53 protein-coding genes and 1 tRNA gene (2 of these 54 only partly in view) are annotated in these 55,627 nt (G+C 67.9%); 21 read left to right on the top strand and 33 right to left on the bottom strand.

The genetic code is table 11. From position 1 onward, the window contains the following. On the top strand, window positions 1–412 hold the 3' end of the coding sequence (locus E5A74_RS14130; RefSeq protein ID WP_135986056.1) for an ABC-F family ATP-binding cassette domain-containing protein. It extends 1,454 nt beyond the left edge of the window; 412 of the gene's 1,866 nt are visible here — the last part of the coding sequence; its start codon lies off the left edge, out of view; the stop codon is at window positions 410–412. A 7-nt stretch (window positions 413–419) separates the two neighbouring features. On the opposite strand, the gene E5A74_RS14125 is transcribed toward E5A74_RS14130, so the two are convergent. Then, entirely contained in the window at window positions 420–683 is a 264-nt protein-coding gene (locus E5A74_RS14125) for a DksA/TraR family C4-type zinc finger protein (protein ID WP_135986054.1), read from the bottom strand. Window positions 684–805: 122 nt separating this feature from the next. On the opposite strand from E5A74_RS14125, the gene E5A74_RS14120 reads away from it, so the two are divergent. From E5A74_RS14120 to E5A74_RS14110, 3 genes are all read left to right on the top strand, one after another. Next, window positions 806–2,392 carry an MFS transporter gene (locus E5A74_RS14120; RefSeq protein ID WP_240699818.1) on the top strand — a complete coding sequence of 529 codons (1,587 nt, stop codon included), beginning with the start codon at window positions 806–808 and terminating at the stop codon, window positions 2,390–2,392. A gap of 10 nt (window positions 2,393–2,402) precedes the next feature. Then, window positions 2,403–3,443: an alanine racemase gene (gene alr / locus E5A74_RS14115; protein WP_135986052.1), complete on the top strand. Its 1,041-nt coding sequence runs from the start codon at window positions 2,403–2,405 to the stop codon at window positions 3,441–3,443. Between the two features lie 74 nt (window positions 3,444–3,517). Beyond that, window positions 3,518–4,249, top strand: coding sequence for a Crp/Fnr family transcriptional regulator (locus E5A74_RS14110; protein ID WP_135986050.1), 732 nt, complete (start codon window positions 3,518–3,520; stop codon window positions 4,247–4,249). Between the two features lie 25 nt (window positions 4,250–4,274). Here the strand turns inward: E5A74_RS14110 and E5A74_RS14105 are convergent, their stop codons facing one another. Further along, entirely contained in the window at window positions 4,275–5,450 is a 1,176-nt protein-coding gene (locus tag E5A74_RS14105; protein ID WP_135986048.1) for an acetyl-CoA C-acetyltransferase, read from the bottom strand. Window positions 5,451–5,489: 39 nt separating this feature from the next. Then, window positions 5,490–6,425, bottom strand: a complete 936-nt coding sequence (locus E5A74_RS14100; RefSeq protein ID WP_240699817.1) for an alpha/beta fold hydrolase — start codon at window positions 6,423–6,425, stop codon at window positions 5,490–5,492. A gap of 143 nt (window positions 6,426–6,568) precedes the next feature. Between E5A74_RS14100 and phaR the strand changes: the two genes are divergently transcribed. Further along, complete coding sequence (gene phaR / locus E5A74_RS14095; protein ID WP_135986046.1) at window positions 6,569–7,135, top strand: polyhydroxyalkanoate synthesis repressor PhaR; 567 nt, start codon at window positions 6,569–6,571, stop codon at window positions 7,133–7,135. Window positions 7,136–7,316: 181 nt separating this feature from the next. On the opposite strand, the gene E5A74_RS14090 is transcribed toward phaR, so the two are convergent. Further along, window positions 7,317–8,360 (bottom strand): methyl-accepting chemotaxis protein, encoded by a 1,044-nt coding sequence (locus E5A74_RS14090; RefSeq protein ID WP_208411887.1) that lies wholly within the window; start codon window positions 8,358–8,360, stop codon window positions 7,317–7,319. Between the two features lie 87 nt (window positions 8,361–8,447). Next, window positions 8,448–9,263, bottom strand: a complete 816-nt coding sequence (locus E5A74_RS14085; protein ID WP_135986042.1) for a class I SAM-dependent methyltransferase — start codon at window positions 9,261–9,263, stop codon at window positions 8,448–8,450. Window positions 9,264–9,291: 28 nt separating this feature from the next. Here E5A74_RS14085 and E5A74_RS14080 point away from each other — a divergent pair, with 28 nt between their 5' ends. Beyond that, window positions 9,292–9,504: a hypothetical protein gene (locus E5A74_RS14080; RefSeq protein ID WP_240699816.1), complete on the top strand. Its 213-nt coding sequence runs from the start codon at window positions 9,292–9,294 to the stop codon at window positions 9,502–9,504. On the opposite strand, the gene E5A74_RS14075 is transcribed toward E5A74_RS14080, so the two are convergent. Together E5A74_RS14075 and E5A74_RS14070 are read right to left on the bottom strand one after the other, a co-directional pair. Beyond that, window positions 9,498–10,640, bottom strand: coding sequence for an aspartyl protease family protein (locus tag E5A74_RS14075; protein ID WP_135986040.1), 1,143 nt, complete (start codon window positions 10,638–10,640; stop codon window positions 9,498–9,500). The genes E5A74_RS14080 and E5A74_RS14075 overlap by 7 nt on opposite strands. A 61-nt stretch (window positions 10,641–10,701) precedes the next feature. Next, window positions 10,702–12,261, bottom strand: a complete 1,560-nt coding sequence (locus E5A74_RS14070; protein ID WP_206365870.1) for a TadA family conjugal transfer-associated ATPase — start codon at window positions 12,259–12,261, stop codon at window positions 10,702–10,704. Window positions 12,262–12,412: 151 nt separating this feature from the next. On the opposite strand from E5A74_RS14070, the gene E5A74_RS14065 reads away from it, so the two are divergent. Further along, a complete protein-coding gene (locus E5A74_RS14065) occupies window positions 12,413–12,841 on the top strand; it encodes a DUF6265 family protein (protein ID WP_135986038.1) in 429 nt (142 codons plus the stop codon). 31 nt (window positions 12,842–12,872) lie between these two features. On the opposite strand, the gene E5A74_RS14060 is transcribed toward E5A74_RS14065, so the two are convergent. The 6 genes from E5A74_RS14060 to E5A74_RS14035 form a co-directional block, all read right to left on the bottom strand. Next, complete coding sequence (locus E5A74_RS14060) at window positions 12,873–13,127, bottom strand: ATP synthase F1 subunit epsilon (RefSeq protein WP_135986036.1); 255 nt, start codon at window positions 13,125–13,127, stop codon at window positions 12,873–12,875. Window position 13,128: 1 nt separating this feature from the next. Next, complete coding sequence (locus E5A74_RS14055; protein WP_135986034.1) at window positions 13,129–13,659, bottom strand: hypothetical protein; 531 nt, start codon at window positions 13,657–13,659, stop codon at window positions 13,129–13,131. A 5-nt stretch (window positions 13,660–13,664) separates the two neighbouring features. Further along, window positions 13,665–15,134, bottom strand: a complete 1,470-nt coding sequence (gene atpD, locus E5A74_RS14050) for a F0F1 ATP synthase subunit beta (RefSeq protein WP_135986032.1) — start codon at window positions 15,132–15,134, stop codon at window positions 13,665–13,667. 27 nt (window positions 15,135–15,161) lie between these two features. Next, a complete protein-coding gene (locus E5A74_RS14045) occupies window positions 15,162–16,052 on the bottom strand; it encodes a F0F1 ATP synthase subunit gamma (protein WP_135986030.1) in 891 nt (296 codons plus the stop codon). A gap of 98 nt (window positions 16,053–16,150) precedes the next feature. Then, window positions 16,151–17,680 (bottom strand): F0F1 ATP synthase subunit alpha, encoded by a 1,530-nt coding sequence (gene atpA / locus E5A74_RS14040; protein WP_135986028.1) that lies wholly within the window; start codon window positions 17,678–17,680, stop codon window positions 16,151–16,153. An 11-nt stretch (window positions 17,681–17,691) separates the two neighbouring features. After that, window positions 17,692–18,246, bottom strand: a complete 555-nt coding sequence (locus E5A74_RS14035) for a F0F1 ATP synthase subunit delta (protein WP_135986026.1) — start codon at window positions 18,244–18,246, stop codon at window positions 17,692–17,694. 185 nt (window positions 18,247–18,431) lie between these two features. Here E5A74_RS14035 and E5A74_RS14030 point away from each other — a divergent pair, with 185 nt between their 5' ends. Then, window positions 18,432–19,340: a tetratricopeptide repeat protein gene (locus E5A74_RS14030; RefSeq protein ID WP_135986024.1), complete on the top strand. Its 909-nt coding sequence runs from the start codon at window positions 18,432–18,434 to the stop codon at window positions 19,338–19,340. Between the two features lie 147 nt (window positions 19,341–19,487). Here E5A74_RS14030 and E5A74_RS14025 read toward each other — a convergent pair whose 3' ends face one another. Both E5A74_RS14025 and E5A74_RS14020 read right to left on the bottom strand, forming a co-directional pair. Next, the gene (locus tag E5A74_RS14025; RefSeq protein ID WP_135986022.1) at window positions 19,488–20,972 is read right to left on the bottom strand and encodes a DEAD/DEAH box helicase; all 1,485 of its coding nucleotides are present in this window, start codon (window positions 20,970–20,972) and stop codon (window positions 19,488–19,490) included. Between the two features lie 217 nt (window positions 20,973–21,189). After that, window positions 21,190–22,632, bottom strand: coding sequence for a hypothetical protein (locus E5A74_RS14020; protein ID WP_135986020.1), 1,443 nt, complete (start codon window positions 22,630–22,632; stop codon window positions 21,190–21,192). A 90-nt stretch (window positions 22,633–22,722) separates the two neighbouring features. Here E5A74_RS14020 and E5A74_RS14015 point away from each other — a divergent pair, with 90 nt between their 5' ends. Then, a complete protein-coding gene (locus E5A74_RS14015; RefSeq protein ID WP_135986018.1) occupies window positions 22,723–23,202 on the top strand; it encodes a PilZ domain-containing protein in 480 nt (159 codons plus the stop codon). A gap of 256 nt (window positions 23,203–23,458) precedes the next feature. On the opposite strand, the gene E5A74_RS14010 is transcribed toward E5A74_RS14015, so the two are convergent. Both E5A74_RS14010 and E5A74_RS14005 read right to left on the bottom strand, forming a co-directional pair. After that, the gene (locus tag E5A74_RS14010; RefSeq protein WP_135986016.1) at window positions 23,459–25,174 is read right to left on the bottom strand and encodes a glycoside hydrolase family 43 protein; all 1,716 of its coding nucleotides are present in this window, start codon (window positions 25,172–25,174) and stop codon (window positions 23,459–23,461) included. Next, a complete protein-coding gene (locus E5A74_RS14005; RefSeq protein WP_135986013.1) occupies window positions 25,171–26,661 on the bottom strand; it encodes an MFS transporter in 1,491 nt (496 codons plus the stop codon). Before E5A74_RS14005 ends, E5A74_RS14010 begins: the two co-directional genes overlap by 4 nt. 112 nt (window positions 26,662–26,773) lie before the next feature. Here E5A74_RS14005 and ada point away from each other — a divergent pair, with 112 nt between their 5' ends. Next, the gene (ada, locus tag E5A74_RS14000) at window positions 26,774–27,814 is read left to right on the top strand and encodes a bifunctional DNA-binding transcriptional regulator/O6-methylguanine-DNA methyltransferase Ada (RefSeq protein ID WP_135986011.1); all 1,041 of its coding nucleotides are present in this window, start codon (window positions 26,774–26,776) and stop codon (window positions 27,812–27,814) included. Next, window positions 27,811–28,278, top strand: a complete 468-nt coding sequence (locus tag E5A74_RS13995; protein WP_135986009.1) for a DUF1203 domain-containing protein — start codon at window positions 27,811–27,813, stop codon at window positions 28,276–28,278. The genes ada and E5A74_RS13995 overlap by 4 nt, the downstream gene beginning before the upstream one ends. Window position 28,279: 1 nt before the next feature. Here the strand turns inward: E5A74_RS13995 and E5A74_RS13990 are convergent, their stop codons facing one another. The 3 genes from E5A74_RS13990 to E5A74_RS13980 form a co-directional block, all read right to left on the bottom strand. After that, window positions 28,280–29,821 carry a S1C family serine protease gene (locus tag E5A74_RS13990; RefSeq protein WP_135986007.1) on the bottom strand — a complete coding sequence of 514 codons (1,542 nt, stop codon included), beginning with the start codon at window positions 29,819–29,821 and terminating at the stop codon, window positions 28,280–28,282. Window positions 29,822–29,915: 94 nt separating this feature from the next. Beyond that, complete coding sequence (locus E5A74_RS13985; RefSeq protein WP_135986005.1) at window positions 29,916–31,451, bottom strand: hypothetical protein; 1,536 nt, start codon at window positions 31,449–31,451, stop codon at window positions 29,916–29,918. Between the two features lie 79 nt (window positions 31,452–31,530). Further along, complete coding sequence (locus tag E5A74_RS13980; RefSeq protein ID WP_135986003.1) at window positions 31,531–33,693, bottom strand: primosomal protein N'; 2,163 nt, start codon at window positions 33,691–33,693, stop codon at window positions 31,531–31,533. 70 nt (window positions 33,694–33,763) lie between these two features. On the opposite strand from E5A74_RS13980, the gene E5A74_RS13975 reads away from it, so the two are divergent. After that, window positions 33,764–34,165 carry a hypothetical protein gene (locus E5A74_RS13975; protein ID WP_135986001.1) on the top strand — a complete coding sequence of 134 codons (402 nt, stop codon included), beginning with the start codon at window positions 33,764–33,766 and terminating at the stop codon, window positions 34,163–34,165. Here the strand turns inward: E5A74_RS13975 and E5A74_RS13970 are convergent. Next, window positions 34,162–34,848 carry a DUF2490 domain-containing protein gene (locus E5A74_RS13970; RefSeq protein WP_166745806.1) on the bottom strand — a complete coding sequence of 229 codons (687 nt, stop codon included), beginning with the start codon at window positions 34,846–34,848 and terminating at the stop codon, window positions 34,162–34,164. The genes E5A74_RS13975 and E5A74_RS13970 overlap by 4 nt on opposite strands. Window positions 34,849–35,013: 165 nt before the next feature. Here E5A74_RS13970 and E5A74_RS13965 point away from each other — a divergent pair, with 165 nt between their 5' ends. The 3 genes from E5A74_RS13965 to E5A74_RS13955 all read left to right on the top strand — a co-directional run bounded on the left by E5A74_RS13965 (window position 35,014) and on the right by E5A74_RS13955 (window position 37,124). Then, the gene (locus E5A74_RS13965) at window positions 35,014–35,409 is read left to right on the top strand and encodes a hypothetical protein (protein WP_135985997.1); all 396 of its coding nucleotides are present in this window, start codon (window positions 35,014–35,016) and stop codon (window positions 35,407–35,409) included. A 19-nt stretch (window positions 35,410–35,428) separates the two neighbouring features. After that, the gene (gene fsa / locus E5A74_RS13960; protein WP_135985996.1) at window positions 35,429–36,085 is read left to right on the top strand and encodes a fructose-6-phosphate aldolase; all 657 of its coding nucleotides are present in this window, start codon (window positions 35,429–35,431) and stop codon (window positions 36,083–36,085) included. A 145-nt stretch (window positions 36,086–36,230) separates the two neighbouring features. After that, window positions 36,231–37,124, top strand: a complete 894-nt coding sequence (locus tag E5A74_RS13955) for a tyrosine recombinase XerC (protein ID WP_206365869.1) — start codon at window positions 36,231–36,233, stop codon at window positions 37,122–37,124. On the opposite strand, the gene E5A74_RS13950 is transcribed toward E5A74_RS13955, so the two are convergent. Genes E5A74_RS13950 through E5A74_RS13940 form a run of 3 tightly spaced genes read right to left on the bottom strand, consistent with a single transcriptional unit; the run spans window position 37,121 to window position 39,068 of the window. Continuing rightward, window positions 37,121–37,711 (bottom strand): DedA family protein, encoded by a 591-nt coding sequence (locus tag E5A74_RS13950; protein ID WP_135985994.1) that lies wholly within the window; start codon window positions 37,709–37,711, stop codon window positions 37,121–37,123. The two genes, E5A74_RS13955 and E5A74_RS13950, sit on opposite strands and share 4 nt — an antisense overlap. Window positions 37,712–37,715: 4 nt before the next feature. Then, on the bottom strand, window positions 37,716–38,675 hold the full coding sequence (gshB, locus tag E5A74_RS13945; RefSeq protein ID WP_135985992.1) for a glutathione synthase: 960 nt from the start codon (window positions 38,673–38,675) through the stop codon (window positions 37,716–37,718). A 42-nt stretch (window positions 38,676–38,717) separates the two neighbouring features. After that, window positions 38,718–39,068 (bottom strand): YraN family protein, encoded by a 351-nt coding sequence (locus tag E5A74_RS13940; protein ID WP_135986475.1) that lies wholly within the window; start codon window positions 39,066–39,068, stop codon window positions 38,718–38,720. 279 nt (window positions 39,069–39,347) lie between these two features. Here E5A74_RS13940 and E5A74_RS13935 point away from each other — a divergent pair, with 279 nt between their 5' ends. Continuing rightward, window positions 39,348–39,545, top strand: coding sequence for a hypothetical protein (locus E5A74_RS13935; protein ID WP_135985990.1), 198 nt, complete (start codon window positions 39,348–39,350; stop codon window positions 39,543–39,545). On the opposite strand, the gene rsmI is transcribed toward E5A74_RS13935, so the two are convergent. Continuing rightward, window positions 39,542–40,378 carry a 16S rRNA (cytidine(1402)-2'-O)-methyltransferase gene (gene rsmI / locus E5A74_RS13930; RefSeq protein ID WP_135985988.1) on the bottom strand — a complete coding sequence of 279 codons (837 nt, stop codon included), beginning with the start codon at window positions 40,376–40,378 and terminating at the stop codon, window positions 39,542–39,544. The genes E5A74_RS13935 and rsmI overlap by 4 nt on opposite strands. 11 nt (window positions 40,379–40,389) lie before the next feature. On the opposite strand from rsmI, the gene E5A74_RS13925 reads away from it, so the two are divergent. Beyond that, window positions 40,390–41,601: a penicillin-binding protein activator gene (locus tag E5A74_RS13925; RefSeq protein ID WP_206365868.1), complete on the top strand. Its 1,212-nt coding sequence runs from the start codon at window positions 40,390–40,392 to the stop codon at window positions 41,599–41,601. A 144-nt stretch (window positions 41,602–41,745) separates the two neighbouring features. Here E5A74_RS13925 and hemW read toward each other — a convergent pair whose 3' ends face one another. The 4 genes from hemW to E5A74_RS13905 all read right to left on the bottom strand — a co-directional run bounded on the left by hemW (window position 41,746) and on the right by E5A74_RS13905 (window position 46,628). Next, entirely contained in the window at window positions 41,746–42,891 is a 1,146-nt protein-coding gene (hemW, locus tag E5A74_RS13920; RefSeq protein ID WP_135985986.1) for a radical SAM family heme chaperone HemW, read from the bottom strand. 1,008 nt (window positions 42,892–43,899) lie between these two features. Then, window positions 43,900–43,973: transfer RNA gene (locus tag E5A74_RS13915), tRNA-Gly, on the bottom strand. A 55-nt stretch (window positions 43,974–44,028) separates the two neighbouring features. Then, complete coding sequence (locus tag E5A74_RS13910) at window positions 44,029–45,030, bottom strand: glycoside hydrolase family protein (RefSeq protein ID WP_240699815.1); 1,002 nt, start codon at window positions 45,028–45,030, stop codon at window positions 44,029–44,031. Continuing rightward, window positions 44,994–46,628: an MFS transporter gene (locus E5A74_RS13905; protein ID WP_135985982.1), complete on the bottom strand. Its 1,635-nt coding sequence runs from the start codon at window positions 46,626–46,628 to the stop codon at window positions 44,994–44,996. Before E5A74_RS13905 ends, E5A74_RS13910 begins: the two co-directional genes overlap by 37 nt. Window positions 46,629–46,780: 152 nt before the next feature. Here E5A74_RS13905 and E5A74_RS13900 point away from each other — a divergent pair, with 152 nt between their 5' ends. Both E5A74_RS13900 and E5A74_RS13895 read left to right on the top strand, forming a co-directional pair. After that, complete coding sequence (locus tag E5A74_RS13900) at window positions 46,781–48,040, top strand: oligogalacturonate lyase family protein (protein WP_135985980.1); 1,260 nt, start codon at window positions 46,781–46,783, stop codon at window positions 48,038–48,040. After that, complete coding sequence (locus E5A74_RS13895; protein ID WP_240699814.1) at window positions 48,037–50,409, top strand: glycoside hydrolase family 2 TIM barrel-domain containing protein; 2,373 nt, start codon at window positions 48,037–48,039, stop codon at window positions 50,407–50,409. Before E5A74_RS13900 ends, E5A74_RS13895 begins: the two co-directional genes overlap by 4 nt. A 54-nt stretch (window positions 50,410–50,463) precedes the next feature. Here E5A74_RS13895 and E5A74_RS13890 read toward each other — a convergent pair whose 3' ends face one another. Next, complete coding sequence (locus tag E5A74_RS13890; RefSeq protein WP_135985977.1) at window positions 50,464–50,838, bottom strand: hypothetical protein; 375 nt, start codon at window positions 50,836–50,838, stop codon at window positions 50,464–50,466. A 218-nt stretch (window positions 50,839–51,056) separates the two neighbouring features. Here E5A74_RS13890 and E5A74_RS13885 point away from each other — a divergent pair, with 218 nt between their 5' ends. Then, window positions 51,057–51,470 (top strand): VOC family protein, encoded by a 414-nt coding sequence (locus tag E5A74_RS13885; protein ID WP_240699813.1) that lies wholly within the window; start codon window positions 51,057–51,059, stop codon window positions 51,468–51,470. Between the two features lie 92 nt (window positions 51,471–51,562). Beyond that, window positions 51,563–51,829 carry a DUF1294 domain-containing protein gene (locus tag E5A74_RS13880; RefSeq protein WP_135986473.1) on the top strand — a complete coding sequence of 89 codons (267 nt, stop codon included), beginning with the start codon at window positions 51,563–51,565 and terminating at the stop codon, window positions 51,827–51,829. A gap of 19 nt (window positions 51,830–51,848) precedes the next feature. On the opposite strand, the gene E5A74_RS13875 is transcribed toward E5A74_RS13880, so the two are convergent. The 3 genes in view from E5A74_RS13875 to E5A74_RS13865 are tightly spaced (each overlapping or abutting the next) and all read right to left on the bottom strand, a layout consistent with a single transcriptional unit that may run on beyond the window. After that, a complete protein-coding gene (locus tag E5A74_RS13875; protein WP_135985973.1) occupies window positions 51,849–54,278 on the bottom strand; it encodes a glycosyl hydrolase 115 family protein in 2,430 nt (809 codons plus the stop codon). Then, window positions 54,278–55,393, bottom strand: a complete 1,116-nt coding sequence (gene bglB / locus E5A74_RS13870; protein ID WP_135985971.1) for a beta-galactosidase BglB — start codon at window positions 55,391–55,393, stop codon at window positions 54,278–54,280. Before bglB ends, E5A74_RS13875 begins: the two co-directional genes overlap by 1 nt. Continuing rightward, window positions 55,393–55,627, bottom strand: partial view of a glycoside hydrolase family 35 protein gene (locus E5A74_RS13865; RefSeq protein WP_208411888.1) — the 3' end only. It continues 2,732 nt past the right edge of the window; only the last 235 of its 2,967 coding nucleotides appear in the window; its start codon lies beyond the right edge, outside the window; its stop codon occupies window positions 55,393–55,395. Before E5A74_RS13865 ends, bglB begins: the two co-directional genes overlap by 1 nt.

The following is a 55,627-nucleotide window of genomic DNA, read 5'->3' as shown; positions in this document are numbered from 1 at the left end:
CATGCTCGAGATGACGGCGGACCGGCTGGTGCTGGTCGATCAGGGCACCGCGAAGGAGTTCGACGGGTCGCTCGACGATTATATCGCCTTCGTGCTGAGCAAGGAGGGGCAGGCGCCCAAGGCGAGCAAGGCCGACAAGAAGGAGGCGCGCCGCCTCGCCGCCGAGGCGCGCGAGAAGGGCGCCGAGCTGCGCAAGGCGGCCAAGGCGGCGGAGGCCGAATTGGCGAAGCTGACCGAGCAGCGCAGCGCGATCGAGCGCGCGATGTTCGATCCTGCCACCGCCGACGCGGCATTGACCAGGCTCAGCATGACCGAGTTGATGAAGCGCCGCTCCGAACTCAGCGACCGGATCGACACCGCCGAGGCGGCGTGGATGGAAGCGAGCGAGGCGCTCGAAGGGCTGGCGGCCTAAGGCGGCGTCACCGCAGCTGGCTGTCCTTGCTGCCGCGCCGGTTGATCCCCGCGCCGCGGATAGTGGCGTCGCGGCCCGACTGGCAGGGCACGCAGGTGCGCACGCCGGGCAGCGCGCTGCGGCGCGCCTCGGGAATGTCGTCGCCACAGACCGCGCACCAGCGCGCGCTCGCCCCCGAGGGCATGCGCGCGCGGGCAGTCAGCACCGCATCGGCCACGGTATCGTCGATCTGATCCTGCACGGCGCCATCTTGCGCCCATCCGTTCGCCATCGCGTGAGTCCGGCTATCACATTGAACTATCGGTAAAATGGGGATCGGGCGCGCGGGTTCCAAGGCCGGCCTTGCCGCCGCGCGCGGGCGCGCTACACCATCTGCAAACAGGGAGGGGTGCAATGGCCAGTGCAGCGGCCGAACCGAGCGCAAAGGACATGCGGCTGGTGATCAGCGCGTCGTCGCTGGGCACGGTGTTCGAATGGTATGATTTCTTCATCTACGGCACGCTCGCCGCGTCGGGGATCATCGGGCGCACCTTCTTCCCCGCCGGCAACGAAGTGCTCCAGACGCTACTCGCCTGGGCGGGTTTCGCGGTCGGGTTCGGCTTCCGGCCGCTCGGCGCGGTGCTGTTCGGCTATCTCGGCGACAAGCTGGGGCGCAAATACACCTTCCTCGTCACGATCACGCTGATGGGCGTGGCCACCGCCGGCGTCGGGCTGGTGCCGGGCTATGCCGCGATCGGCATGGCGGCGCCGGTGCTGATCATCCTGCTGCGCATCGCGCAGGGCCTCGCGCTCGGCGGCGAATATGGCGGCGCGGCGATCTATGTCGCCGAGCATTCGCCGCCCGGCCGCGCCGGTTTCCACACCAGCTTCATCCAGGCGAGCGTGGTCGGCGGCTTCATCCTCAGCCTCGCGGTGGTGCTGATCGCGCGCTTCGCGCTCGCCGAGGTCTGGGCGGACTGGGGCTGGCGAGTGCCCTTCCTGTTCTCGATCCTGCTGCTCGCCATCTCGCTGTGGATGCGGCTCAAGCTCTCCGAGAGCCCGGTGTTCAAGGCGATGAAGGAAGCCGGCGAGACCGCGGCCAATCCCTTCATCGAGAGCTTCACCTATCCCGGCAACGGCAAGCGGCTGTTCGTCGCGCTGTTCGGCATCGCCGCGGGGCTCACCGTCATCTGGTACACCTCGATGTTCTCGGTGCTGTCGTTCCTCCAGGGGCCGATGCGGCTCGATCCCACCGCGGCGCAGCTGATCACCGGCGCCTCGGCGATCGTCGGGCTGTTCTTCTTCCTGTTCTTCGGCCATCTCTCCGATCGGATCGGCCGCAAGATCCCGATCGTCGCGGGCTATGCGCTGACGTTGGCGCTGCTCTTCCCGCTCTTCTGGGTGATCGGCAGCGCCGCCAATCCCGGGCTGGCCGAGGCGGCGCGCCGCGCGCCGGTGATCGTGTCGGGCCCCGCCTGCCGCTATGATCCCTTCGCGGCGAAGCAGATCGACGAATGCGGCCAGCTGCTCGACTATTTCTCGAAAAAGGGCATCGCCTACACCACCAGCCGCACTCCGGCGGTGACCGTGTCGATCGGCCGCCAGCCGGTCGCCGACACCAGCCCGGCGGGGCTCGACGCGGCGCTGGCGGCGGCGGGCTATGATCTCACGCCGATCGTCCCGCCGGCGGGCAACATCGCGATCATCATGCTCGCGGTGCTCGCGCTGATGGCGCTGTCGGGGGCGACCTACGGCCCGGTCGCGGCCCTGCTGTCGGAGATGTTCCCGTCGAAGATCCGCTACAGCTCGATGTCGATCCCCTATCATATCGGCACCGGCTATTTCGGCGGCTTCCTGCCGCTGATCAGCCAGTACATCGTCGCGCGCACCGGCGATCCCTATGCCGGGCTGTGGTACACCTTCGCGGTGGTGGCGATGGCGCTGGCGGTGACCGCCTGGGGTCTCAAGGAGACGGTGGCGCACGCCGCGCGCAGACGCTAACCGCGCTGGCATGACTGGTTCTCCCCTGAGGCTGCGCCTCGACGGCGATGCGCTGGTCGCCAATTGGCGGCTGCTGCGCGACATGGGCGGCGACGCGGCGTGCGGCGCGGCGGTGAAGGCCGACGGTTATGGCCTCGGCGCGCGCGAGGTGGTGCAGCGGCTGGCCGGGGCGGGGTGCCGCGATTTCTTCGTCGCGGTGTGGAGCGAGGCGCGCGCGCTCGCCGATCTCGGCGTGCCGGTATCGGTGCTCCACGGCGTGCGCGACGCCGACATGGCGGATCGCCCGGCGCATGCGCGGCCGGTGCTCAACACCGTCGCGCAGGTGCAGCGCTGGCGAGCGGCCGGCGGCGGCGCGTGCGACGTGATGGTCGATACCGGCATGAACCGGCTCGGCGTCGCGGTCGACGATGTCGCCGCGGGGCTGCTCGACGGGCTCGAGATCGAGACGCTGATGAGCCATCTCGCCTGCGCCGACGAGGACGTGCCGCGCAACGCCCGGCAATGCGCCGCGCTCGCGGGATTGCGCGGGCGGACCTCGGCGCGGCGGCTGAGCCTCGCCAATTCGGCGGGGATCGCGCTCGGTCGTGACTATGCCTTCGATCTCACCCGGCCGGGGATCGCGCTCTATGGCGGCCGGCAGCGTCCCGAGCATGCGCCGATCCGGCAGGTCGCCACGCCCGAGGCGCAGGTGATCCAGCGCCGGCGGGTGCGCGCGGGCGAGATCGTCGGCTACAACGCCACCTTCACCGCGCCGCGCGACACCGAGGTCGCGATCCTCAATCTCGGCTATGCCGATGGCTATCTACGCTGCTTCTCGGGCAAGGGCAGCGTGCGAGTGGGGGAAACCGCGCTGCCGGTGATCGGCCGCGTGTCGATGGACATGATCGCGATCGCGGTCGACGCGGCGCCCGGGCTGGGCGAGGGCGATTGGGTCGCGATCGACTATGCCCTGCCCGAGACCGCGGCGCTGAGCGGGCTCTCGCAATATGAACTGATCACCGGCCTCGGGCCGCGGTTCGATCGCGTCTGGAATCGGCCGTCGACGCCTTGATGTGAATCAATTCTGGAAACCAATTTCCGTTCGAACGTTTGGCTGCTCCGGATCAACCTTGGATGGAGTGGGCGATGGCTTCCTCTCGGGCCGACCCCTATCGAGCCCTGTTTCACAAGCTGGCGATGCTCAACAGTTTGAGCGCCGAGGAGCTGGACGGCATCAAGTCGCTTCCGCTCCGCCCCCAGCGCTTCCGTGCCGGTGCCACGATCATCAGCAGCGGCCAGCTGGTCTCCGAATGCTGCCTGCTCGTGGAAGGCTATGCCTGCCGCCACAAGCTGGCCAGCGACGGCGGCCGGCAGATCGTCTCGTTCCATGTCGCCGGCGACATTCTCGACATCCAGCATCTGCTGTTCGAGAAGGCCGATCACAACGTCCAGACGATCACCGACGCGGAGGTCGTGTTCTTCCCGATGCGCGATTTGCGCCGGCTGATCGAGGAGCGCCCCGAGGTCGGCAAGGCGCTGTGGCGCGACTGTCTCGTCGATGCGTCGATCTTCCGCGAATGGGTGCTCAATGTCGGCCGGCGCGATGCGCGGATGCGCATCGCCCATATGCTCTGCGAGTTCGCCGCGAAGTGCGAGGCGGCCGGGCTCGGCTCACCCGCGCAGTTCACCCTGCCGATGACGCAGGAGGATATCGGCGACGCCACCGGGCTGACTTCGGTTCATGTCAACCGAATGCTCCGCCAGCTCGCCGACGAAGGGCTGATCGCGCGCGCCGGCCGCGAGATCCGCATCGCCGATTGGCCGCGGATGCAGGAGGCGGCGGACTTTCAGCCCGATTATCTCCACCTCGCGGCCTGAGCCCCGGCGCGGCGGTCGTGCGTGATCAGTCGCGCTCGACGCACATTGCGATGCCCATGCCGCCGCCGATGCACAGCGTCGCGAGGCCCTTCTTGGCGTCGCGCTTCTGCATCTCGTAGAGCAGGGTGGTCAGCACGCGCGCGCCCGAGGCGCCGATCGGATGGCCGATCGCGATCGCGCCGCCGTTGACGTTGACCTTGTCGGCATCCCAGCCGAGCTCCTTGCCGACCGACAGCGCCTGCGCGGCGAACGCTTCGTTGGCCTCGATCAGATCGAGGTCGGCGATGCTCCAGCCGGCCTTCTCCAGCGCCTTTTTCGACGCCGGCACCGGGCCGATGCCCATGATCGACGGATCGACGCCGGCCGATGCCCAGCTGGCGATCCGCGCGAGGATCGGCGCGCCGCGCTTCTCGGCCTCTTCGCGGCTCATCACCACCAGCGCCGCGGCGCCGTCGTTGAGACCCGATGCATTGGCGGCGGTGACGGTGCCGTCCTTCTTGAAGGCGGGGCGGAGCCCGGCGACGCCCTCCACCGTGGCGCCGGCGCGGATATATTCGTCATCGGCGACCACGGTGTCGCCCTTGCGGCCCTTGATCGTCACCGGGGCGATCTCGTCCCGGAACTTGCCCGCAGCGCGTGCGGCCTCTGCCTTGTTCTGGCTGGCGACGGCGAATTCGTCCTGCTCGCCGCGGGTCACCTGATATTGCTCGGCGAGGTTCTCGGCGGTGATGCCCATGTGATAGCCGTTGAACACGTCGGTCAGGCCGTCCTTGATCATCGTGTCGACGAGGCTGAGATCGCCCATCTTGGTGCCCGGACGCAGCGACTGGGCGTGCGTCGACATCGACATGCTCTCCTGCCCGCCGGCGACGACGATCGTCGCGTCGCCGGTGGCCACCGCCTGCGCGGCGAGCGCGACGGCGCGCAGGCCCGAGCCGCAGACCTGCTGGACGCCCCAGGCGGGAACCTCCTTGGGCACGCCCGCGGCCATCGATGCCTGGCGCGCCGGGTTCTGGCCCTGCGCGGCGGTGAGCACCTGGCCCATGATCACTTCGCTGACTTCCTCGCCCTTGACGCCGGCCTGTTCGAGCGCCGCCTCGATCGCGATGCGGCCCAGCTCGTGCGCGGGGGTGGCGGCGAAGGCGCCGAGGAAGCTGCCAACCGGCGTGCGCTTGGCGGCAGTGATCACGATATCGGTCATGGGGGAACGACTCCTGCGGATGTCTTCGTGGTTTGGCGGCTATCTAGGGTGCGGCAGCGCCATTAGCCAGTCCGCAAGCGGCTGCCACAGGGCAGCGCGGGCGCGGCCGCCGACGATCATCCCGACATGCCCCATCGCGAGCTCGCGAACGTCGCCGATCCGCGCCGCGCTGGCGGCGGGGACGATGCGGTCGGTGGTCGAGACGAAGGAGAGGGCGGGAAGGTCGAGCGCGGCCGGATCGACGGCGCGCCCGGCCACCTGCCACCGTCCCGCGCCGGGCAGATCGGCGACGAAGAACTCGTCGAATAGCTGGCGTCCCGCGGCAAAGGTCAGTGGCGCGCCGCCATTGGCCCAATCCTCGAGCGTGACGAAGGCGCGCGCTTCGTCGCTGGCCGGATCGAGCCGCGCGAATCGCTCGAACTTGGCGACGGTGCGCTTCGGATCGAGCTGCCAGAAGCCCGCCTGCAGCACTTCCATCGGCACGAGCCCGAGCTGCTCGCAGGTGGCGTGCGCCTGGTCCCACAGCGCCGAGATCGGGTCGAGCGAATCGCCATAGCCGGCGAATCGCCACGGCGCCGCGATCGTGACGAGGCCCGCGGTCGCGGTTGCGGCGGCCGCGGCGGTGGCGATGGTGCCGCCGAGGCAATAGCCGGCGAGCACCGGCGGCCGATCGAGCGCGGCGAGCAACGGCAGCAGCATCTGCTCGACATGCGCGGTGACGTCCTGCGCGCGATCGGCGGGGGTCGGCGTGCCCCAGTCGACCAGCAACGGGCGCACGCCCTGCGCGGCGAGCCAGCGCAGCAGCGAATTGTCGTCGGCGAGATCGAGCACCAGCGGCGGGTTGATCAGCGACGGCACGAACACCACGGGCCTGCCGCTGCCGCCATAGTCTCGCAGCGTCGCGCGCCCGGCCTCGGCGATCGCCGGCATCGCGGGGCGCGGGGCGGGGCGGGGCGCCTGTTGATAGGCGCGCAAGCCGGCCAGTGCTGCGGCGCGTCGTTCGGGCGATGCTGCGGTTTCGCTGCGCAGCAGATCGAGAAACAGCGGAAGTGGCCGAGGCCCTTGTTGCGATGCGGCAAAGGATGTTAGGGTATCATCATTCACGCGCGGGGGTGTCCATGAAGAAGGCTGCTGCGGGCTCGGGTCCGGTGATCATCAAGAAATACGCGAACCGGCGGCTCTACAATACCGAAACCTCGTCCTACATCACGCTCGACCATCTCGCCGCGATGACGCGCGAGGGGCGCGACTTCAAGGTCGTCGACGCCAAGACCGACGAGGACATCACGCACAACGTCCTCACCCAGATCATCATGGAAGAGGAAGCCCGCGGCGCATCGATGCTGCCGGTCAATTTCCTGCGCCAGCTGATCTCGCTCTACGGCGATTCGATGCAGGCGATGGTGCCGGGCTATCTCGAAGCGTCGATGGACAGCTTCCGCCGCAACCAGGAACAGTTCAAGTCGGCGGTCGAGGGCGCCTTCGCCAACTCGCCCTTCGCCGAGATCGCCAAGCGCAACATGGCGATGTTCGAGGCGGCGGCCGAGGCGTTCAAGCCGGGTGCGGCTGCGGGCGCGGCACCGGCGGCCAGGCCTGCCGCGACCGCCGAGGCCGGCGACGATGTCGCCGCGCTCAAGGCCGAGCTGGCCCGGCTGCAGGACAAGATCGAGAAGCTGGGAAAGTAGCCTTATCTTCCGCTCCCTATGGGAGAGGTAGCGCAGCTTGGCAGCTTGCTGCCTTAGCGAAGCTAGGTGAGGGTATCCCGCTATCGATAGGGTGATCCCCTCACCCAGCTCCGACTAGCGTCGCGCAGAAGTGCGCGACCCAAGTCTGCGCAACCCTCTCCCGACGGGAGAGGGAACGGGACTAGGGGATCTTCCGCGCCCCGAATCCCCCCAGCGCGGCCTGGATCTCTTCGAGGCTGATCATCTTCTGCTCGATGATGCAGCGCAGCCCGAGCCCGTCGAAGCCGTGATAGCTGGCCGCGGTGGCATAGGCGATCGTGGTGTCGGCGCGCGCTTCTGCGCCGCGGACGGCCTTGGCGGGCAGCGCGATGGTCTCGCCGAATCGTGCCCCGCCCGATGAGTCCGCGACGATCCGCGCCGCCTCGTCGACGATCGCGATGCGGGTGCGGCCCCATTCCTTCTCGCCGAACAGCGAGCGGTCGGAGATGATCGCGGGGATGCGGCCTTCCCAGTCGAACTCGACATAGAAGACGCCCGCGGGACGGCCTTCGTTGCCGCGCGGGCGGATGCCGGTGACGAAGACGAGCACCGCGCGGTGATCGGACCACGGATTCTGCCAGACCTCGTCGGTGAACCACTGATCGCGATGGCTGCTGCCCATCGCCTTGAGGAATTGCGGCGCGTTGGCGACATTGGTCTGGCGGACGCGCGCATGCGGATCGGACGAGATGATGATGCGGCCGTCGCGGTCGGCGACGAAGGCGTTGAGATAATAAGGCGAGGTCTCGGCGAACAGCGCGAGCCGGGCCTGCGCCGCGGCGATATTCTCGGGGCTCGGGTCGAGCGTCGCCGCCACGACTTCGGAATCGGACGCCATCAGCCGCAGGTCGACGCTGCGACCGTAGAGATGGCGCGTGACGTTCTGGATCAGCGCCTGGGCGAGCTCGACGAGGCGGGTGCCCTCGATCTCGCCGACCATCTCGTCGGCGATCCCGGCGCCCATCGCGAGCCGCTCGCGCACTTCGGAGCGGAATTCGAGGCTGGCGTGGCGCGCCTGCTGGGCGAGCGCCTTCACTTCCTGCGCGACCACCGAGAAGCCGCGGCCCGCCTCGCCCGATCGCGCCGCCTCGATCGCGGCATTGAGCGCGAGAAGATTGGTGCGCGCGGCGATTTCCTCGCTCGTGCTGGCGAAGCTGTCGACCTCGTCGCGGAGGACGGAAAGCAAGGAGCGGATCCGGCGTGGCACGGACCCGATTTCTAACCGTCACTGGTTAACGGAGCGTGGAGTATTTCGCTGCCGCAACAAAAATATTCAGGGCTTCCTGAACTTTAGCGTCATCCGGTCGCTCTCGCCGATCGCTTCATATTTGGCGCGATCGACGTCCTTGAGCCGATAGGTCGGCGGCAGCGTCCACACCCCGTCCTTCCAGTCCGCGCTGTCCTTGGGATTGGCGTTGACCTCGGATGCCGCGACGAACTGGAAGCCCGCCTGCTCGGCGAGGCGGCGGACGGTCGACACCTTGATGTAACCGCTGCTCTTCTCGCGTTCGTCGCTGGCGCTTTCGGGCAGGCGATGGTCCTCGATGCCGAGCACCCCGCCGGGCTTGAGCATCTTGTACATCTGCTGGAACGCTTCGGCCGAATAATCCTGCCCGTCGCGCTGATAGCCCATCCGCCAGTTATGGACGTTGCGGAAGGTGAGCACGACGTCGGCGCTGCCGTCGGGCACCTTGGGCTGGCCCTCGGCCCAGGGGAAGGCGGCGAATTTGAGATGGCCATAGGCCGCCGCGTCCTTCGCCTGCAGTGTCTGTGCGCCCTTGACGCCGTTCGGCCACGGCGCCGCGGCGTAGAGCGTTCCCTTGCCGGCGGTCAGCGGCCCCAGAATCTCGGTGTACCAGCCGCCGCCCGGCCAGATCTCGACCACCGTGTCGCCGGGTTTCACGCCGAAGAAGCTCAGCGTCTCGGTCGGATGGCGATATTTGTCGCGCGCGACGTTGGCCGGCGCGCGGCTGCTCGCGGCGACGGCGTCCTGGAGCGTGTGGCGCTGGTTGCGCGGCTCCCCGGCGGCGACGCTGGCCACCGCGACGGCGGTGGTGAGGAGGGCGAGCACGGTCAGGGTCTGGCGCATGGCGATTCCTTGCCTAGATGCGTTTCGCATGTGGGAGTTTTTCGGAACGATGCAACAACAATTATGGGGCGGTGCGGCGGCTGCGGTCGCAGTCGCGATAGCCAGTGGCTTTGGCGAGCACCGCCGGCGGGGGCGGCGCAACATGGATCATGTCGGCTTCATGCCGTGGACGCTGATCCAGGTCCTCGCGATCCTCGCCGCGATGATCCTCGCCAGCGTCGCGCTCAATCTGCGTCAGTAGAAGCCGGCGAGCGTCAGGCTGCGCGCGCTGCCGTCGCAGAGTTCGATGCGCACCGTCCGGCCCGGGGCGCCGATCGTCCATTCGATCGCCCCGTCGCGCACGTCTTCGGTCACCGGAATCCCGTCGGCCGCGCAGATCTCGTCGCCGGCCTGCCACGCGCCCGCCGCGGCGGGCGAGCCGCGCATCACATGGACGACGCGCAACGCCTTGCCGGTGAACTCGACCAGAAGCCCGCTGGTCGAGCGCAGGACGGGCGCGGCGATGGCCTTGCCGGGCTGGAGGATCATCCGGCCGGCGCGCGGGTCGAGCAGCACGCGGTAGCGCTGCAGCATGCCGGTGCCGAGCCTTCCGGCGGCGCCGACCATCGCCGAGAAGCCGCCATCGCCTTCGATGCGGATCTCGGCCTCGTGCGGCGCGAGCCCGGCCAGCGCGAAGGCGGGGGTCACCAGCGTATCGGTGACCACCGCGCCGCCCATGCCCCAGCCCAGCGTGGTGGTGATCCGCGCGTCGCGATAGCCGGTCGAGGCCCAGGCCGCGCGGCTCAGCGTCAGCGCGCCGCCGTCGCCGGTGTCGACGATGATCGGGCGCAGCACCGTGTCGCGCAGCGTCACTTCGGATTGATAGACGCCGTTGGGGCTGCGCCGCCGCAACGGTGCGGTGCTGCCCGTGAATGGCATCCGCCCGCTCGACAGGATGCGGAAGCGGCGCGAATCATAGTCGATGTCGAGCGCGCAGCAGCTGAGGATGTCGGCGCCGACCAGCACGTCCGCGCCGAAGCGGATTCCGCCGGCGGGATCGGAGATGCCGATCCGGCCGCCGCTGCGGATGAGCCCGCCGAAGCGGACCGAGCGCGTCCCCGCCCAAGCCACCTCGACTCCGCCGCCGATCGCCATCGCGCGCTGGCGGCGAGTCGGCGCGAGCCCCGCGGTGCGCGCGAACGCGCTGGTGACGATGGAGTCGCTGAGCCCGGTGTCGAGGATCGCCCAGGCGGTGTGGCCGTCGAGCTCGATCGGGAAGCGGATCTGGTTGTACGGGGTCAGCTGGAAATCGACCCAGCGCGCCTCGGTGTCGGGCGCGAGCACGGTCGCGACCTGCGGCTGGACGAGCGCGACGGCGGGAGCGAGAAGAGCGAGCACCTGCCTGGTCTAATGCCAAATCGCCCGCGCCGAAATCGCGGACCCGTCCACTATCGCGCGATCAGAGGCACGCCTCGAGCATCGCCTGGTCGAAGCCGTACTGCTTGGCCTTGTCGAGCGTGTAGGGGCGCAGGCCCATCGAACGATATTCGCCGATGATCTTGCCGTCGGCCGACTCGTCGAGATACTCGAACTTGAACAGCTCCTGGGTGACGATCACCGGGCCTTCCATGCCGATCACTTCGGTGATGTTGGTCACGCGCCGCGAACCGTCGCGCAGGCGCTTGACCTGGACGATCAGATCGACCGAGTCGGCGATCTGACGCGAGATCGCTTCCTTGGGCATCTTGATGTCGCCCATCATCACCATGTTCTCCATACGACCCAGGCATTCGCGCGGGGAGTTGGAGTGGAGCGTGCACATCGAGCCGTCATGGCCGGTGTTCATCGCGGCGAGCAGATCGAAACACTCGCTGCCGCGGATTTCGCCGAGGATGATGCGATCCGGGCGCATACGCAGCGCGTTCTTCACGAGATCGCGGATGGTGATCTCGCCCTGGCCTTCGAGGTTCGGCGGACGCGTTTCGAGCGGCAGCCAGTGCGGCTGCTGCAGCCGGAGTTCGGCGGCGTCCTCGATCGTCAGCACGCGCTCGCCCGGGTCGATCATCTTCGACAGGGCATTGAGCATCGTCGTCTTGCCCGAGCCGGTACCGCCCGAGATGACGATGTTGAAGCGGCTGGCGCCCGCGACCTTGAGCGCGGTGGCCATCTTGGTGCTCATCGAGCCGAAGCCCGCCATCATGTCGATGGTGATCGGCTTGGCCGAGAATTTACGAATCGAGATCGCGGTGCCGCGCAGCGACAGCGGCGGCACGATCACGTTGACGCGGCTGCCGTCCTTGAGACGGGCGTCGGCGAGCGGCGTGGTCTGGTCGACGCGACGGCCGACCGAGTTGCAGATGCGCTGCGCGATCTGGAACAGATGCTCCTCGTCGCGGAACTGGATGTTGGCGAGTTCGAGCTTGCCCTTGCGCTCGACATAGGTCTGCTCGGGGCCGTTGACCATGATGTCGCTGACCGCGGGATCGGCGAGCAGCTCCTCGAGCGGCCCGAGGCCGAGCAACTCGTCGACCAGCACCTTTTCGAGCGCGAACTGTTCGCGGCGATTGAGCGTGAGCTTCAGCTCGGCGAGCACTTCGCCGATGATCGGGCGGAATTCCTCGGCGAGCTCGTCCTTGGACAGCGTCGCCGCGGCCTCTGGATCGACGCGCTCGAGCAGACGCGGCAGCACCTGCTCCTTGATGCGATGGATCGACGCCTCGAAGCCTTCGACGCGCGAATTGCCCGCGTCTCCCGACAATGCCTGGCGATCGGCGAGGCGCTGCATCGCATCGCTGCTGGCGGCGCTGGGACCCGCGGGATCGCGCTCGGCCATCGGATCGGGCGTGGCGGCGCCGGGAAGCGGAACGCTGTTGATCGGCGGGAATTGCTCGCCGCCGAGCGGCGGTTCCGACGGGCGCGGATTGGGCCCGGGGCCCTGCATCGGCCGCGCGACGCCGAACGCCGGCCGCCCGCCTGCTGGTCCGCCACCCATTCCGTTGCGTCGTCCGAAAGCGCTCATCGACTAACCTGTATTCCCGGTAGGGGGGCAGGCTTAGCCGCCAAGGCTTTAGAATTGCCTAACCAAATCGGCTGCGGCGACGTCACGTCGCCGCGCGTTGCGTCGGAGGCGCGGCTGTGGGACGCTTGGGCAATTACCCGCGAGGTCCGTCATGCTGTTGTTTCTGGCGCCCCTGCTGTTTGATGCGCAGACCCCCGATCTCGGCTGGCTGGTCGGGCATTGGTGCACGGAGCCGAAGAATGGTGGGGTCACTTGCGAAAACTGGGCGCCGATGCAGGGCGGCGCGATGCGGGGCACGGGCACTAGCGAAAAGGCGGGAAAGGTCACGGCCAACGAGGCCATGACGATCCTGATCAGCGACTCCGGGGTGGTCTTTCACGCCGAGCCCGCGAACCAGCCGCCTGCCGATTTCCGCGCGGTGAAGCTCGACGCCGCAGCGCGTTCGGTGACGTTCGAGGACGCGACCCACGATTATCCGCAGCGCGTGCGCTATTGGCGGGAGGGGGAGGCCTTGCTCGCGGAGATATCGCTGGCCGATGGCAGCCAGGCGAGGCGGTGGCGCTTCCAGCGGGTCAAATAGGTCGTCATCCCGGTTTTCGCCGGGGTGAAGATTACTCGGCCTTTTCGGCGAGCACGGTCAGACCGCGCTCGTTGACCTCGGCGAAGCCGCCCTCGATGCGGATCGTCTCGGGCGTCGAGGCGCCGCTCTTGTAGATTTCGAGATTGCCGTCGCGGATCGTCGACATCAGCGGGGCATGCCCTTCGAGCACGCCGAAATCGCCCTCGGTGCCGGGCACGACGACCATGTGCACGTCCTCGGAGCGGACGAGGCGTTCGGGAGTGACGAGTTCGAAGTGCAGCGACATCTTATTGATCCATGAAATAGAGCATGATGCTCGTGGTTGGCGATCCCTCGACCGTGGTGCGGATGAATGCGACCCGCAGCACCGTCTTGTCATCGACCTTGGCCACGAGCTGCTCGGCCGAGCCGTTCGCCTGGGTACCGGAGTTGGCCGGGTCAGGCTTGAAGTCATAGGGCAGCAGCGAAAGCTTGGCGCGCACCTTTTCGAGCACGGAGGGAGCGCCGGGGCCGACGATGTTGATCTGACAGAGCTGATCGGGAACCCCGCCGAAGGTTATCGTGATCCCGTCGCGCTTCTGCGAGACGAACGTCAACGAACCTACGCCCGGGCTCGATGTCGAATTGGGAGCCCCGGTGAATCCGAGCTTCTTGAGCTGATCGTTGCCCACCAGCGGAAACTCGCCGGCGAGGTACATCGGGCAATAGCCGTAAGCGAGATCGCCCACGATCCCCTCGACCGTGCCGGGAATGCTCTGCGCCGTCGCGGCTGGGGCAACCAGCAGCGCGGCGGCGGCGAAAGCAATCCGGCCGATCACGGGGTTCAGGCGTCCCCGGCGAGCTTCTTGGCCTTCTCGACCGCCTGGTCGATGCCGCCGACCATGTAGAAGGCGGCTTCCGGCAGGTGGTCGTACTCGCCGTTCACCACCGCCTTGAACGACTTGATGGTGTCCTCGATCTGCACGAACGCGCCGGGGATGCCGGTGAACACTTCGGCGACGTGGAAGGGCTGCGAGAGGAAGCGCTGGATCTTGCGGGCGCGCGAGACGGTCAGCTTATCCTCTTCCGAAAGCTCGTCCATGCCGAGGATCGCGATGATGTCCTGCAGCGACTTGTACTTCTGCAGGATCGCCTGGACGGCGCGCGCGGTCTCGTAATGCTCCTGGCCGACGACGCGCGGCTCGAGCACGCGGCTGGTCGAGTCGAGCGGATCGACGGCCGGGTAGATGCCGAGCTCGGAGATCGCGCGGTTGAGAACCGTGGTCGCATCCAGGTGGGCGAACGACGTCGCCGGCGCCGGATCGGTAAGATCGTCGGCGGGGACGTACACGGCCTGCACCGACGTGATCGAGCCCTTGTTGGTCGAGGTGATGCGCTCCTGCAGCGCGCCCATGTCGGTCGACAGGGTCGGCTGATAGCCCACCGCCGAAGGAATACGGCCGAGCAGCGCCGACACTTCGGCGCCCGCCTGGGTGAAGCGGAAGATGTTGTCGACGAAGAACAGCACGTCCTGGCCTTCGACGTCGCGGAAATATTCGGCGATCGTCAGGCCCGAAAGCGCGACGCGGGCGCGGGCGCCGGGCGGCTCGTTCATCTGGCCGTAAACGAGGGCGACCTTCGAGCCCTCCGAGATCGCGTTGCCGTCGGCATCCTTGGCGATGACGTTGGCGTCGAGGAACTCGTGATAGAGATCGTTGCCCTCGCGGGTACGCTCGCCGACGCCGGCGAACACCGAGGTGCCGCCATGGCCCTTGGCGATGTTGTTGATCAGCTCCTGGATGAGCACGGTCTTGCCCACGCCGGCGCCGCCGAACAGGCCGATCTTGCCGCCCTTGGCATAGGGCGCGAGCAGGTCGATCACCTTGATGCCGGTGACGAGGATGCTGCTCTCGGTCGACTGGTCGACGAACAGCGGGGCCTCGGCGTGGATCGGCGCGCGCAGGTCGGTGGCGACCGGACCGCGCTCGTCGATCGGCTCGCCGACGACGTTGAGGATGCGGCCGAGCGTCGCGGGGCCGACCGGCACCGAGATCTGTGCGCCGGTGTCGGTCACGGTCTGGCCGCGGGTCAGGCCCTCGGTCGCGTCCATCGCGATCGTGCGGACGGTGTTCTCGCCGAGGTGCTGCGCGACCTCGAGGATCAGGCGGTTGCCGTTATTGTCGGTCTCGAGCGCCGAGAGGATCGCCGGCAGGCCGCTGTCGAACGCGACGTCGACGACGGCGCCGATCACCTGCGAGATGCGGCCGACATTGTTGGTGGTACCCGGGCGGGTCGTTTCAGCGGCGGTTGCCATCTTATGCTTCCTTGCTTCTGATCGGTTTTAGAGCGCTTCGGCGCCCGAAATGATTTCCACCAGCTCGGTGGTGATCGCGGCCTGGCGGGCGCGGTTGTACTGGATCGACAGTCGCTTGATGAGATCGCCCGCGTTGCGCGTGGCGTTGTCCATCGCGGTCATCTTCGAGCCCTGCTCGGACGCCGCATTCTCGCGGATCGCGCGGTAGAGCTGGATCGCGACGTTGCGCGGCAGCAGGTCGGCGAGGATCGATTCCTCGTCGGGTTCGTAGATCACCGCCGCGGGGGCCGCGGTGCTGGCCGGCGTGCCCTCGGGGACCGAGCTCGGCGCGACCGGGATGATCTGCTGCTCGGTCGGCTCCTGGGTGAGCACCGACTTGAAATGCGAGTAGAAGAGGTGCGCGACGTCGAACTCGCCGGCCTCGTAGCGCGCGATCAGATCGTCGGCATAGGCGCGGGCATCGGCGAAGCCGAGCTTGCCGAGGTCACCCGGCTCGACCGAATGGACGAAGTCCTTGGGGAACAGCCGGTTGAGCACCGCGCGGCCCTTGCGGCCGATCGTGTAGAACTTGACCGTCTTGCCCTGCGCGACCAGCTCCTGCGCGCGGCGGCGGGCGAGACGAGCGATGTTGGTGTTGAACGCGCCGGCGAGCCCTTTGTCCGAGGTCGCGACGACGAACAGATGGACCTGGTCCTTGCCGGTGCCGGCGAGCAGCTTGGGCGAGCTCTCGCTCACCGTCACCTTCGAGGCGAGGCTGGCGACGACGCTCTCGAGGCGCTGGGCATAGGGGCGCCCGGCCTCGGCCGCCTCCTGCGCGCGGCGCAGCTTGGCGGCGGCGACCATCTTCATCGCCTTGGTGATCTTCTGCGTCGACTTCACCGAGCCGATGCGGACCTTGAGTGCCTTGAGAGAGGCCATCTTCTTCCTTCTTCGTCATCCCGGCGAAAGCCGGGATCTCGTGCGGCAGGCCGCGCGCTTGCGGCCTGAGACCCCGGCTCTCGCCGGGGTGACGGTGGTTACGCGAACGTCTTGCCGAACTCGGTCAGCGCGGCCTTGAGCTGGTCGCGGACGTCGTCCTTGAGATCCTTCGAATCGCGGATCGCGGTCAGGATGCCGGCGTGCTTCGAGCGCATCTCGGCGAGCATCGCGGCCTCGTAGCGGACCACGTCCTGCACCGCGACGCCGTCGATGAAGCCCTGCGTGCCGGCGAAGATCGACACGGTCTGCTCCTCGAACGGCAGCGGCGAGAACTGCGGCTGCTTGAGCAGCTCGGTCAGGCGCGCGCCGCGGTTGAGCAGGCGCTGGGTCGAGGCGTCGAGGTCCGAGCCGAACTGCGCGAACGCCGCCATCTCGCGATACTGGGCGAGCTCGAGCTTGATCGAGCCGGCGACCTTCTTCATCGCCTTGGTCTGCGCGGCCGAGCCGACGCGGCTCACCGACAGGCCGACGTTGATCGCCGGGCGGATGCCCGCGAAGAACAGGTCGGTCTCGAGGAAGATCTGGCCGTCGGTGATCGAGATCACGTTGGTCGGGATGTACGCCGAAACGTCGCCCGCCTGCGTCTCGATGATCGGCAGCGCGGTGAGCGAGCCGCCCCCGTTCGCGTCCGACATCTTCGCGGCGCGCTCGAGCAGGCGCGAGTGGAGATAGAACACGTCGCCCGGATAGGCTTCGCGGCCCGGCGGACGGCGCAGCAGCAGCGACATCTGGCGATAGGCGACCGCCTGCTTCGAGAGATCGTCGAACACGATCAGCGCGTGCATGCCGTTGTCGCGGAAATATTCGCCCATCGCGGTGCCGGTGTAGGGCGCGAGGAACTGCAGCGGGGCGGGCTCCGACGCGGTCGCGGCGACCACGATCGAATATTCCATCGCGCCATTCTCTTCGAGCGTGCGGACGAGCTGCGCCACGGTCGAGCGCTTCTGGCCGACCGCGACATAGACGCAATAGAGCTTCTTCTTCTCGTCGTCGCCGGCGTTGACGGCCTTCTGGTTGATGAAGGTGTCGATCGCGACGGCCGACTTGCCGGTCTGGCGGTCGCCGATGATCAGCTCGCGCTGGCCGCGGCCGACGGGGACGAGCGCGTCGATCGCCTTGAGGCCCGACTGCATCGGCTCGCTGACCGACTGGCGCGGGATGATGCCCGGTGCCTTGACCTCGACGCGGCTGCGCTGGTCGGAAACGATCGGGCCCTTGCCGTCGATCGGATTGCCGAGACCGTCGACGACGCGGCCGAGCAGGCCCTTGCCGACGGGAACGTCGACGATCGTGCCGGTGCGCTTGACGGTGTCGCCCTCGCGGATCTCGGCGTCCGAGCCGAAGATCACGACGCCGACATTGTCGGCCTCGAGGTTGAGCGCCATGCCCTGCACGCCATTGGCGAACTCGACCATCTCGCCGGCCTGGACGTTGTCCAGCCCGTGGATGCGCGCGATGCCGTCACCGACGCTGAGCACCTGGCCGGTCTCGGAGACCTGGGCGTCGGTGCCGAAGCTGGCGATCTGGTCCTTGATGACCTTCGAGATTTCTGCGGCGCGGATATCCATTGTCTTAGCCTTCAGCCTTTCATCGCGTGCGCGAGGGAGTTCAGACGGGTCTTGATCGACGAATCGATCATCTGGCTGCCGATCTTCACGACCAGCCCGCCAAGGAGCGAGGGATCGACCGACAGGTCGACATTGACGTCACGGCCGAGCCGGGTGCGCAGCTGCTGCTTGAGCGCGTCGACCTGGCTGGCGTCGAGCGGGTGCGCCGAGGTCACCTCGGCGGTGGTCTCGCCGCGATGCGCGGCGGCCAGCTGGCGGAAGGCGCGGATGATCGCGGGCAGCTGGTTCAGCCGGCGATTCTGCGCGAGCACGCCGAGGAAGTTGCTCGTCGTCTGATCGAGCTTCAGCGCGGCGGCGGTCGCGGCGACCGCCTTGGCAGCGTCGGTTCGGCCGATCAGCGGGCTGGTGGTCAGCGCCTTGAAGTCGGCCGATTCGTCGAGCGCCTGCCGCACCGTGGCAAGGCTCGATTCGACCTTGGGCAGCGCCTTCGAATCCCGTGCGAGCTCGAAAAGGGCGGTCGCGTAGCGTCCGCTTAGACTGGCCTGGATACCGCCGGAATTCTCCACGCGTGTCGGTTCCTCTTGGAGGGTTCGGAATTGGCCCCATGCAAAAAAGGGGCACGCCTGGAAGGGCGCCCCGATGGGTCGCGGCGCGGTTAGCATCGGTGTCACAGACATGCAACCCGACTCCTCTGGACAAGCGGGCGCAGAGATGTTGCTCTGGGGCGCGGGGAACGAAAATGGGGGGAAGGATGAAGCGCAAGGCATGGCTTCTGGCGGGGGCTCTGGCATGGACCGGATTCGCGCAGGCCGAGGTGCTCGAAGTCACCGGGGAGTTCCCGGCGAACCATCGCGAGGCGAGCTTTCTCGAATCGGTATCGGTCGATCGCTTCGGCGGCAGCGACGGCGCCGCGTTGCAGATCGCGATCGAGCGCGCGCTGGGCGGTAGCCAGTTCGAGCTGCTCGGCGGCCGCGCCGGACGCGACACCGCCGAGGGATCGATCTCGGGAAGCGTCAACACCGGCGTCGACGAAAGCAGCTTCACCAGAAAGGAGAAGCAGTGCGTCTCGAAGGACGCCAAGGGCAAATGCCTCAAGGAGGAGCAGGTCGAGATCCGCTGCAAGCGCCGTATCATCGACATCAAGGCCGATATCCGCATCGTCCGCAACACCGATGGCCGCATCCTCTATTCGCAGCCCAAGCCGTTTCGCGACGAAGTCGAATGGTGCCGCGGCGACAATCCGTCGCGCACCACCGAGGATGTGATCGAGGGCGCGATCCGCGACATCGCGGGATCGCTGCGCGGCGATCTCGTGCCGCATGTCGACACCTACAAGATCCGCGTGCGCGAGGGCACCAAGGGGCTCTCGAAGGAGACGGCGAATCGCTTCAAGGAGCTGGTCAAGCTCACCAAGCGCGATGCGCAGGGCGCGTGCCGCGGCTGGGAGGCGATGCAGGCCGAAGCGCCGGGATATCCCTCGTTGCTGTTCAATCTCGGCCTCTGCGCCGAGCAGCGCGGCGAATATGAGAAGGCCGTGGCGCTCTATCAGGACGCGATCCGCGCCGGCGCCAACGAAGGCCGCGAGGGCGCCGAGCGCGCCAGCCGGCTGATCGCCGGCCGCGAGGATGCGCAGGAACGCGCGAAGCGGCGGCGGGGGTAAAGTCTGAATTCCTCCCTCGCGCAGCGGGGGAGGGGGACCACGAAGTGGTGGAGGGGGCCTCTCCACGGGCGGTGTTGCCCGCGGAGAGACCCCCTCCGTCATGCTGCGCATGCCACCTCCCCCGCTTATGCGAGGGAGGAGCGATAGTTAGCGCCCGCGGCCGCCGGCACCCGCCGGGCGGGCCGGACGGGCGTGGAACTTGCCCTTGGGCCGGGCATAGTTGCGCGGCTTCTCGCCCCGAGCCTCACCGCCCTGCGGCGCGTCGAAGCGGCGCGGGCGCGCTTCGCCATTGGCCTCGGGACGCGGACCGGCGTCGTGGCGGCGCTGCTGATCGCCGCGCTCGCCCTGACGCTGCCCCTGGCCGCCGCGCTGGCCCTGACCGCCGCCATGACGCTGACCGCCGGGGCGGCCATGCTGCATCGCGCGGCCGTTGCGGCCGTTCTGCTCGTCGCGGCCCATCGGCGTCGGCTGGCGAGTCGATTTGATCTTCGCCGCCTCGTTGACGAAGCCCTCGGGCAGCGACTGGACGACCAGCTTCTGCCGGGTCAGCCGCTCGATGTCGCGCAGGTACGGCCGCTCGTCATCGGCGCAATAGCTGATCGCGAGCCCGGTCGCGCCGGCGCGCGCGGTGCGGCCGATGCGGTGGACATATTGGTCGGGAACGTTGGGCAGCTCGAAGTTGAACACATGGCTCACCCCCGAGACGTCGATGCCGCGCGCGGCGATGTCGGTCGCGACGAGGATCTTGACCTTGCCCGAGCGGAACTCGCCCAGCGCGCGCTCGCGCTGCGGCTGGCTCTTGTTGCCGTGGATCGCGTTCGCCGCGATGCCGTTGCCCGCGAGCAGGCGGACGACGCGGTCGGCGCCGTGCTTGGTGCGGGTGAAGACCAGCGCACGATCGATGGTCTCGTCGCGCAGCGCGATCGTCAGCAGCGCCTGCTTCTCGGCCTGCGCGACATAGGTCACGTGCTGCTCCACACGCTCGGCGGTGGTCGCCTCGGGGGTGACCTTCACTTCGACCGGGTTCTTGATGAACTGGCCGGCGAGCTCGCGGATCGTCTTCGGCATCGTCGCCGAGAAGAACAGAGTCTGGCGCTTCGACGGCAGGTCGCGGACGATCCGCTTGAGCGCGTGGATGAAGCCGAGGTCCATCATCTGGTCGGCTTCGTCGAGGACGAGGATCTCGATCCCGAGCAGGATCGCATAATGCTGGTCCATCAGGTCGACGAGGCGGCCCGGGGTGGCGACGACGATGTCGACGCCGCGGGCGAGATCGCTCTTGTTCTTGTGGATCGAAGTACCGCCGAAGATCGTCGCGACCGAGAGCGGCGTGCCCTTGGCATAATGCCGGGCATTGTCGGCGATCTGGCTGGCGAGCTCGCGCGTCGGCGCGAGGACGAGCATGCGGCAGCCGCGCGGCTGAGCGCGCTTGCCCGACGCAATCAGCCGATCGATCGAGGGAAGCATGAACGCGGCGGTCTTGCCGGTGCCGGTCTGGGCGATGCCGAGCAAATCGCGGCCCTCGAGCAGCGACGGGATCGACTGCGCCTGGATCGGCGTCGCCTCGCTATAGCCCTTGGCGGCAAGCGCGGCGAGAACGGTCTGCGAGAGACCGAGCTGATTGAATTGCATTATGGACCTTACGAATACGGCCGGCGCGCGCGCACGGAAAATGGGCGCACGAAGGCGGGGTCAAAAAATTGACGACCCGCGTGACTAGGGAAGCCGTGAATATAACCGAGGCAGAGCCGGGACGGGGGCCAATACAGGCTTCGTCCGATCACGCTGCATGATGCCTCGCTGGGGGCGCATATGGCAGCGAGGCTGACCAAAGTCAAGATTGCCGGGATTATGGGAATAAGGCAGGCCGAAACTGGAGGCGGATCGCTTCGATCTGGCCGTGGAGCGAAGGGTCCTGATAAATGCAGCGCCCGCCGAGAATGCCGGCGCAGAGCGGCGGGGTCGCGGTCCGGAAGATCTCCGAAATCAACGCGTCGCTCATCACGCGATCCGCGAAGCCGGCATAGCGCAGGTTGATGAGGCGGGCGAGCGCAAGTGGGGCGATCCATGATGTTTGCGGCGCGCTGATCGGCTCGAGCGCGAGTCCGAAGCCGTCGATCTGAAGAAGCGGCGTGCTGTTATAAGCGAAGGGGCGGACGGGCAGGACGCCGGTGTTGAGGAAGATATCGGCATCGCCCTGAGCGGGCCAGCCCTGGAATGCGCTGTGATCCCCGCGGCCCGATGCATCCAATCCGGAGTTCAGGGTCGTGAAATAGCCGGCGCGCAAGCGATTGGCGTAAGCGGGCAGGGGCTGGTCATAGGGCGCATTGTGGCTGCCGTCATTTTCCGACGCGGCTTGTGCGGTCATCACGCCCGGTGTCGCGAACAGAGCGGTGTAGATCGGCGCATAGGCCGCGAGCCTGTCGCGTAGCACGGCTTCTGCGGGCAGCGGCGTACCGCACGCTGCTTGCCAGCCGTCGCGCAGCACCTCGAAGGTGTGGCCGCCGCTATAGTTCACGAAACGAACATTGTGGGCGCGCATCATGGCGACGATCTCGTCGGCGGCATGTTGAGCCGTTTGAACGAGGCGCGTCTGCGCCGCGGCTGAGCCGGAGGTATCGCAATATTCGGCATGCGCGATATCGGCGAGACGGATCGAGTCCATCAACACCAATGGCTGGGCTGGATTGGTGTCGGCGATCAGCGAAAAGACGTAGCTGCCATGGCCGACATTGTCGAAATCCACTTTGGCATAGGATGTGGAAGCTGCCTCGCGCAGGCTCGACAGGCGCTGCGTGGCGATGTGATCGGGCCCCGAGAACTGATCGAGCACGTTCCAGAGCGTCGCGGGAACACGCCATTGGGTGCCGGCCGGAGCCAGCGCGCCGCCCACGCCAAGCCGGAAATAGCCCTTGATCCGCTTGCGGAAGCGTATCGCGCGCACCGGGAGGCGCGGAAGATCGTCGACGATCAGGATCGCTTCGCCGCTGTTCGGCACCATTTCGAAATCAGCGGAGGAATAGGCGCGATCGGCCCATGCGCAATTGCCGGCGCCGTCGCGGAAGCAGGTGTCCGCAAGGATGGCGGTGCGAGCTTGCGCGATTTGCGGAGCCAGCGGGTCGGTCGGGGTAGGTGAGGGGCTTGGTGTAGGGCTCGGGCTGGGCGTGGGTACGGGTGGTGTGGTGACGCCGCCCCCATTGCCGCCACAGGCGCCGAGCAGGACAAGCGGAGCGAGGACAAGCGCGCGAGCATGGACCATCATCGGGGCTTGATGCTCGAACCGAAATGCCACCGCGACGATAGTGCGACGAAAGCGGTTTGTCGCACTATCCGTTAACTACCTCGGCGCTAAAATCCTCGCTACGGTGGAGGAGTAGGCAGCTTGTTGGTTGCGCGTCTGGAAGTTCTTGGCGAAGTCGATCAGCGCGGGGCGATCCGCTTCCATGTCGCGAGCGAAAGCACGCTTCGCGGTGCGGATGGCCGGCCGTTCGAAGTGCTGGTCGACAATTTCTCGCGCACCGGCTTCCTGTTCGTCTCGGAAGAGGAGATTCCGCCGGGCACGCTGATCGCGATCGGCCTGTCGGGCGCAGGCTCGCGCGAGGCGCAGGTGATCTGGCGCGAGGGGCGGCGCCATGGCTGCGAGTTCCTCGTGCCGCTGCCGCAGTCCAAGATGGCGCGCGCCTTTCAGGGCCAGGCCGATGTCCTCGCCAATCTCGAGGCCGAGCTGCGCAAGCGGCTGCCGATGGCGCAGCCCCGCCGCGCCGCCGCCGGGGCGCCGGAAGCGTCGTCGCCGCCGCCCGTGGCGGGCAACCCCCGCAAGCAGAAGCTCGTCGACGCGATCCGGCAGTTTCTCGACAACTAGGCCGCGAATTCGGACTTCATTCCTCCCGCAAGGGGAGAAGGAGCTTCCGCTTCGAATCCGCCATCTTGCAATGTAGGATTCCGCCTGCTTGCCTCGCCGCCGGTCCGGCAGCAGCCGGCCGCGCTCTTTGACGCCGTCGATTCATCCTACAGCATCCGGCAACAATATTTCCTGCTCGCGCAACGCGAGAGTCGTTCTACCGCGACTCTTGCGACTCTAGCCCGGCGAAACCCTACAAAATGCCGGTTTCGCCTTCCTACACATCGGCCCGTGCCGGATCGTCGCGATAGGGCCGCTCGCGATAGTCGAACCAGTCGAAGTCGGCGGCCAGTCCGGTCCCGGCCATGTCCTGGCAGGCCATGCCGATGAACGCCCCGGTGAAGTTGGGCAGGCCGGGCTGGCTCGCCTCATCGGAGAGGATGCTGGCGTCGAATTGCTCGGGCAGCCAGATCCAGTCGCCGCCTTCGGGGCGGAAGGCGAAGCGCAGCCGCTCGTAATCGACCTCGACGCGCAGCTCGATCCTGCCTTCGGGGATCGCGATCGGCGGCGTGAAGGCGTCGGCTTGCGGCGAGTCCGGCAGCGCCGACATCACCCGGATATGCCGGCCGATCGCCTCGTCATGGCTGACATGGAGGTAATGGAACTTGCTGCCGTTGTAATAAGCCACCAGCCCCGCGGCCTGCTGGAAATGCGCGGGGGCGAAGTCCATCGCGCAGCTGGCCGAATAGCAGAAATCCTGCTGCCGCCGCGCGACCAGCGCCTGGGTGAACAGGCTGCCGATCGTCTCGCGGCCATGGAGGCGCAGATGGCCCGGGCGCTCGGTCAGGCTGAAGATGCGATCGGGCTCGGGGGTGCGCAGCCATTGCAGGTCGAGCGGCAGTTCGGCGTCGTCGAAGTCGTGGCGCGTCGCGGTTTCGCGCCCCGCCGGATCGTTGCCCGCGGAAAGGCCTGGGCCCAGCCGCGGGCCGCCGGCGAAGCGGGGGTGGCGCTGCATGCCTGACGGCGGGGCAGGTGCCGCAAGCGCCGCGGCCTCGAGCACCGGCAGGCCGCTGCGATCCTCGGTGTAGAGCCAGTCGTCCTCGCCCCAGACCATCGGCTGAAGCGCGGTCTCGCGGCCGAGCACGCAGCGCCCGCGATTGGGGAGGGGGCGGCCGCAGAGATAGGCCATGAAGGGGCGGCCGTCGGGCGTCTCGACCAGATCGGCATGGCCGGCGCGCTGGAGCGGCGCGTGGGGGCGGGTGCGGCTGCTGAGAATATAGGTGTCGGGGTGGAGCGCGTAGGGCCCGCGCAGATCGCGTGACCGCGCCATGGTGACGGCGTGGTTCCAGCCGGTGCCGCCCTCGGCGACGAGCAGATAATACCAGCCGTCGCGCCGGTAGAGATGCGGCGCCTCGGTGAGGCCGAGCGGCGTGCCGGGGAAGATGTTGGTGCGCTCGCCGATCAGCCTTTGCGCTTCCGGCGAATATTCCTGCAGCACGATCCCGGCGAAGCGGTTGCGGCCGGGGCGATGGTCCCAGAGCTGGTTGACCAGATATTTGCGGCCGTCTGCGTCGTGGAACAGCCCGGGGTCGAAGCCGCTCGAATTGAGGTGGACGGGATCGGACCAGTCGCCGTCGATCGTCTCGCAGGTGACGAGGTAGTTGTGGAAGTCGCGCAGGCTCGCGCCCGATGCCCCGCCCACGGTGGTGCGGCCATAGCGCTTCACATCGGTGTAGATCAGCCAGAAGCGCTCGCCGTCATGGCTGAGGTCGGGCGCCCAGACGCCGCAGCTGTCGGGATCGCCGCGCATGTCGAGCTGGCTGGCGCGGCGGAGCGGGCGGGTGATCAGCCGCCAGTTCGCCAGATCGCGCGAATGATGGATCTGCACGCCGGGAAACCATTCGAAGGTCGAGGTGGCGATGTAATAATCGTCGCCGACCCGGCAGATCGAGGGGTCGGGGTTGAAACCCGGAAGGATCGGGTTGCGGATCATGCGGTACGGTGCCTCCGGGCGCGGATTTCGATGGCGAGGCCGAGCAAGGCGAGCGCGACGCCGAAGCCCCAGATGCCGCGCATCGCGATCGGCACCGTGCACGCGCTCCAGCTGGTGAACAGCGTGCACTGCGTCGGCGCGAGGCCGCTCGCATAGAACAGCGTCAGCCCGGCGGAGAGGATCACGCCGAGCAGGATCGGGATCCAGCCGCTCTCGCTCCCCTGGTCCTCGCCCGGCTTGCGCACCAGCGTCCACAGCAACGCGGCGGCGATCAGGTCGAGCACGCCAAGCGCGACGAAGAAGGGATTGTACCCGATCCGCGCGACGAGCGCGCCGATCAGCAACGTGAAGATCAGCACGCCGAGATTGGCCAGCGTCCCCGCCATGCCGGCGACGGTGCCGACTTCGTTGCGGCGGAACAGGTCGCTCGCCATGGTGATGCAGGTCACCGACAGCGTCTGGTGCGCGAAGGCGCCGACGCTCAGCAGCGCCACCGCGGCGACGGGGTTGGTCACCCCGCCGACGAAGATCATGCTCGTCATCAACAGCGCGCCGAAGCTGAAGGTCCAGCGCCGCGCGTCGATCAGCGCGATGCCGCGCCGCTCGAGCCAGAGCACCAGCGCGGGGCCGAACAGGCAGCCGATATCGGCGGCGACGAAGGGCAGGACCACGGCGATCGCGAGCTCGCTCAGGTTCAGCCCGCGCACTTCGCTCAGATAGAGCGGCAGCCAAAAGGTGAGCGTCGCCCAGGTCGGGTCGGCGAGGAAGCGGGGCAGCGCGATGCCCCAGAAGTTGCGCCGCCCGAGCAGCGAGAGCACCGGCGGCTTGGCGTCCCCGGATGCCTGGACATGCGCTTCCTGTCCCGACCGGATCAGCGCGCGCTCCTCGTCGGAGAGCGCGCCATGTTCTTCGGGGGTGCGGTACCAGAGCAGCCACAGCACCACCCACAGCAAGGCGAGGGCACCGGCGACGTAGAAGGCCGCGCGCCAGTTCCACCAGCCGATCGCGATCGCCACCAGCGGGCCCGCGATCGCGATCCCCGCCGAGGCGCCGAGATTGTAGATCCCCCCGGCGAGCCCGCGCTCCTTCGCCGGAAACCATTCGGAGACGACCTTGAGCCCGGCGGTGTGCGAGGTGCCCTCGGCGAAGCCCAGCCCGCCGCGCAGCAGCGCGAGGCCCTGCCAGTTCGTCACCCAGCCATGCGCGAAGGTGAGCAGGCCCCAAGCGGTGGCGAAGATCGCCATGCCGCTGCGCAGTCCGATCCGGTCGAGGATATAGCCGACCACCGGCTGGAGCATGATGAATGCCTGAAAGACGCCGGTGACCCAGCTATATTGCTCGCGGGTCATCGGCACATCGGCCTGGAAGGCGTCGGTGGCGACGACGACGCCCAATGTCTGGCGCACCAGATAGTTGATGATCGTGCCGAGCATCACGATCGCGATGATCCACCAGCGCAGCGCGCGGGTGCGTTGCCAGAAGCCCATTGCCTCTCCCTTGCGCCCGTATCCGGCGCTGTTAGCGCTACCGGTGCCGGGGTTTCGCTTTGAGCGCAAGCCGCGGGATGTGGCGCACATCGTCGCGGCCTATATCGGTGGCATGAGCAAGCAACCGACCATCAGCGACGAAACCGCCTGGGCGGCGTTCGACGCGCGCGACCGCGCCTATGACGGCCGCTTCATCGTCGCCGTGACCACCACGGGGATCTATTGCAAGCCGACCTGCCCGGCGCGGCGGCCGAAGCGCGAGCATGTGCTTTTCTTCGGCGACGCCGATGCGGCGCGCTCGGCGGGCTTCCGCGCCTGTCTGCGCTGCAAGCCGGATGAAGTCGGCCGCGATCGCATCGCGGTGGCCGAGGCGGTGGCGCTGATCGAGGCGGCCGAGGAGCCGATCGGGCTGGAGGAACTCGCCGGCCGGGTCGGCTATGCGCCGCACCATTTCCAGCGGCTGTTCAAGCGCGCGACCGGGGTCACCCCGGCCGCCTATGCCCGGGGGCTGCGCGCCCGCCGCGCCGCCGCCGCGCTGACCGAGGAGGAACGCGTGACCGACGCGATCTACGAGGCCGGCTATGCCGCGCCGAGCCGGTTCTACGAGACCGCCAATGCGCGGCTCGGCATGACCCCGAGCGTGTGGAAGCGCGGCGGGGCGGGCGTGACGATCCGCTGGACGATCGCCGGGACCAGCCTCGGGCCGCTGCTGATCGCGGCGACCGATAAGGGGCTGTGCCGCGTCGCCTTCGACGAGGATTCGCTCGCGCTGGCACGGCGCTTCCCCGCCGCCGAGATCCAGCCGGGCGGCGCCGCGCTGAGCGAACTCGCCGCACGCGTGGTGCGCGAGGTCGAGACGCCGGGGCGCGACACCGACCTGCCGCTCGACGTGCAGGGGACCGCCTTTCAGGAGGCGGTGTGGCAGGCGCTGCGGGCGATCCCGGCGGGCGAGACGCGCAGCTATGCCCAACTCGCCGCCGAGGCCGGCAATCCGCGCGCGGTGCGCGCGGCGGGGACGGCGTGCGGCGCCAATCACGTCGCGGTGCTGATCCCGTGCCACCGCGCGCAGCGGGCCGATGGCAGCATGGGCGGCTATGCCTATGGCGTCGATCGCAAGCGCGTGCTGCGCAAGCGCGAGGGCGCGGGGGAATGAGGTTCGTCATCGCCGGGCTGGATCCCGCCCCGTTCCGCCGCTTCTACGGAATGTCGGACGATGCGCTCGCCGCGGAGCAAGTCGTGCGGATGACCGCCGACAGCAAGCCGGGCTTTCCCTGCCGTGTCACGCTCGAGGATGCCGAGCCGGGCGAGACGCTGCTCCTGCTCAACTACGAGCACCTCCCCGCGCCGGGGCCCTATCGCTCGTGCCACGCGATCTTCGTGCGCGAAGGGGCCGAGACGCCAGCACTCTATACCGACGAGATACCGGAGCAGCTTGCGACTCGGTTGCTGTCCGTCAGGGCGTTCGATTGCTACAAAATGATGACAAACGCCGACGTGGTCGAAGGAAATGCGATCAAGCCGGCGATCGAAGCGATGCTGGCGGATCCGGCGGTCGCCTTTCTCCACATCCACAACGCCAAGCGCGGCTGCTTCGCCGCACGGGTCGATCGCGGCTGAGCTATTTGGGCGTCGCGGCGGGCGGGCCCGACGCCCCGGGGCTGCAGCTATAGACGAGCTTCTCGTTATAGACCGAAGGCAGCGCCGCGCGCAGCGCCTGTTGCTGGGTGGCGAGGCTGGCGCGCGCCGCCTGATCCGCCGAGCAGGATTTGAGCGGGACGCTCGCGCGGAGCTGGCGTGCCTTCTCCATCTGCGCCGAGGTCAGCAGATAGCGCGTGTTGGTGTAGATGCGGTTCGCCGGATCCCAGACCGTCACCGAGACCGTCTGATCCTGATCGGGGACGAGGATCCGCTGCCACGTCGCGCCCGATTCGGCATATTGGGTGCGGCCGTTGATGCAGCCATCGGCGCCGACGTCGAGATCGACCGTCTCGGTCTGGCTGACCGTGACGCGGCTGCGTTCCGGCACGATCGTGCAGCTCATCCGCCCGAGCGCGGCCGGCGCCGGGAGCGCCGCGCCGGCGCTTGCCTTGGGCACGGGAAGAATGCGCGATTCGTCGAAATCGGGGCGGGTCAGGAACAGCACGACCGCGCCGAGCATCAGCACGCCGCCGCCGGCCGCCAGCCAGATCGCCTCGCGCCGGCGATCGCGCGAGAGCAGCAGCCCCGCGGCGCCGAGCGCGAGCGCGCCGAAGACGAGCAGCACCGCGGCGCCCGCCATATGGTTCTCGCGGCTCACCACATTGCGTGCACGCGCCTGCGCGATCGCGTCGGCGCGCTCGCCGGCGCTCTTCGCGGCATCGGCGCGCGCGCGCTCGTCGGCGTCGAAGCGCGCCTTCTCGTCGGCGTTGCGCTCGAGCGCCAATTGCTCCTCGACGCTGGTGCACGGCACATTGACCGTGGCGAAGGGCTGCTTCGCGCCCTGCAGGAACGCCGCCAGCTCGTTCCCCGCGATCGCGAAGGCGAAGGTCGAATCGCCTTCGTCGGCGCGGGTGATCGCCGAGTTGACCCCGAGCACGCGTCCGCAGCGATCGAGCAGCGGGCCGCCCGAATTGCCGCGCGCGATGTTGGCGGTGTGGAGCAGCACGTTGGTGCCCTCCAGCATGCGGTTGCCGGCGAAGCCGCCCTGCGAGCGGACCGGCGACAGCGGCTTGATGAAATCCGCCGCCGAGCGGACCGTGGCGAGATCGACATTGCCGGGATAGCCGAGCGCGATCAGGCTCTCGCCGTCGCCCGGGGCGCCGGTGTAGAGCGTGAGCGGGGGCAGGCGGACGCCGCTGAACTCGATCAGCGCCAGATCGCGCTGCTGGTCGATCGCGATCAGCTTGCCCTGCCACGACTTGTCGCCTTCCGAAGGGACGACTCCGATGACGACATTGCCGGGATAGCGATCGGCCAGCTCGACGACATGCGCGTTGGTGACGATGCGGTTGGGCGCCACCGCGAAGCCGCTGCCATGGCCGAAGCCGACCACCTCGTCGTCGACCACGGCGATGGTGACGATGCGGACCACGCCGCGCGCGGAGGCCGAGATATCGTCGGCGCGTGCCGGGCCGATGCACGTCAGCGCCAGCACGACCATCATCAGCAAGCGCCGCACCATCGACCCGCAACCTTTCGTTCTGCGTCGCGCTTTCGGGCAAAAGCGGCGACGGTTCAAGCGCCGAGGACCGCCACGGCCCCGGTGCGCGGCGCCGTCAGCCGCCTTTCTTCTTCCCGTCCTTCTCTTTCTTTTTCGCCTCGGCCTCGGCGGCGGTCAGGGCCTTCAGCGCGGCATCCTTTCCGTCCGCGTCGAGCGCCTTGATGATCCTGAGCGCGACATTGTCCTCGCTCTGATGCGGGCCATAGGCGATTTTCTCGAACGCGATGCGGGCCGCGGGCAGATTGCCCTGCTCCAGAAGCACCCGGCCGGCCATCATCCGCAAATCATCGTCATAAGGAGCATAGACATAGGCGCCGATCACGCCGTCCATCGCGGATTTGGTCGGCGCCTGTCCCGCCGCTGCGAAGCTCTCATAATAGAGGATGAGCGGCTGGGAATATTCGGTGTCGAGCTTGTTGGCTTTGACGAACCAGTTCCGGATCGATTTCCATTTGGCGCCATCCGTGACCTTGGCGGCCTTGGCGATCTCCATCTGCGCCATGCCCTTGTACAGCAGCGCGTGGACGGAATCGGGCTCGACCGCGAGCGCGCGATCGGCCGCCGCTTCGGCGGCGGCATAGTTCTTCGCGTCGAACTCGGCCTCGGCGAGCTCGTTCTGGGCGGGGGCGTCATTGGGATAGGCGGCTGCCGCCTTGCGTGCCCAATCCGCGACCATCGGCGCGCGTTCGGCATCGACGCCGCGCTGGGAATAGATGCGCGCCTTCATCGTCGCGGCCTCACCCGGGGTCAACTTGCGCAGGGCGACCGGACCGGTCTTCACCTTGTCCGGCAGTACTGAGATCGTGTCGAGCGTCTGGCGCCTGCCATAGGCGTTGAGCTTCGAATCGAGCTGGCTCAAATTGCCGAAGGCGCGATTGGCTTCGTCGATCGACTTGCCGGCATTCACCGCCTGAATATAGGCGATCAGCTCGGCGGCGTGACCGCCGAGCAGCGAGTAATGCGTCAGCAGCCAGCCGCGGCCGTAGAGCGTCTGGGTATCGATGTCCCGGTCTTTCGGATCCAGCTGAAGCATCCGCTGCGCCGGCATCGTCGACGTGCGCGATATGCCATAGGCGCGATATTCCGGCGCCTTGCCGATGATCAGCGTGCCGTCCTTGCGGAAGAAGGCGGTGCCGACGAACTCGGCGAATCCCTCGACGAACCATTTGGGGAACACCACGCTCGGCCAGGTGGCGAACATAAAGCTATGGCCATATTCGTGCTGCAGGATCGTCTGCGCGTCGAGCGGGCCTTCGCCGCTGTCGCGGGGCACGAACGCGACCGGGCCCGACGCCTGGGCCTTGAAGAAGCCCGCGGGACCGCGGCCGCCGTAAAGGCTTTCGATCTCCCTGACATTTTCCACCACATAGACCTGGACGCGCAGATGCGGACTGAGCGGCTTGTCCGGTGTCCCGGTGATGAATCGCAGCGTCTGATCGAATCGTTCGAGTCGTTCGATATAGGCCTTCAGCTCCGCCGGATCCTCATCGGCATAGACCACGAAATGCCTCGAGCTCGCCTCATGCCATTCGGCGCGCGCGAGCGCAGGCGCCACCAGAAGCGTGGCGGCAAGCAACAATTTGCGAAGCATCGATTTTTTCCCCCGAATCGCGTCATCCTATAAAGCTGGCCGCGGAGCAGCAAGCGGCGTCGTCTGCGACGGCTCTCGCTCAGAGAAAGCTGTAGGGATCGACGTCGACCGCGACGCGCACCCTGGCGCTCCATTCGAGCGCGCCGAGCCAGTCGCGGATCATCTCCTGCACCGCGAAGGCGCGGCGGGCATGGACGAGCAGCCGGAAGCGGTGGCGGCCGCGCAGCATCGCCAGCGGGGCGGGAGCGGGGCCATAGACCGACATCTCGTCATGCTTCGGCGCGGTGCGCCCGATCATCCGCGCGGTCTCCTCGGCGGCGGCCTTGTCCTCGCTCGACACGATGATCGCGGCGTAGCGGCCATAGGGCGGCGCGCCGGCGTCGCGCCGGGCTTCGGTCTCGGCGGCGTAGAAGGCGGCGCTGTCGCCCGAGACGAGCGCCTGCATCACCTGCGCCTCGGGAGCGTGCGTCTGGATGAAGACATGGCCCGGCTTCTCGCCCCGGCCGGCGCGTCCGGAGACCTGCATGATCTGCTGGAAGGTGCGCTCGGCCGCGCGCAGATCGCCGCCGTCGAGTCCGAGATCGGCATCGACCACGCCGACCACGGTGAGGTTGGGAAAATGATAGCCCTTGGTGACCAATTGGGTGCCGATGACGATGTCGATATCGCCATGCTCCATCCGCTGGACGAACTCGGCCGCCTTGGCCGGCGACCACAGCGTGTCCGAGGTGACGATCGCGGTCCTGGCGCTGGGCCAGAGCAGCGCCGCCTCGTCGGCGATCCGCTCGACCCCGGGGCCGCAGGCGACGAGGCTGTCCGGCTCCTCGCATTCGGGGCAGATCTCGGGCGTCGGCACGGTGTGCCCGCAATGATGGCAGGCGAGCCGGCGGATCAGCCGGTGCTCGACCATCCACGCGGTGCAATTGGGGCATTGGAAGCGGTGGCCGCAATGCCGGCACAGCGTGAGCGGGGCATAGCCGCGGCGATTGAGGAACAGCAGCGACTGCTCGCCGCGCGCCAGTGCCGCGTCGATCGCGAGGATCAGCTTCGGGCTCAGCCAGCGGCCGCGATCGGGCGGCTCCTTGATCAGGTCGATCGGCTCGATATCGGGCAGTTCGGCGGTGCCGAACCGGGCGGGCAGCTTCAATTCCTCGTAGCGGCCGAGCTCGACCTGGTGGCGGGTCTCGATCGCCGGCGTCGCCGAGGCGAGGATCACCGGGCAGTCCTCGAACTTGCCGCGCATCACCGCGACGTCGCGGGCGTGATAGTGGACGCCCTCCTCCTGCTTGAAGCTGGTCTCGTGCGCCTCGTCGACGACGATCAGCCCGAGATTGGGATAGGGCAGGAACAGCGCCGAGCGCGCGCCGACGGTGACCAGCGCCTCGCCGCTCGCGATCGCGCGCCACGCCCGGCGCCGCTGCGAGGTGCGCAGCCCCGAATGCCACGCCACCGGCTCACAGCCGAAACGCTGGGCGAAGCGCGTCAGGAAGGGTTCGGTGAGCGCGATCTCGGGGAGCAGCACGAGCGTCTGCCTGCCCGCGGCGATCGCCGCCGCGATCGCCTCGAAATAGACTTCGGTCTTGCCCGATCCGGTGACGCCGTCGAGCAGGAAGGGCTGAAAGCTGGCCGCGCCGACCGACTGGCGCAGGATGCTCGCGACACCGTTCTGTTCGGCGTTCAGGTCGGGCGGGCCGAAATTGGGGTCGGGGAGCGGATAGGGGCTGTCGGTGTCGACGGTCACCGCCTCGATCGCGCCGACCTTGCACAGCCCGCGGATCACGCCTTCGGAAACGTCGGCGATGGTGGCCAGCTCGCGCACCAGCCCCTGCCGCTCGCCGATCCGCTCGAGCGCCTGCGCGCGCTGCGGGGTGAGGCGCTCGGGGGCCAGCCCGGTCGCGCGATATTCGGTGATCGTCGGCGCGGCCTCGAACGCCGCCGAGGTCCGCACCGCCATCGCCAGCACCGCCGATAGCGGGCTCAGATAATAGTCGGCGGTCCATTCGACGAGGCGGCGCACGGGCTCGGGGATCGGCGGCGCATCGGCGACCGCGAGCAGGTTGCGCAGGCGATTGTCGCCGATCTCCTCGGTCGGCAGCCGCTCGGGCTCCCAGACCACGCCGGCATATTGGCGCGGCCCGATCGGCGCGACGACGATCGACCCTGGTTCGACCGCCATGCCTTGCGGCACGCGATAATCGAGAGGGCCGAGCGCGGGATGAAGGACGAGGACGCGGGCGCGCATGCCGCCCTCATATGGGGTTTTGAACGCGAAACGGAATCCCGTATCGCATCGATCGAGGAGATTCGCCCCGATGCTGCTCGCCGCCCTGTTGCTCGCCCAGACCGCTCCTTGCACTGCGATGGACGCCAACCTGCCGGCGCCGCTCGCTGGTTGGACCAGCAGCGCGCCGCACCCCGGCTTGATGCTCGGTCACGCCACGACACTCGACATCAGCGGCTACGCGGCGATGTCGAGGACCGATTTCACCGTTACGGAGGCGGGAATGTACGGCGTCGCGCTCGATCAGGGCGGGTGGATCGATGTCGCGCCGAAGGGCCGCGCTTCACTCACCTCCGTCGGGCACGGGCACGGCCCGGAATGCTCGACGATCCGCAAGATCGTCCGCTTCGCGCTGAAACCCGGTGTCTATACGCTCACGCTGAGCAAGCTGACCAAGGCGCCCAGGGTGATGCTCATCCGGGACGGAGGCTAGTCGCCGCTGGCGCCGAAGCTGGCGACGTTGAACGACAGCGTGGAGGTGGCCGCGTGATCCATCTGGTCGCGGCGGCCGCCGCGGCCGAAGCGATACTGGTTGAGATAGCCGACCTCGCCGCGCAGCTTGCCGCCGAGCCCGAAGGAGAGGCCGGCCGCGTTGCGCATCCGCTCATAGCCGCCCTGCTGGCCCCAGCCGGTGGTGTTGAGGTTGAGGAAATGCTCCTGCGTCGCGAAGAGCTTCAGGCCCTTGTCGTTGAGCGGCGTATCGAAGCCGAGCCGTGGACGCACCCGCACACCGACTCCGCCGCCGCTGCTGTTGAAGCGCTCCTCGAGCCGCAGCCGGCCTGAAAAGCCGCTGCCGAACGGCACCAGCACCATCTGCCGCAGGCGCTCCTCGTTGGGCAGCGCCACGCCGCGGTTCCAGTCCTCGACGTGCCGATAGCCGATCGACAGCTCGATGCCGCCTTCGAGCGTATGCGTGAACAGCGCCCCGAGCTCGGCATGCGAAAACCCTTCGGCGCGGTCGCTGAAGCGGCCGATCCCCTCCAGCGTGACCTTCTCGCGATCGCCGATCGTCACCGTGCCGTTGGTCTGCAGCCACAATTGGCTGTCGACCTGCTGGGCATTGGCGGCGAGCGGCAGCAGCAGCGGGACTGCCGAGAGGAGCGAGAGGCGCAGCACGTTCGATATCCTTGGAAGGCAGCCGTTCCGGGCGTCGGCGCCGGCGTGTAGCAATACTATAGCAATAATGTCACGAATTCGTCGCATTTGGCCGTGGTTGCGGCGCAGTCGCGCATGTGCCTATTATGTTCCGCCGGCAGCGACCGGCGCCGAGGGGGAAGAGCCATGCTGTTGACTGCGCTCGCGCTCACTATCGCCGTTCCACAACAATGTCGTGCCTTCGATACGCGATTGCCCGCGCCGCTCGCCGGGTGGACCCGCAACGGACGCGATTTCGATACCGGGCACGCCGTCACGCTCAACGCGGGACGCGACGGTATCGCTGCGACCACGGTGCGCATCCGCAAGGCGGGAACGTTCGGCATCGCGCTCGACCAGCCCGGCTGGATCGACGTCGCGCCGATGCGCGGCAAGCCGCTCGAGTCGCGCGCGCACGGCCATGGCCCCGAATGCTCGACGATCCGCAAGATCGTGCGCTACCAGCTGCGCCCGGGGACCTATCGCGTCACGGTGAACAAGCTTAAGGGGACCCGCGCGCGCCTGATGCTGGTGCGCTACTGATTCGCCCAAGGGACGCCACATGAAATTCTTCGCCGATACCGCCGACACCGCCGACATCCGCGATCTCGCCGATGCGGGACTGCTCGACGGCGTCACCACCAATCCGTCGCTGATCCACAAGGCGGGGCGCGATTTTCTCGAAGTGGTCGCCGAGATCTGCCAGATCGTCCCCGGCAAGCCGGTATCGGCGGAAGTCGTCGCGCTCGACTATGACGGCATGATGCGCGAGGCCGAGGTCGTGCGGAAGATCGCCGACAACATCGCGGTCAAGGTGCCGCTGACGATCGACGGCCTCAAGACCTGCAAGTCGCTCACCGACGACGGCACGATGGTCAACGTGACTTTGTGCTTCTCGGCCAACCAGGCGCTGCTCGCCGCCAAGGCCGGCGCGACCTTCGTCTCGCCCTTCGTCGGCCGCCACGACGACAATGGCTTCGACGGCATGCAACTGATCAGCGACATCCGGCTGATCTACGACAATTATGATTTCCAGACCGAGATCCTTGTGGCGAGCGTGCGCCATCCGATCCATGTGCTCGAGGCTGCGCGCATCGGCGCCGACGTGATGACCGCGCCGCCCGCGGTGATCCGCCAGCTGGTCAAGCACCCGCTGACCGACAAGGGCATCGAAGGCTTCCTCGCCGACTGGGCGAAGACCGGGCAGAAGATCGGTTGAAATTAACTCCTCCCGCGGAGGGGGAGGTGGCAGCCGCAGGCTGACGGAGGGGTATTCTCGACGGGCGACGTCGCCTGCGGAGAATACCCCTCCACCGCTTCGCGGTCCCCCTCCCCCTCCGGGGGAGGATTTGCTAGCGTCGGGCGTGACCGAACCCGCGCTGCCTTTGCTCTACGGCCAGCATCTCGCCCGCGACCGGCGGCGTTCGGCGCACACGGTGCGCGCCTATGAGGCGACCGCGGTGCGGCTGATCGGCTTCCTCCAGGCGCATTGGGGCGCGGCGGTGACGCGCGAGACGCTTGCCGGGATCGCTGCGGCGGATCTGCGCGCCTTCCTCGCGCATCGCCGCAACGAGGGCCTGTCCAACGCTTCCGCCGCGCGCGAGCTCTCGGCGGTGCGCGGTTTCCTCAAATTCGCCGCGGGCGAGGGCGCCGAGCTGCCGCGGCTGCGCGGCCCGCGGGTCAAGAAGGGCGTGCCGCGCCCGGTCGCCCCGCACGAGGCGGTGGCGCTCGCCGAGACCGTGGCCGAGGAAGCGCGCGAGCCGTGGATCGGCGCACGTGACTGGGCAGTGCTGCTGCTGCTCTACGGCGCGGGACTGCGTATCGGCGAGGCCGTGGGGCTGACCGGCGCGGTCCTGCCGCTCGGCGCGACGATGCGCGTCACCGGCAAGCGCGCCAAGACGCGGACGGTGCCGCTGCTGCCGCAGGTGCGCGAGGCGATCGAGGTCTATGCCAGGCTCTGCCCCTGGGGCGTGTCGCGCGACGCGCCGCTGTTTCGCGGGGCCAAGGGCGGGCCGCTGCCGCCGGGGATGATCCGCAAGGCGGTGCGCGCCGCGCGGACCGGGCTCGGCCTGTCCGAGCGGACCACCCCGCACGCGCTGCGCCACAGCTTCGCGACGCATCTGCTCGGCCGCGGCGCCGATCTGCGCGCGCTGCAGGAACTGCTCGGCCATGCCAGCCTGAGCTCGACCCAGATCTACACGGCGGTAGACGCCGCGCATCTGCTCGACGTCTATCGCAACGCGCATCCGCGCGCCTAGCGCCGCTCGCGCGGCTTCCACGTCAGCACGCGCCACAGATAGGCGACGAGCGCGAGCACGACGATCCCGGTGACCATCGGCGCGATCCAATGGTCGACCGTCTCGAAATTGGTGCCGAGCCAGAAGCCGATGCCGACGAGGACCGTGTTCCACACGAGGCTGCCCGCGGTGGTGTAGGCGACGAAGCGCCAGAAGGGCATGTGGAGCAGCCCGGCGGGGATCGAGATCACCGTGCGGCCGATCGGCATGAAGCGGAACACGAAGACGGTGGCGCCGCCCCAGCGATCGAAGAAGCCGCGCAGCTTCTCGACGTCCTGCCAGTCCATCGTCAGCCAACGCCCCCAGCGGTCGACCATCGGCTTGAGGCGCTGATAGCCGAAGCGGCGGCCGATCTCCCACCAGAACAGGTTGCCGACGGTGCAGCCGAGCGTACCGACAGCGACGAGCAGGACGAAGCTCAGCTTGCCCTGGCCCGCGGCGATGCCGCCGACGCTCATGATCACTTCGGAAGGGACCGGGGGGATCACATTTTCCAGCACCATCAGCAGGAAAATCCCGAAATAGCCCCAGTCGAGCCAGTTGATCATGCCGTCAGCCTGTCCGTTCGGCGACGCGGCGCTCGATCGCCTGCCAGATCAGCGCGCCGGTATCGGTGCCGTTGAACCGGTCGATCGCGACGATGCCGGTGGGCGAGGTGACGTTGATCTCGGTCAGCCACTCGCCGCCGATCACGTCGATCCCGACGAACAGCAGCCCGCGCTTCCTGAGCTCCGGCCCGAGCGCGGCGCAGATCTCCTGCTCGCGCGGAGTGAGCTCGGTTTTGGCCGCGGACCCGCCGACCGCGAGGTTCGAGCGGATCTCGCCCTCGCCGGGGATGCGGTTGATCGCCCCGGCGACCTCGCCATCGACGAGCACGATCCGCTTGTCGCCCGCGGCGACGGAAGGAAGGAACGCCTGCACCATGTGTGGCTCGCGCCACGCGGTGTTGAACACCTCGATCAGCGCGGAGAGATTGGCGCCGTCGCGGCCGACCTTGAAGATCGCCTTGCCGCCATTGCCGTGCAGCGGCTTGATGACGATCTCGCCATGCTGCGCGAGGAAGGCGCGCGCCTCGTCGAGGCTGCGCGTGATCAGCGTCGGCGGCATGAACGCGGCATAATCGAGAACGAAGACCTTCTCGGGCGCGTTGCGGACGCTGGCGGGATCGTTGACCACGAGAGTGCGGTCGGCGATCCGCTCGAGCAGATGCGTCGCGGTGATGTAGCCGAGGTCGAAGGGCGGGTCCTGGCGCATCAGCACCACATCGGCCTCCTCGCCGAGATCGAGCTTCACCGGATCCGCGAAGCGGAAATGATCCCCGGTGACGCGCTGTACGGTCACCGGATGCGCGCGGGTCCACACGCGGCCGTCCGCATAATTGAGGTCCTCGGCGGCATAGTGGAACAGCGTGTGGCCGCGTGCCTGCGCGGCGAGCATCAGCGCGAAGGTCGAATCGCCGGCGATGTTGATCGCATCGAGCGGGTCCATCTGCACGGCAATCTTGAGCGACATTCGGCCTCCTCCGGAACGCCCTAGGTGACTTATTCGAATAAGTCACCCTATCCAGGCGTTCTCGATATGGCGAGGCCGCGTGCGGGGGGCAATGAGGATCACGTCGATGCGGATGTCGTCGTTCGGGCCGGCATAGCGCGGCATCAGAATTTCGGCTGCAGCGGCGACGCGGGCGAGGCGCCGCTCGTCGATCGCGAAGTCGAGCTCGGCGCCGGTAGCGCGGGTCTTCACTTCGACAAAGGCGACGAGATTGCCCTTGCGGACGACGAGGTCGACTTCGCCCGCGGGGGTGCGCACCCGCCGGTCGAGTATCCGCCAGCCGCGCAACCACAGCCACCAGGCGGCGCGCCTTTCGCCGTCGCGCCCGCGCATCTCGGCCGCCTGGCGAGTCAGCCGGCGCGGCACGGTATCGGACGGGGGTTCGCGACACGCAGCATCGCGACCGAGCCTAGCGCAGGCCGCAGCATCCCCCAAGCCGCCTCTGTCCGACGCCGATTCGCGGCGAATTTCGCCGGATTTCCGCGCTTTCCGGGCGCTCGTCGCGTGCCGAGGCCGTTTCATCTGCGAGTCGGCGCGCAAGGGCTTGGCGCCTGTGGATAACTTTGGTTAGTCTCCGCTATTCCGACTCAGAAGAGGCGGGTCGCTAATCGTCACCGGGGGGTGCCGAAGGTTATGGAATCCAACGAAAGCTATTACCGGCGTCGCGCCATCCAGGAAATCGTCGCCGCAAGAAACGCCATCACCGCGGATGCCAAAGCGCGTCGGCGATTGCTGGCCGAGTCCTATGTGCGCCGCCTTTCGGAACTGACCGGAGCCGACGAGAGCTTCATGCTCGACGCGAATCCGGTGCGGCTGCAGGAAGTCGCCTAGGCCTTGAGCAGCATGGCGCGGGCATACAGGGCCTTGCGGTCCAGCCCGAGCCGTTTGGCGACCTCGCCCGCGGCCTTTGCGGGTGGCAGCCGCGTCAGCGCCTCCCTGAGCGCGATATCCGCTTCCTCTTCGCTGGCGGGCGCCGCTTCCCCCGGCGGCGCGACCACCACCACGATCTCGCCCCTGGGGGGCGCATCGGCATAGCGTTCCGCCAACTCGCCCAGCGTCCCGGTCACGCATTCCTCGAATCTCTTGGTGATCTCGCGGGCCACCGCGGCCTCGCGGTCGCCGAGCCCCTCGGCCAGCGCGGCGAGGCAGGCGGCGAGCCGCGGGCCCGATTCGTACAGCACCAGAGTCGCGCGGATCGCGGCGACCTCGGCGATCGCCTCGGCGCGCGCCTGCTGCTTCGCCGGCAGGAAGCCGAGGAAGAAGAAACGGTCGGTCGGCAGCCCGGCGAGGGTCAACGCGGCGATCGCGGCGCAAGGGCCGGGAATCGTGGTCACGACATGGCCGGCGGCGCGGGCATCGCGGACCAGCTTGAAGCCGGGGTCCGAGATCAGCGGCGTGCCGGCGTCGGAGACCAGCGCCACCGCCTCGCTCGTCATGCGGGCGATGAGGCCGGGGCGGACCGCGTCGGCATTATGATCGTGATAGGGAAGCATTTTCCCTTTGGTGCCGAGATGGCGGAACAGCCCCGCTGTCACACGCGAGTCTTCGACCGCAACCACATCGGCCTTCATCAGTATTTGAGCAGCGCGCGGACTGAGATCGCCGAGATTGCCGATCGGCGTCGCGACGATGTAGAGGCCGGGCGCAAGAACGAGATCATCCATCGGGGAGAGTCATGGCAGACGCCAGAGCATCAGCGCAACATGGGCTGAAGAACATCGTGCGCGCGGCCGCGGTCGGCATGGCGCTGTTCCTCGCGGCCTGCGCCAGCGGACCGCGGGTCGTCCCCGAGGCCGAGCGCCCCGCACCGGTCACGCGGCCGACGCCGGTGGCGCCGCGCCCGATCGCGCCGGGCCTGCCGCAGGACGTCGAGCGGCACCGCATCGCGCTGCTCGTTCCGCTCAGCGGGCCCAATGCCGGCGTCGGCCGATCGCTCCAGAACGCCACCCAGCTCGCCGTGCTCGACACGAAGAGCGACGTGCTGCGCATCACCACCTATGACACCGCCGCGCCCGGCGGCGCCGCTGCGGCGGCGCAGCAGGCGATCAGCGACGGCAACCGGCTGATCCTCGGGCCGCTGCTCGCCGAGGAAGCGCGCGAGGTCGCGCCGATCGCACGGCGCGCGCGGGTGCCGGTGCTGAGCTTCTCGAACGATGCCGGAGTGGCGGGCAACGGCACCTTCATCCTCGGCTATGTGCCGGCCCAGTCGATCGAGCGCGTGGTCAATTTCGCCAAGCGTTCGGGGATCACCGACTTCGCCGGGCTCGTCCCCAGCGGCCTCTATGGCGAGCGCGCCTCGACGGCGTTCCTGCGCGCGGTCGAGAGCGCCGGGGGCAAGGTCAACGCGCTCGAGACCTATGACGGTCGCCCCGGCTCGATGACCACGGCGATCGCGAAGATCGGCCGCTCGCCGTTCGATGCGATCCTCGTCGCGGGCAGCGCCGAGGGTGCGGTGACCGCGGCGCCGCTGATCCGCCGCACCACCAGCGGCAAGGCCGCGCGGCTGCTCGGCACCGAATTGTGGAACACCGATTCGGCGATCGGCGGCAAGGCGGCGCTCAACGGTGCGTGGTTCGCCAGCGTGCCCGACAATTATTATCGCCAATACGCCACCAAATATCGCGCGCGCTTCGGCACCGCGCCGTATCGGCTGTCGACGCTCGGCTATGACGCGGTGCTGCTCACCGTGCGGATCGCGCGCGGCTGGCGGCCGGGCGACGAGTTCCCCGCGGCCCGGCTCACCGAGCGCGAAGGCTTTGCCGGGCTCGACGGCGCGTTCCGCTTCGGCCGCGACGGCGTCGCCGAGCGCGCGCTCGAGGTGCAGGAGGTCCGCGGCGGCACGACCGCGACGGTGTCCCCCGCGCCGGCGAATTTCGGTGCGAACTAAGTCGTAAAATCCTCCCTCGCGCAGCGGGGGAGGGGGACCACGCAGTCGTGGAGGGGGCGTCTCCGCAAGCGAAGTCGCCTGCGGAAAGGTCCCCTCCGTCATGCTTCGCATGCCACCTCCCCCGCTGCGCGAGGGAGGATTTGACTAGGCGATCACCAGCTCGCGCAGGATCGCTTCGAGCACCGGCATGCCGGTGTCGGTGACGCGCAGGCGGTCGCCCGCGGTGACGATCAGCCCCTGATCGCGCATCCGGCCGAGCGTGCGCGGGTCGATCGGCGCCGCGCCGCCGGCGAGCGCGGCCACGCGCGGCAGATCGACTCCCTCGGGAAGCCGGAGCCCCATCACCAGCGCCTCGACCGCGCGCTCCTGCGGAGTCAACGCGTCCTCGATCTGCGCGCCATGGCCGTTGCGCGCCACCGCGCCCATCCAGTTCTCGGGTTTTTTGTGCCGCATCGTCGCCAGCCCGCCGCGTCGGCCATGCGCGCCGGGGCCGATCCCGGCATAGTCGCCATAGCGCCAATAGGTGAGATTGTGCCGGCTCTCCGCGCCCGGCAGGGCATGGTTGGAGATCTCATAGGCCGGCAGCCCCGCGGCCGCGGTGATGGCGCGCGTCGCCTCGAACAGATCCGCGCCGGCGTCGGGATCATAGGCGGCGAGCTCGCCCTTCTCGAACAGCGTCGCGAAGCGCGTGCCGGGCTCGATGGTGAGCTGGTAGAGCGAGAGATGCTCGGTGCCGAAACCGATCGCGCGGGCGAGCTCGGCCTCCCACGCGGCGAGGTCCTGATCGGGGCGGGCATAGATCAGGTCGAAGCTCACCCGGCCGAACACCGACTGCGCCGTGGCGAGCGCGGCCAGCCCTTCGTTGACGTCGTGCGCGCGGCCGAGGAAGCGCAGCGCGACGTCGTCGAGCGCCTGCAGCCCCAGCGACACCCGGTTGACCCCGGCCGCGGCCAGATCGGCGAAGCGCGCCGCCTCGACCGAGGAGGGATTGGCCTCGAGCGTGATCTCGATCCCGGGCGCGAATCCCCAATGCCGCTCCGCCGCCGCGATCACCGCCGCCACTGTCTCGGGCGGCATCAGCGAGGGCGTGCCGCCGCCGAAGAAGATCGAGCCGAGCCGGCGCCCCGGCAGCTGCCCCGCCTCATAGGCGAGGTCGGCGAGCATCGCTTCGCGCCACGCATCCTGATCGACGCGCTCGCGGACATGGCTGTTGAAGTCGCAATAGGGGCATTTCGACACGCAGAACGGCCAATGCACATAGAGTGCGAGCGGGGGTGTGTCGGTGCTCATGCGCGTGAAAGGGCTGGAGCGGGTAAACGAAGTCGATCTAGTGTCAAGCATGGTGTGAGCGAACGGCCGGAATTGGGTGGATTGCTGCCGTCGGTGATCGTATCAATTTGCAGCTGATCTGCACTTCCTAGGACCGGGATGTCGATGGGACTGTTTTTGGCGCTCGCAAGCTTCGGTTGGATGGCAGATGAAACGGCTACGGAGCGCTACGCGCCCATCTTTCAGACAGTGCGCAACTTCGAAGTCGCTGAGACGGACGCGTGGGCGGACCAATATGTATCGAGCGATGCTATTCTCGAATTTCCGAGTGTTCCCCGGTCTGACCCTACCAGGAAGCGTCTGTGGCGCAACGTGCCGTCTTCAGGGGTCCGCTGCGAGACGCGGGTTCTTCGGATGACGATTGTCGCAGTGCAGAAACGAGACGCGACAGTCGATGCGAAGGCGGCGTGCAAAGTCCAGTATCGTTCCCGAAACGGGTTTGAGTTTTCGGGCGTGACCAGTTGGATCTCGGACCGCCTTCAACTCGATCGCGTTGGGAGGGACTGGCGAATAGTCAATGTCACTCGCCGCGTGCGCAATACCGGGAGTGACGCCGCTTGGCATCGCCGAAACCCCTAGGGCAAGAAGTCTGTGGCGATTGTAGGAGTGCCCGCAATCGGGGCGTTACCGGCCCGGAAGCTTCTAAATCCATTTTCAGCCGCAATGTCCGGGATGGGTGGAAAGCGACCGCTCTTTTATCCGTTGGAGCGTCTACGGGCGGCGGCGAAGTTCGTCCCTGATCTCGCGCAGCGTGCGAGCAATAGACGCGAGTGCAAACAGGATGATCGCTACAGCGAGTATCTCAAGGGGGCTCACCGGTGACTGTCTCCGAATGGGGTTCGGCGCAGATGCCTCAATCCCTGGGCGTCCGCTAGCGGGGCGTTAGCCGCCAATCTGCTCTCGCTGGTTACGGCTGGGCGATGCACAGCCCGTGCAGCGGGGTGCCCGGGGGGCAATACCTGATGCAGCTGGAGCGGGTAACGGGAATCGAACCCGTGTATTCAGCTTGGAAGGCTGCTGCACTACCATTGTGCTATACCCGCATGCCCAGCGGCGGGGCAGGTGCCACAACCCGCCTGCCGAGGTCAACTGCCGTCGCTACTTGCCGAGCCGCATCGTCGCCGGCCTGGTGCGATCGACCGAGACGAGGCCGTGCTTTTCCTCGAGCTCGGCGACCTGCAGCACGCTGCGCCGGCCCCAGTCCGGGTCGGCCTTCGCCTCGGGCTCGCCCGACTGGTGGACGAAATAGACGAGATACGCCCGGTCGCCCGCGACGATCACGTCGGGATGCTGTGCCTTGGCACGATCGGTCGGACGCGTGCCGGGCTCGCCAGCGAGATGGCCGGGCTGGGCGGTCCAATGTTCGCCATCGCTCGAATGCTGGACCAGCAGCCCCTTCCACGCATCGCTGATCAGCCACCAGCGGCCGCGCCAGCGGAACGCCTTGGGTCCTTCGCCGGGCGTGGTCACCGCGGTGCCGCGCACCGTCCAGCTCCTGAGGTCTGGGCTGTCGGCCCAGCGGATCGCCTTGCCCATGCGCTCGTCGTTGAACCACATCCGATAGCCGCCCTGCGGCAGCGCCAGCACGCTGGCGTCGATGATCCGGTCCGAGCCCAGTTCGACGCGCTCGCCGCAGTTCCAGCGCTCGAGGTCGGGGCTGGTGAGGTGGACGAGGAAGCGCGGCGCGTTCCAATTGGCGAACACGCCCGGCACCACGGTGACCCACATGTGCCAGCTGTTGCCGAAGCGCTGGACCTCGGGCGCCCAGAGCGTCGCGCCGGTGCAGCTCTCGGGGATCGCCGCCGTCCCCGAATAGCGCCAATGCGCGCCGTCCTTCGAGCGTGCGACGCCGATCGCAGTGCCGTGGACCCAGCTGACGTCCTTCGGGTCGGCCAGCTTCAGATCGGCGCGGCGATTGGTGTAGAACATCACCCATTCGCCGGTCTTCGGGTCGTGGATGGTCGACGGGTCGGCGGCGCCGTCGTGCACCGGATCGCGGAACAGCGGTACGGTCGCGACCGCGGGCGCAGCCTGGTCCAGCAAGGCGAGCGCGGCGAGCAGCATCAGCGACTGGATCCGGCGACGGCGTTCTTGCCCCACAGCTGGTCGTACTTCCAACCCGACAGGTCCTCGACGATCGCCTTTGCCTCGGGCGAGAGAGGAGTGGTGCCCCCGGCTCTCAAATGATCGATCTCGGCCATCAGTACCGCATGCGTCCCGGCATTCAGGCGGAAGCGCCACGAGGCGATCAGACCTCCGAGCATGACGAGGATCGGCCCGAGGATCAGCAGCCAGGTGATGGTGGCGATTGCTTGCGGAGTCTGGAGCACGGCTTCGCCGGGCGCTCCCTTCGGCGAGACATAGCCGCCAAGGTCGATGATCCAGCCGGTGAGAATGACGGCGCCGGACTGGGCGAGCTTGCGCACCAGCGTCATCACCCCGGCGAAGATCCCTTCGCGGCGGCGCGCGGTGACTGCCTCGTCGACGTCGGGCAGGTAGTTGTAGACCGACCATGGCACGAAATTGAGCGTGCCGCGGCCCAGCCCCGCGAGCACGATCGGCACGAACAGCCAGAACATCAGCATCGGGCTGAATGCCGGGGATCCCGGGTTGAGCGCCGAAAGCAGATTTCCATTGAGCGCGCCGAGCTCCGCGGCAAAAGCCGCCGGCTTGAGGTAGTAGAACGCCAGAAACAGCAGCAGCCCGGCGCCGAAGAAGCCGATCGCCACGCGATAGGCGACCACCGGCCCCACCCGGATGACGATGTTGAGGGCGATCAGCACCGAGATGAGCTGGGCCACGTACATGATCGTCAGCAACTGCGAGATGATCAGGGTCGCGCCCATCATCACGGTCACGACGAAAATCGGGAAGGCGGTGTTGAAGATGTCCTGCGAGATGTAGCCGCCGAGATAGATCGACAAATGCTGGCGGAATGCGCGGATCCGCAGCGTCGAGAACAGATCGCGGAACATCGCGACGGGAATGAGCGCGGCGGTCTTCAGGTCGAGCGGGCTCGGCTGCACCCGCAGTTCCGCCTCGGTGTAGGGGCGCTCCCAGGTGAAGATCACCACGAGCAGCACGACCAGGCTGAACAGCCCGCCGAAGATCGCCGCCATGATCAGGAAGGTCGTGGGCGAATCCTTGCCGCCGAGGCTGCTGATGATCAGCGTCGGCAGATAGGAGGCGAGAATGGCGGAGCTCTGCGCCACCAGCATGCGCGCGCCAGCGAACTTCGCCTTCTTGCGGTAATCGTTGGTCATCTCCGCGGCGAGCGTCTCCCACGGGATGAGGAACATGGTGTAGACGAATTCGAAGAAGATGAAGGTCAGCAGGTAATATGTGAAGCTGTGCCCGGCGACGAAGATCAGCGCGAAGCTGGGCAGCAGCGGGATCGTGGCGATCAGGAAGATCTTGCGGCGCCCGACACGCCGGCCGATCCAGGTGTGGCGCAGATTGTCGGACACATAGCCGATCAGCGGGCAGGTGATCGCCTCGAGCAAGCGCGGCAGGCCGAGGATCAGCCCCGCCTCGGCGGCGGAGAGGTCGCAGAAGGTGGTGAAGAAATAGAGTAGCCAGCCGGTGACGACCGCCTGCGCGCCTGCGCCGAGCAGATCGCCCGAGCCCCAGCCCCAATAATTGTACCAGCGCGGCTCGCGATGCGCGGCGGTGATAGGCGCGGACGCGCTGGCGGCCATAAACTTCCTCTCGAGCGACAGGCCTCAGCCTGTTCTTTACTCCATATTTTGAACCGCTATCATGATATGTGGAACGACATCAAGTCGGCGGGAGAGAGAGGATGCGCCTCGCGCGTGCGATTTGCCAAGGGTTTGCGACTGCATCGCTGGTCATGGCGGGAGCCGCTTCGGCTGACCCGGCGGCCGAATGGATCGACCCGCTCACCGGGCACAAGGTGATCCGGATCAGCCGCGAGCCGGGCTCGGCGAGCCTCTATTTCCACCAGAACAGCTACACGCCGCAGGGCGACAAGATGGTGATCTCGGTCCCGGGCGGACTCGCCACGGTCGACCTCAAGACTTGGACCGTCGCGCCGCTGCTCAGGGAGGACGGCATCGTCCTGCTCTTCACCGGCCGCAAGACGCGCACCGCCTATTATCAGAAGCGCGCGGCGCCCGGCGCACCCTCGACGGTGTTCGGGATCGACATCGATTCGGGCAAGGTGCGCAAGATCGCCGATATCGACCGCGGCTTCATCGGCTCGATCAACGCCGACGAGACACTGCTCCTCGGTCAATGGGCCGAGAACGACAAGCCGCTCCAGCCCGGTGCGAAGCCCGCCGACAATGCCAGGTTCGGCCAGGCGCAATATGCCGCCAACTGGCCCGACGGGCGGCCGATGACCTATGCCGATGCCAAGGAAGTGCGGCTCAACGAGCGGCTCGAGGCGAAGATTCCGATGGAGATCTTCACGATCGACGTGAAGACCGGCGCGCGCAAGGTGGTCACCGCGTCGACCGACTGGCTCAACCATATCCAGTTCTCGCCGACCGACCCGCAGCAGATCATGTATTGCCACGAAGGCCCGTGGCACAAGGTCGACCGGATCTGGACGATCCGCGCCGACGGCACCGGCAAGAAGCTGGTCCACACCCGCACGATGAACATGGAGATCGCCGGCCACGAGTTCTTCGCGCCCGACGGCAAGACGATCTGGTACGACCTCCAGACCCCGCGCGGCGAGGTGTTCTGGCTCGCCGGCTACGATCTCGCGACCGGCAAGCGCCGCTGGTACAATGTCGAGCGCAACGAATGGTCGGTCCATTACAATCAGTCGCCCGACCTCAAGCTCTTCTCGGGCGACGGCGGCGACAGCGAGATGGTCGCGCACGCGCCCGACGGCAAATATCTCTACCTGTTCCATCCCAAGGCCATTCCCGACGTCGCCGGCATTCACGCGCCGGGTGCGGAGGCGCTGATCGCGCCCGGCACCTTCGACGCCGAGAAGCTCGTCGACATGCGCAAGCAGGATTACCGGCTCGAGCCCAACATGACCTTCACCCCCGACGGCAAATGGATCGTGTTCCGCGCCAATTTCGAAGGCGCCAACCATATCTACGCGGTCGAGCTGGCCAAGGCGGCGGCGAAGTGAGGGCGGCATTCGGCGCGGGAGTTGCGTTCGCGCTAGGCCTGGCCGCACCGGCGCTGGCGCAGCCCACCGAACGTGTGTCGATTGATAAGGACTGGCGGCTGCAGATCGGCGACCAGGTCGACGCGATGGCGCCGGCGCTCGACGACAGCGGCTGGAAGCAGGTCGATGTGCCGCATGATTGGGCGATCGCCGGGCCGTTCGACCAGACAGCGCGTGCGACCGGATCGGGCGGCTGGCTGCCCACCGGGGTCGCCTGGTATCGCAAGCATTTCCGCCTGCCCGAGGGCGCGCGCGGGCGGCGCGTGTTCGTCGAGCTCGATGGGGTGATGGATCGCGCCGGCGTGTGGATCAACGGTCAGCATGTCGGCTATCGGCCCAACGGCTATTCGAGCGTCCGCTACGAGCTGACCCCGTTCCTCAAACCCGATGGCGACAATGTGCTGGCCGTCCGCGCCGATACCTCGGCGCAGCCTGCGTCGCGCTGGTATGCCGGCGGCGGCATCTATCGCCATGCCCGGCTGGCGATCAGCGGCGACGTGCATTTCGAGCCATGGGGCGTGGCGGTGCGGCCGTCGCTGACCGACCGTAGCGCAGGCGCCCAGATCGCCATCGTCGCCAGCGTCCGCAACGCCGCCGATGCCGCCGGTCGCGGCAAGCTCGCCGTGGTGATCCGCGCGCCCGACGGCAGCGTGGTCGCGCGCGGCGAGGGCAGCGAGGCGGCGCTCGACGGCGCCCGCTCGACCGAGCTGCAGGCGCGCCTCCGTGTCGACGATCCGCGGCTATGGGACCCGCGCGATCCGGCGCTCTACACCGCCGAGGTGACGCTCACCGGCGCCGACGGCAAGGTCCTCGATCGCCAGACCGAGCGCTTCGGCATCCGTGACGCGCGCTTCGAGGCGGCGAGCGGCTTCTGGCTCAACGGCCGCAACCTCAAATTGAAGGGCGTGGCGATCCATGCCGATGGCGGCGCGTTCGGCATGGCCGTCCCGCTCGCCATGTACGAGCGGCGGCTGCGCGGGCTGATGAAGCTCGGCGTCAACGCGGTGCGCACCGCGCATCATCCCTTCTCGCCCGAATTCCTCGACCTGTGCGACCGGCTCGGGCTGATCGTGATGGACGAGGCGTTCGACATGTGGACGGTCGCCAAGAACCCCAACGACTATCATCTGTTCTTCACCGACTGGTCGTCGATCGACGCGCGCGATTTTGCCCGGCGCGACCGCAATCACCCGAGCGTGGTGATCTGGTCGATCGGCAACGAGATCCACGACACGCCCTATCCGCTGGTCGCCAAGTCAATCGTCGAGCGTCTCATGAAGATCTTCCATGCCGAAGATCCGACCCGCCCGGTGACGATGGCGCTGTTCCGGCCGAACACGACCAAGGATTACGAGAACGGCCTCGCCGACATGCTCGACGTGGTCGGGCAGAATTACCGCGAAAACGAGCTGGCCAAGGCGCACGCCGACAAGCCGTCGCGGAAAATCATCGGTACCGAGAACAGCAAGAACCGCGGCAGCTGGGTGATCGTGCGCGACAATCCGGCCTATGCGGGCATGTTCCTGTGGACCGGCGTCGATTATCTCGGCGAGGCCGACCGCGCCGGCTGGCCGGTGATCGGCAACCCCTCGGGGCTCACCGACCGCACCGACTTCGTCAAGCCGATCGGCTGGGAGCGGGCGAGCTGGTGGGCCGAGACGCCGGTGGTCAAGATCACCCGCCGCGTGACCGAAGTGATCGACACCAGCGAGCTGCCGACGATGGTCGGCGTGGCGATGCCGCAGCCGCGCGGACCAGGCGCGCTGCGCGACTGGTCGCCCGAGAACCGCGCGCCGCACAACGAGGCAGTCGAGGCCTATAGCAACGCCGCGAGCGTCGAGCTGCTGCTCAACGGCCGCTCGCTGGGGAGCAAGCCGCGGCCCGCCGACGACAGCGCCCGGCGCTGGGAGGTGCCGTTCGAAGCCGGGGCGATCCGCGCGGTGGCGCGCGACGCGAGCGGCAAGATCGTCGGCAATGACGAATTGCGCAGCGCGGGTGCGCCGGCGGCGATCCGGCTCACCGCCGAGGCGCCGGCGATGGGCGGCGGCTTCGACGATCTCGGCTTCGTCCGCGTCGAGGTGGTCGACGCCAGGGGGGTGGTGGTGCCGGGTGCGGCCGATCGGGTGCGGATCGCTGTCGAGGGGCCGGGGCGGCTGGTCGCGTACGACAATGGCTCGCCAACCGAGCATACCCCGTTCGCCTGGCCCGAGCGGCCGGTATTCGGCGGGAATGCGCTGGCGATGCTGCGCGGGACCGGGCACGGGACGGTGCGCGTGCGCGCGACCGCGCCCGGGCTCAAGGCCGGGACGGCGACGATCACCGCGCGCTGAGGCTCCTGACCCTCGCCCAAAGGGAAAGGTCGAGGGCCGGCCAATCGCACCTGGTCAGCGAAGGTGGCGCCATTCACCGAGCTTGCGCCGGCGAAGCGAGTCGACCGTGACGGCGAGCATCGGCACGGGTTGTTCGCGCGACGAACGCGCAGACACTATCAACCGCGCGCCCACTTTCTGGAAATAGGCGAGACAGGGGTCGGGAAGCGGCACCGTCAGGGTGGCGGGCACCGTGCCCTTGATCACCGCGGTGACGCGCAGCAAGCCCGGTGGCGGCGCGACCTTCTCGGCGAGCAGTCGCGGCCTCGGCGCGCGCAGTACGACGACCTGCGCGACATAGCGCGCCTCGGCGAACGTCTTCACGGCCGCGGCATCGATCCGGGCGCGGGAGAGGGTGCCGCGATGCTGTTCGGCGGCGCCGGCGTGCATGCCATCGCGGGATTTGCCAGAGAAGACGCGGGCGCCAGTGTCGCAGCAGCCAGAAGCCATCGCATGGTTGCCCTCCCGTTCCCGGCGATACTCGCTCTGACATCTTAACGATGGCTTGCGAGGCGGCTCGCGCGCGCGCCGGTCCGTGCTAGACAAGGCCGTTCGACAATGGGGAGATCGTCATGCGCAAGGCGCGATGGGCTGGCGCGGGAATCGCAATGGTTTTGACGCTGGTCGCGGTGCCGGCGAATGCGCAACAGGCCGGGCATGTCACCGGCGTGGGCGGGGTGTTCGTCAAGAGCAAGGATCCGAAGGCGCTCGCCGCCTGGTATCGCGACGTGCTCGGCATCCCGGTGGAGAGCGTCGGCTTCGCGATGCTGCGCTATGATGCGCCCGGCCATCCCGAGGCGGTCGTGTGGCGCGGGTTCAAGCAGGACACGCACTATATGGACCCGTCTCCGCGCGAGTTCATGCTCAACTTCACCGTCGACGACATGGACGCGTTCATCGCGCGGCTGAAGGCGAAGGGCGTCGCGATCCTCAAGCGCGACGATAGCGATCCGAGCGGCAAGTTCGCATGGATCCTCGATCCGGACGGCACCAAGATCGAGCTGTGGCAGCCCAAGCCGTAGCGCCCGGCCAATTCCCGTGTCTTGCCGGCTCCCCGGGGATCGGCGATGCGTCGGCAAGGAATGCGTAATTGTCTGCGGTGCAGATTGATCCGATGTTCGCAATCGCTCTTGGCTGGGTCCTGAGCATCAACCTCTGGACGATGGGATGCTTCTGGCACGACAAGCGCCGCGCAATCGCCGGCGCGCGCCGGATACGCGAAGCCGATCTTCTGGGGTTGGCGCTGCTGGGCGGGTCGCCGGGCGCGTTGGCGGCGCGGCGGATGTTTCGCCACAAGACCCGCAAGGAGCCTTTCTCCACCTATCTTCTGCTGATCGTGGCGGTCCAGGGCGGTATCGCGATCGGGCTGATGGTCTGGTGAACGCGACGGGCGTCGCCGGTCAATCGTGGATCTCGAACCGGATCGCTTCCACCAGCACGCCACCAGCATCGGCGGTCAGTTCGATCCGGTGGTTCCCGGAGTCGATCGAGGCGGGCACCTCGACTGCGATGCGGTTGTCGAGCACGGCCTGCGCCCAGGCCGCGTTGCCGGTCTCTCGCGGCGCTTCCAGCGGATACGCCTTGCCATCGATGCGCAAGATCAGCCGCAGTGGAGCGCCGTCGGCGTCGGCATAGGCCGGGATCAGGTCGACGGTCGCGCGCCAGCGACCGGCGGGAAGATCGATCGCGGCGGCGCCGACCACGCTGGCGGCCGTGCGCGATGCCAGCACCAGACCGTTCCGGCCGAGCCCGGTCACTACCCGCCAGCTGCCGCTGACCGTGCGCAAGTCGAGCGACGGGCCTCCGGAAACGTCGCGCGGCGGCGCGGGGGCCGCGACCTTGGCCGGCGCGAGCCCCTGCGGCGTGGCGGTCGGCAGCGCTGGCGGAGTGAGACGGAAGCTCTTCCATTGCCCGTCTGCAGGCTCGGGGGCGAGGAAGCCGCGCCACTTGCCGTTTGCCAGCTTGTCATAAGAGGCGGTGAGCGCAGCGATCTCCCGATCGGCCTCGCGCGCTTCGGCGGCGCGGGCGAGCGCCGCGGGCAAATCGGTGTCGCGCAGCCGGTCATGCGCTTCGGCGGCGAAGACGCGGTGGTTCGCCGCGATCGCGGCGCCGAGGGGATAATAGAGCAGCTCGAACAATGCGGGCTGGCGCGGCGGCGGGACAGCGGCGGCGATCGGCCCGAGCGCCCAGAGGTTGCGATCGAAGGCGGCCAGCCGCGCATCGGCCTCGGCGATCGACAAGGGGCTCTGACGCGCCTTCTGGCCGGGCAGCCACCATTGGAGATGCTCGGGACGCCGGATGAAGTTGAGCCGATAATGCTCGGCGAGAATCGCGGCGATTCCCCCGGCCTGCGACGCGTCGATATTCTCCGCCGCCCAGCGCTCGGTCCATTTCGCGACGCCGAGCGCGCGCGTGCCGGGCACGTCCCAGGCGAGCGACAGGAAATAGTCGGTCGCCAGCTCGCCCGGCTTGATGTCGCCGACATTGGCGATCCACATCCGGTTCGCGCCGAGATCGAACGCGCGGCCCATTTCTTCGGCGATCAGCGCGGGCGGGGTGGTCGACAGCCACAGATAGGAGAGCGGCGCGCCGAGATAGGAGAGGTGGTAATAGATCCCCGCGCCGCCGCTGCGCCTGCGTTCGGCGGGCGTCGGGAAGCGGCGGATATAGCCGAAATTGTCGTCGGGCCACATCAGCGTGACGTCGTCGGGCACGGCCAGCCCGTCGCGATAGATGTCGAGCACTTCCTTGTACGGGGTGAACACCTGCGGCACGCGCTCGACCTGCGGCGAGAGGTGGCGGGCGAGCATCGCGCGCTGATCGGCGAAGATGCTCTCGAGGAAGCGCTTCCGCGTCGGCATGTCCGCGGCGCCCTGCATCCCGCTGTCGTGGATGCCGCGCATGCCGAGCGTCCAGATGCTCTCAAACTGGCCGTTGCTGCGCGCGCGTTCCTCCCAATAGGCGCGGACGCCTTGCGGGTTCTTGCCGTAATCATAGTCGTGCGTATCGGCGGTCCATTCGCCGACATTGTTGCGCAGCATCGGCTCGGCGTGGGACGAGCCCATCACGATGGCATAGCGATCGGCGAGCCTGGCGTTCTCGGGGTTCGCGTTGAAGGCGGGCGAGATCTTGTGCATCGCCGGCCACAGCGTGTTGGCCTTGAGCCGCAGCAGCAGCTCGAACACCTTGGCGTAGGTTTTCGGCCCCATGCCGCGCGTTCCCGGCTCGAACACGGTCGCCGACCAGGGCGTGAGCCCCCAATCCTCATCGTTGATAAAGATGCCGCGATATTGGACCGAGGGCGGGCCGAAGCGGTGGGTGCCGGGGCGGACGTGGAGGTTGCGCTGGGGCAGCGGAGTGACATCGGCCCACCAATGCCAGGGCGAGACGCCGATCGCGCGGCTGAGCTCGTAGATGCCGTAGGCCGTGCCGCGACGATCGCTGCCGACGATGACCAGCGCGCGGGGGACGCCGGGAGAGGGGCGCTCGACCGTGGCGATGACGAAGCTCTCCCATGCGCCCGCGAGGCGCTTTGCGTCGAACTTGCCGCTTGCGATCAGGCGGTCGATCGCCGGGTTCTTGCCGATCGTACCGGCCCAGATCGAGTTGCCGCCGCTTGCCTTGCCAGTGACGGTGGCGAGATCGCGGCGCAGATCTTCGGCGGCGAGGGTGACCACCTCGGCGTCGCCGGGGGCAGTGACCACCTGCGCGCCGGTGAGGTCGAGCCCCGCAGCGCCCGGCCGCGGGTCGATCCAGTCGGCGAGCTGGGCGCGCGCCGACTGGGGGAAGAGCAGGGCGGCGAAGCAGAGGAGCAGCGCCGCCCGCACCATCAGATATAGGTCCGCAGGAACTCGCCGAGCGCGCAGATCGCGAGGCTCTGGCCATAGGGCATCGAGGTGAGGCGGATGTCCTTGTAGAATTGCAGCGTGTCGCCCATCGCGGTGCCGAAGCTGACCTGCTGGAGCTCGCCCGATGCGTCGATATTGGCGAGCACCCCCTTCACCGCCTTGATGCCGACCGCCTCGTAATGGCGCGGCAGATAGCCCTTCCGGACGCCCTTAAGGATGCCGTACGCGAAGCCCGCGGTGGCCGATGCCTCGAGATACGAGGTCGGATCGACGATCAGCGTGTGCCACAGGCCGGTCTCGGCATCCTGCGTCTCGGCGAGCGTCTTCACCTGCGCGGCGAGCGTGTCGATCAGGAAGGTACGGAAGGCATCGCCTTCGGGCAGATCGAGGATCTCGATGATCTCGGGGATTGCGATTGTCACCCAGCAATTGCCGCGCGCCCAAAGCGCTTCCGCGAAATTGTGCCGGCCGTTGAAATCCCAGCCGTGGAACCAGAGGCCGGTCTTCTTGTCGAACAGATATTTGATGTGGACGAGGAATTGGCGCTTGGCCTCCTCGACATATTGCGGCCGATTGAGCAGCAGGCCGATCTTGGCGAGCGGCAGCACCGACATCATCAGCGTGTCGTCCCACATCTCGCCGGGATTCTCGTCGTTATAGACGATGTGCTGGAAGCCGCCTTCCTCGGTCTTGGGCAGGCCGTCTTTGGCCATCAGCCACTCGCACCAGGTGTCGAGATAGGGGATGTAGCGCGGGTCCGGCTCCTGCTCGTAGAGATAGGCGAGCGTGATGAACGGCGCGACGGTGTTGATGTTCTTGGTCGGCGTGCCTTCCTCGAAACGGTCCTCGAACCACTGCTTGATGATCGCCAGCGCCTTGTCGTCGCCGGTCTGCTCGTAATAGCGCCACATGCCGAACAGCCCGACGCCGTGGGTCCATTCCCAGCCGGCCCAGCCCTTGGTGTCGATGATCCGGCCGTCCTCGAGATGGAGGAGGAACTCGCCGGTCTCGTCCTTGATGTTGACGAGATTGTCCATCAGCAGGTCGATCTTGCTGGTGATCTCGCTGCGCGGGATGTCGTGGGTGAGGGCGGCCATTAGTCTACCTGCTTGAGTTCGGAGGGGACGGAAGGTGCAGCGACCATGCGGACGGGGATGCCGCCGCGGACGTTGCGGAGTGTGACGAGCTTCACCTGCTCGAGCGCGTTACCGGGTGCGCCGTCGGATGTCACCGCGAGCGCGATGTGGTTCTTGCCGCGATGGTTGAGGATTCCCTCGGGGATCGGGAAGACGCGCTGCGGCCCGACATGCGCGATGAACTGGCCCATGTTC

It is taken from the genome of Sphingomonas naasensis (assembly GCF_004792695.1).
In the GTDB taxonomy this organism is placed as follows: domain Bacteria; phylum Pseudomonadota; class Alphaproteobacteria; order Sphingomonadales; family Sphingomonadaceae; genus Sphingomonas; species Sphingomonas naasensis.
This window is presented reverse-complemented; position numbering and strand designations above follow the sequence as displayed.

What these genes read in the sequence shown, in the direction of transcription:
- hemW (WP_135985986.1), bottom strand. Translation starts at nt 42,891, where the DNA reads ATGAGCACCGACACACCCCCGCTCGCACTCTATGTGCATTGGCCGTTC.
- E5A74_RS14025 (WP_135986022.1), bottom strand. Translation starts at nt 20,972, where the DNA reads ATGCAATTCAATCAGCTCGGTCTCTCGCAGACCGTTCTCGCCGCGCTT.
- E5A74_RS13995 (WP_135986009.1), top strand. Translation starts at nt 27,811, where the DNA reads ATGAGGTTCGTCATCGCCGGGCTGGATCCCGCCCCGTTCCGCCGCTTC.
- E5A74_RS14070 (WP_206365870.1), bottom strand. Translation starts at nt 12,261, where the DNA reads ATGAGCGCTTTCGGACGACGCAACGGAATGGGTGGCGGACCAGCAGGC.
- E5A74_RS13985 (WP_135986005.1), bottom strand. Translation starts at nt 31,451, where the DNA reads ATGCTTCGCAAATTGTTGCTTGCCGCCACGCTTCTGGTGGCGCCTGCG.
- E5A74_RS14005 (WP_135986013.1), bottom strand. Translation starts at nt 26,661, where the DNA reads ATGGGCTTCTGGCAACGCACCCGCGCGCTGCGCTGGTGGATCATCGCG.
- phaR (WP_135986046.1), top strand. Translation starts at nt 6,569, where the DNA reads ATGAAGAAGGCTGCTGCGGGCTCGGGTCCGGTGATCATCAAGAAATAC.
- E5A74_RS13900 (WP_135985980.1), top strand. Translation starts at nt 46,781, where the DNA reads ATGGCGGGAGCCGCTTCGGCTGACCCGGCGGCCGAATGGATCGACCCG.
- E5A74_RS14045 (WP_135986030.1), bottom strand. Translation starts at nt 16,052, where the DNA reads ATGGCCTCTCTCAAGGCACTCAAGGTCCGCATCGGCTCGGTGAAGTCG.
- E5A74_RS14110 (WP_135986050.1), top strand. Translation starts at nt 3,518, where the DNA reads ATGGCTTCCTCTCGGGCCGACCCCTATCGAGCCCTGTTTCACAAGCTG.
- E5A74_RS14060 (WP_135986036.1), bottom strand. Translation starts at nt 13,127, where the DNA reads ATGTCGCTGCACTTCGAACTCGTCACTCCCGAACGCCTCGTCCGCTCC.
- E5A74_RS13980 (WP_135986003.1), bottom strand. Translation starts at nt 33,693, where the DNA reads ATGCGCGCCCGCGTCCTCGTCCTTCATCCCGCGCTCGGCCCTCTCGAT.
- rsmI (WP_135985988.1), bottom strand. Translation starts at nt 40,378, where the DNA reads ATGGATGATCTCGTTCTTGCGCCCGGCCTCTACATCGTCGCGACGCCG.
- E5A74_RS13990 (WP_135986007.1), bottom strand. Translation starts at nt 29,821, where the DNA reads ATGGTGCGGCGCTTGCTGATGATGGTCGTGCTGGCGCTGACGTGCATC.
- bglB (WP_135985971.1), bottom strand. Translation starts at nt 55,393, where the DNA reads ATGGCCGCCCTCACCCACGACATCCCGCGCAGCGAGATCACCAGCAAG.
- E5A74_RS14120 (WP_240699818.1), top strand. Translation starts at nt 806, where the DNA reads ATGGCCAGTGCAGCGGCCGAACCGAGCGCAAAGGACATGCGGCTGGTG.
- atpA (WP_135986028.1), bottom strand. Translation starts at nt 17,680, where the DNA reads ATGGATATCCGCGCCGCAGAAATCTCGAAGGTCATCAAGGACCAGATC.
- alr (WP_135986052.1), top strand. Translation starts at nt 2,403, where the DNA reads ATGACTGGTTCTCCCCTGAGGCTGCGCCTCGACGGCGATGCGCTGGTC.
- E5A74_RS14105 (WP_135986048.1), bottom strand. Translation starts at nt 5,450, where the DNA reads ATGACCGATATCGTGATCACTGCCGCCAAGCGCACGCCGGTTGGCAGC.
- E5A74_RS13935 (WP_135985990.1), top strand. Translation starts at nt 39,348, where the DNA reads ATGGAATCCAACGAAAGCTATTACCGGCGTCGCGCCATCCAGGAAATC.
- E5A74_RS13950 (WP_135985994.1), bottom strand. Translation starts at nt 37,711, where the DNA reads ATGATCAACTGGCTCGACTGGGGCTATTTCGGGATTTTCCTGCTGATG.
- E5A74_RS13925 (WP_206365868.1), top strand. Translation starts at nt 40,390, where the DNA reads ATGGCAGACGCCAGAGCATCAGCGCAACATGGGCTGAAGAACATCGTG.
- E5A74_RS14065 (WP_135986038.1), top strand. Translation starts at nt 12,413, where the DNA reads ATGCTGTTGTTTCTGGCGCCCCTGCTGTTTGATGCGCAGACCCCCGAT.
- E5A74_RS13890 (WP_135985977.1), bottom strand. Translation starts at nt 50,838, where the DNA reads ATGCACGCCGGCGCCGCCGAACAGCATCGCGGCACCCTCTCCCGCGCC.
- gshB (WP_135985992.1), bottom strand. Translation starts at nt 38,675, where the DNA reads ATGTCGCTCAAGATTGCCGTGCAGATGGACCCGCTCGATGCGATCAAC.
- E5A74_RS13875 (WP_135985973.1), bottom strand. Translation starts at nt 54,278, where the DNA reads ATGGTGCGGGCGGCGCTGCTCCTCTGCTTCGCCGCCCTGCTCTTCCCC.
- ada (WP_135986011.1), top strand. Translation starts at nt 26,774, where the DNA reads ATGAGCAAGCAACCGACCATCAGCGACGAAACCGCCTGGGCGGCGTTC.
- E5A74_RS14030 (WP_135986024.1), top strand. Translation starts at nt 18,432, where the DNA reads ATGAAGCGCAAGGCATGGCTTCTGGCGGGGGCTCTGGCATGGACCGGA.
- E5A74_RS13885 (WP_240699813.1), top strand. Translation starts at nt 51,057, where the DNA reads ATGGTTTTGACGCTGGTCGCGGTGCCGGCGAATGCGCAACAGGCCGGG.
- atpD (WP_135986032.1), bottom strand. Translation starts at nt 15,134, where the DNA reads ATGGCAACCGCCGCTGAAACGACCCGCCCGGGTACCACCAACAATGTC.
- E5A74_RS13880 (WP_135986473.1), top strand. Translation starts at nt 51,563, where the DNA reads ATGTTCGCAATCGCTCTTGGCTGGGTCCTGAGCATCAACCTCTGGACG.
- E5A74_RS14125 (WP_135986054.1), bottom strand. Translation starts at nt 683, where the DNA reads ATGGCGAACGGATGGGCGCAAGATGGCGCCGTGCAGGATCAGATCGAC.
- E5A74_RS14085 (WP_135986042.1), bottom strand. Translation starts at nt 9,263, where the DNA reads ATGCGCCAGACCCTGACCGTGCTCGCCCTCCTCACCACCGCCGTCGCG.
- E5A74_RS13975 (WP_135986001.1), top strand. Translation starts at nt 33,764, where the DNA reads ATGCTGCTCGCCGCCCTGTTGCTCGCCCAGACCGCTCCTTGCACTGCG.
- E5A74_RS13905 (WP_135985982.1), bottom strand. Translation starts at nt 46,628, where the DNA reads ATGGCCGCCAGCGCGTCCGCGCCTATCACCGCCGCGCATCGCGAGCCG.
- E5A74_RS14080 (WP_240699816.1), top strand. Translation starts at nt 9,292, where the DNA reads ATGTGGGAGTTTTTCGGAACGATGCAACAACAATTATGGGGCGGTGCG.
- E5A74_RS14010 (WP_135986016.1), bottom strand. Translation starts at nt 25,174, where the DNA reads ATGATCCGCAACCCGATCCTTCCGGGTTTCAACCCCGACCCCTCGATC.
- fsa (WP_135985996.1), top strand. Translation starts at nt 35,429, where the DNA reads ATGAAATTCTTCGCCGATACCGCCGACACCGCCGACATCCGCGATCTC.
- E5A74_RS13965 (WP_135985997.1), top strand. Translation starts at nt 35,014, where the DNA reads ATGCTGTTGACTGCGCTCGCGCTCACTATCGCCGTTCCACAACAATGT.